At 42.6% G+C, this 57,017-nt stretch carries 57 protein-coding genes, 2 tRNA genes and 1 pseudogene (1 of these 60 running past the window's edge); 25 read left to right on the forward strand and 35 right to left on the reverse strand.

All coding sequences use genetic code 11. The annotated features are described in order from the left end of the window. Positions 1 to 174 precede the first annotated feature (174 nt). Genes ABD960_RS18420 through ABD960_RS18435 form a run of 4 tightly spaced genes read right to left on the reverse strand, consistent with a single transcriptional unit; the run spans position 175 to position 2,471 of the window. Entirely contained in the window at positions 175 to 942 is a 768-nt protein-coding gene (locus ABD960_RS18420) for an exodeoxyribonuclease III (RefSeq protein WP_345333514.1), read from the reverse strand. 5 nt (positions 943 to 947) lie between these two features. Then, complete coding sequence (locus ABD960_RS18425) at positions 948 to 1,421, reverse strand: GNAT family N-acetyltransferase (protein WP_345333516.1); 474 nt, start codon at positions 1,419 to 1,421, stop codon at positions 948 to 950. A 1-nt stretch (position 1,422) separates the two neighbouring features. After that, entirely contained in the window at positions 1,423 to 2,115 is a 693-nt protein-coding gene (locus tag ABD960_RS18430; protein WP_345333518.1) for a peptidylprolyl isomerase, read from the reverse strand. Beyond that, a complete protein-coding gene (locus ABD960_RS18435; RefSeq protein ID WP_345333520.1) occupies positions 2,115 to 2,471 on the reverse strand; it encodes a hypothetical protein in 357 nt (118 codons plus the stop codon). The genes ABD960_RS18430 and ABD960_RS18435 overlap by 1 nt, the downstream gene beginning before the upstream one ends. 90 nt (positions 2,472 to 2,561) lie before the next feature. Between ABD960_RS18435 and ABD960_RS18440 the strand changes: the two genes are divergently transcribed. From ABD960_RS18440 to ABD960_RS18450, 3 genes are all read left to right on the forward strand, one after another. Continuing rightward, positions 2,562 to 2,888: a hypothetical protein gene (locus ABD960_RS18440; protein ID WP_345333522.1), complete on the forward strand. Its 327-nt coding sequence runs from the start codon at positions 2,562 to 2,564 to the stop codon at positions 2,886 to 2,888. Positions 2,889 to 2,947: 59 nt separating this feature from the next. Beyond that, positions 2,948 to 5,269 carry a TonB-dependent receptor gene (locus ABD960_RS18445; RefSeq protein WP_345333524.1) on the forward strand — a complete coding sequence of 774 codons (2,322 nt, stop codon included), beginning with the start codon at positions 2,948 to 2,950 and terminating at the stop codon, positions 5,267 to 5,269. 89 nt (positions 5,270 to 5,358) lie between these two features. Continuing rightward, positions 5,359 to 6,339 carry an alpha/beta fold hydrolase gene (locus ABD960_RS18450; RefSeq protein ID WP_345333527.1) on the forward strand — a complete coding sequence of 327 codons (981 nt, stop codon included), beginning with the start codon at positions 5,359 to 5,361 and terminating at the stop codon, positions 6,337 to 6,339. Here ABD960_RS18450 and ABD960_RS18455 read toward each other — a convergent pair whose 3' ends face one another. From ABD960_RS18455 to ABD960_RS18465, 3 genes are read right to left on the reverse strand one after another with little or no spacing between them, the layout of a single operon-like run. After that, complete coding sequence (locus tag ABD960_RS18455; protein ID WP_345333529.1) at positions 6,340 to 6,870, reverse strand: O-acetyl-ADP-ribose deacetylase; 531 nt, start codon at positions 6,868 to 6,870, stop codon at positions 6,340 to 6,342. A 34-nt stretch (positions 6,871 to 6,904) separates the two neighbouring features. Then, complete coding sequence (locus tag ABD960_RS18460) at positions 6,905 to 8,260, reverse strand: HAMP domain-containing sensor histidine kinase (RefSeq protein WP_345333531.1); 1,356 nt, start codon at positions 8,258 to 8,260, stop codon at positions 6,905 to 6,907. Beyond that, entirely contained in the window at positions 8,257 to 8,955 is a 699-nt protein-coding gene (locus ABD960_RS18465) for a response regulator transcription factor (protein WP_345333533.1), read from the reverse strand. Before ABD960_RS18465 ends, ABD960_RS18460 begins: the two co-directional genes overlap by 4 nt. Before the next feature lie 201 nt (positions 8,956 to 9,156). Here ABD960_RS18465 and ABD960_RS18470 point away from each other — a divergent pair, with 201 nt between their 5' ends. The 6 genes from ABD960_RS18470 (at position 9,157) to ABD960_RS18495 (ending at position 14,823) form a co-directional block, all read left to right on the forward strand. Beyond that, positions 9,157 to 12,474, forward strand: coding sequence for a DUF4175 family protein (locus ABD960_RS18470; RefSeq protein ID WP_345333535.1), 3,318 nt, complete (start codon positions 9,157 to 9,159; stop codon positions 12,472 to 12,474). Next, positions 12,464 to 12,898 (forward strand): ATP-binding protein, encoded by a 435-nt coding sequence (locus tag ABD960_RS18475; RefSeq protein WP_345333537.1) that lies wholly within the window; start codon positions 12,464 to 12,466, stop codon positions 12,896 to 12,898. The genes ABD960_RS18470 and ABD960_RS18475 overlap by 11 nt, the downstream gene beginning before the upstream one ends. Next, positions 12,898 to 13,323 (forward strand): rRNA maturation RNase YbeY, encoded by a 426-nt coding sequence (gene ybeY, locus ABD960_RS18480; protein ID WP_345333539.1) that lies wholly within the window; start codon positions 12,898 to 12,900, stop codon positions 13,321 to 13,323. The genes ABD960_RS18475 and ybeY overlap by 1 nt, the downstream gene beginning before the upstream one ends. 44 nt (positions 13,324 to 13,367) lie before the next feature. After that, positions 13,368 to 13,880 (forward strand): glutathione peroxidase, encoded by a 513-nt coding sequence (locus tag ABD960_RS18485; RefSeq protein ID WP_345333541.1) that lies wholly within the window; start codon positions 13,368 to 13,370, stop codon positions 13,878 to 13,880. A gap of 37 nt (positions 13,881 to 13,917) precedes the next feature. Continuing rightward, entirely contained in the window at positions 13,918 to 14,403 is a 486-nt protein-coding gene (locus tag ABD960_RS18490; RefSeq protein ID WP_345333543.1) for a DNA-deoxyinosine glycosylase, read from the forward strand. A 264-nt stretch (positions 14,404 to 14,667) separates the two neighbouring features. Beyond that, positions 14,668 to 14,823: a hypothetical protein gene (locus ABD960_RS18495; protein ID WP_345333545.1), complete on the forward strand. Its 156-nt coding sequence runs from the start codon at positions 14,668 to 14,670 to the stop codon at positions 14,821 to 14,823. A 9-nt stretch (positions 14,824 to 14,832) separates the two neighbouring features. On the opposite strand, the gene ABD960_RS18500 is transcribed toward ABD960_RS18495, so the two are convergent. The 4 genes from ABD960_RS18500 to ABD960_RS18515 all read right to left on the reverse strand — a co-directional run bounded on the left by ABD960_RS18500 (position 14,833) and on the right by ABD960_RS18515 (position 18,034). Then, entirely contained in the window at positions 14,833 to 15,657 is an 825-nt protein-coding gene (locus tag ABD960_RS18500; protein ID WP_345333547.1) for an MlaD family protein, read from the reverse strand. Then, entirely contained in the window at positions 15,654 to 16,445 is a 792-nt protein-coding gene (locus ABD960_RS18505) for an ABC transporter ATP-binding protein (RefSeq protein WP_345333549.1), read from the reverse strand. The genes ABD960_RS18500 and ABD960_RS18505 overlap by 4 nt, the downstream gene beginning before the upstream one ends. 4 nt (positions 16,446 to 16,449) lie before the next feature. After that, a complete protein-coding gene (locus tag ABD960_RS18510; RefSeq protein WP_232178007.1) occupies positions 16,450 to 17,223 on the reverse strand; it encodes an MlaE family ABC transporter permease in 774 nt (257 codons plus the stop codon). 103 nt (positions 17,224 to 17,326) lie between these two features. Next, positions 17,327 to 18,034, reverse strand: a complete 708-nt coding sequence (locus tag ABD960_RS18515; protein WP_345333552.1) for a pirin family protein — start codon at positions 18,032 to 18,034, stop codon at positions 17,327 to 17,329. 86 nt (positions 18,035 to 18,120) lie between these two features. Here ABD960_RS18515 and ABD960_RS18520 point away from each other — a divergent pair, with 86 nt between their 5' ends. The 4 genes from ABD960_RS18520 to ABD960_RS18535 all read left to right on the forward strand — a co-directional run bounded on the left by ABD960_RS18520 (position 18,121) and on the right by ABD960_RS18535 (position 24,335). Continuing rightward, positions 18,121 to 18,777, forward strand: coding sequence for an NAD(P)H-binding protein (locus tag ABD960_RS18520; RefSeq protein WP_345333554.1), 657 nt, complete (start codon positions 18,121 to 18,123; stop codon positions 18,775 to 18,777). Further along, complete coding sequence (locus tag ABD960_RS18525; RefSeq protein WP_345333556.1) at positions 18,774 to 20,648, forward strand: ABC-F family ATP-binding cassette domain-containing protein; 1,875 nt, start codon at positions 18,774 to 18,776, stop codon at positions 20,646 to 20,648. The genes ABD960_RS18520 and ABD960_RS18525 overlap by 4 nt, the downstream gene beginning before the upstream one ends. 68 nt (positions 20,649 to 20,716) lie before the next feature. After that, a complete protein-coding gene (gene mnmG / locus ABD960_RS18530; protein WP_345333558.1) occupies positions 20,717 to 22,579 on the forward strand; it encodes a tRNA uridine-5-carboxymethylaminomethyl(34) synthesis enzyme MnmG in 1,863 nt (620 codons plus the stop codon). 196 nt (positions 22,580 to 22,775) lie between these two features. Next, entirely contained in the window at positions 22,776 to 24,335 is a 1,560-nt protein-coding gene (locus ABD960_RS18535) for an Ig-like domain-containing domain (RefSeq protein WP_345333560.1), read from the forward strand. Here the strand turns inward: ABD960_RS18535 and ABD960_RS18540 are convergent. After that, on the reverse strand, positions 24,325 to 24,837 hold the full coding sequence (locus ABD960_RS18540; protein WP_345333562.1) for a gamma carbonic anhydrase family protein: 513 nt from the start codon (positions 24,835 to 24,837) through the stop codon (positions 24,325 to 24,327). The two genes, ABD960_RS18535 and ABD960_RS18540, sit on opposite strands and share 11 nt — an antisense overlap. A 53-nt stretch (positions 24,838 to 24,890) precedes the next feature. Here ABD960_RS18540 and ABD960_RS18545 point away from each other — a divergent pair. Next, positions 24,891 to 24,963, forward strand: a tRNA-Gly gene (locus ABD960_RS18545). A 4-nt stretch (positions 24,964 to 24,967) separates the two neighbouring features. Here the strand turns inward: ABD960_RS18545 and nadB are convergent. After that, the gene (nadB, locus tag ABD960_RS18550; protein WP_345333564.1) at positions 24,968 to 26,560 is read right to left on the reverse strand and encodes an L-aspartate oxidase; all 1,593 of its coding nucleotides are present in this window, start codon (positions 26,558 to 26,560) and stop codon (positions 24,968 to 24,970) included. Between the two features lie 409 nt (positions 26,561 to 26,969). Between nadB and nadA the strand changes: the two genes are divergently transcribed. Both nadA and thiL read left to right on the forward strand, forming a co-directional pair. Then, positions 26,970 to 27,962, forward strand: a complete 993-nt coding sequence (gene nadA / locus ABD960_RS18555) for a quinolinate synthase NadA (protein WP_345333566.1) — start codon at positions 26,970 to 26,972, stop codon at positions 27,960 to 27,962. A gap of 7 nt (positions 27,963 to 27,969) precedes the next feature. Then, positions 27,970 to 29,010, forward strand: a complete 1,041-nt coding sequence (gene thiL, locus ABD960_RS18560; RefSeq protein WP_345333568.1) for a thiamine-phosphate kinase — start codon at positions 27,970 to 27,972, stop codon at positions 29,008 to 29,010. Positions 29,011 to 29,065: 55 nt separating this feature from the next. Here thiL and ffh read toward each other — a convergent pair whose 3' ends face one another. From ffh to ruvX, 9 genes and pseudogenes are all read right to left on the reverse strand, one after another. Continuing rightward, on the reverse strand, positions 29,066 to 30,394 hold the full coding sequence (gene ffh / locus ABD960_RS18565; RefSeq protein ID WP_345333570.1) for a signal recognition particle protein: 1,329 nt from the start codon (positions 30,392 to 30,394) through the stop codon (positions 29,066 to 29,068). Between the two features lie 77 nt (positions 30,395 to 30,471). Beyond that, positions 30,472 to 31,491, reverse strand: a complete 1,020-nt coding sequence (locus tag ABD960_RS18570) for a DUF3078 domain-containing protein (protein WP_345333572.1) — start codon at positions 31,489 to 31,491, stop codon at positions 30,472 to 30,474. 56 nt (positions 31,492 to 31,547) lie between these two features. Continuing rightward, positions 31,548 to 31,871, reverse strand: a complete 324-nt coding sequence (locus ABD960_RS18575; protein WP_345333573.1) for a hypothetical protein — start codon at positions 31,869 to 31,871, stop codon at positions 31,548 to 31,550. Next, the gene (locus ABD960_RS18580) at positions 31,868 to 32,611 is read right to left on the reverse strand and encodes a peptidase associated/transthyretin-like domain-containing protein (protein ID WP_345333575.1); all 744 of its coding nucleotides are present in this window, start codon (positions 32,609 to 32,611) and stop codon (positions 31,868 to 31,870) included. Before ABD960_RS18580 ends, ABD960_RS18575 begins: the two co-directional genes overlap by 4 nt. A gap of 65 nt (positions 32,612 to 32,676) precedes the next feature. Next, positions 32,677 to 33,510 (reverse strand): glucosaminidase domain-containing protein, encoded by an 834-nt coding sequence (locus ABD960_RS18585; protein ID WP_345333577.1) that lies wholly within the window; start codon positions 33,508 to 33,510, stop codon positions 32,677 to 32,679. 49 nt (positions 33,511 to 33,559) lie between these two features. Continuing rightward, on the reverse strand, positions 33,560 to 34,090 hold the full coding sequence (locus ABD960_RS18590) for a glycoside hydrolase family 73 protein (protein ID WP_345333579.1): 531 nt from the start codon (positions 34,088 to 34,090) through the stop codon (positions 33,560 to 33,562). Positions 34,091 to 34,092: 2 nt separating this feature from the next. Continuing rightward, positions 34,093 to 34,734, reverse strand: coding sequence for an O-methyltransferase (locus tag ABD960_RS18595; protein WP_345333581.1), 642 nt, complete (start codon positions 34,732 to 34,734; stop codon positions 34,093 to 34,095). 107 nt (positions 34,735 to 34,841) lie between these two features. Beyond that, positions 34,842 to 35,087 (reverse strand): annotated as a pseudogene (locus tag ABD960_RS18600) (GxxExxY protein); the annotation flags it as partial. 176 nt (positions 35,088 to 35,263) lie between these two features. Next, on the reverse strand, positions 35,264 to 35,671 hold the full coding sequence (gene ruvX / locus ABD960_RS18605) for a Holliday junction resolvase RuvX (RefSeq protein WP_345333583.1): 408 nt from the start codon (positions 35,669 to 35,671) through the stop codon (positions 35,264 to 35,266). A 96-nt stretch (positions 35,672 to 35,767) separates the two neighbouring features. On the opposite strand from ruvX, the gene ABD960_RS18610 reads away from it, so the two are divergent. Genes ABD960_RS18610 through ABD960_RS18620 form a run of 3 tightly spaced genes read left to right on the forward strand, consistent with a single transcriptional unit; the run spans position 35,768 to position 38,804 of the window. After that, the gene (locus ABD960_RS18610) at positions 35,768 to 36,916 is read left to right on the forward strand and encodes a DNA polymerase III subunit (RefSeq protein WP_345334482.1); all 1,149 of its coding nucleotides are present in this window, start codon (positions 35,768 to 35,770) and stop codon (positions 36,914 to 36,916) included. Between the two features lie 2 nt (positions 36,917 to 36,918). Then, on the forward strand, positions 36,919 to 38,334 hold the full coding sequence (locus ABD960_RS18615; RefSeq protein WP_345333585.1) for a PSP1 domain-containing protein: 1,416 nt from the start codon (positions 36,919 to 36,921) through the stop codon (positions 38,332 to 38,334). Then, entirely contained in the window at positions 38,331 to 38,804 is a 474-nt protein-coding gene (locus ABD960_RS18620; RefSeq protein WP_345333587.1) for a gliding motility lipoprotein GldH, read from the forward strand. The genes ABD960_RS18615 and ABD960_RS18620 overlap by 4 nt, the downstream gene beginning before the upstream one ends. A gap of 54 nt (positions 38,805 to 38,858) precedes the next feature. Here the strand turns inward: ABD960_RS18620 and ABD960_RS18625 are convergent, their stop codons facing one another. The 3 genes from ABD960_RS18625 to ABD960_RS18635 form a co-directional block, all read right to left on the reverse strand. Then, a complete protein-coding gene (locus ABD960_RS18625) occupies positions 38,859 to 39,491 on the reverse strand; it encodes a hypothetical protein (RefSeq protein ID WP_345333589.1) in 633 nt (210 codons plus the stop codon). 101 nt (positions 39,492 to 39,592) lie between these two features. Then, complete coding sequence (locus ABD960_RS18630) at positions 39,593 to 39,874, reverse strand: NifU family protein (RefSeq protein ID WP_345333591.1); 282 nt, start codon at positions 39,872 to 39,874, stop codon at positions 39,593 to 39,595. Positions 39,875 to 39,898: 24 nt separating this feature from the next. Further along, a complete protein-coding gene (locus tag ABD960_RS18635; protein ID WP_345333593.1) occupies positions 39,899 to 40,990 on the reverse strand; it encodes an Mrp/NBP35 family ATP-binding protein in 1,092 nt (363 codons plus the stop codon). 122 nt (positions 40,991 to 41,112) lie between these two features. Between ABD960_RS18635 and ABD960_RS18640 the strand changes: the two genes are divergently transcribed. After that, on the forward strand, positions 41,113 to 43,269 hold the full coding sequence (locus ABD960_RS18640; protein WP_345333595.1) for a transglycosylase domain-containing protein: 2,157 nt from the start codon (positions 41,113 to 41,115) through the stop codon (positions 43,267 to 43,269). A 172-nt stretch (positions 43,270 to 43,441) separates the two neighbouring features. After that, positions 43,442 to 43,828: an RNA-binding regulator gene (locus tag ABD960_RS18645; protein WP_345333596.1), complete on the forward strand. Its 387-nt coding sequence runs from the start codon at positions 43,442 to 43,444 to the stop codon at positions 43,826 to 43,828. A 55-nt stretch (positions 43,829 to 43,883) separates the two neighbouring features. Here ABD960_RS18645 and ABD960_RS18650 read toward each other — a convergent pair whose 3' ends face one another. From ABD960_RS18650 to dapF, 7 genes are all read right to left on the reverse strand, one after another. Continuing rightward, the gene (locus ABD960_RS18650) at positions 43,884 to 44,279 is read right to left on the reverse strand and encodes a c-type cytochrome (protein WP_345333598.1); all 396 of its coding nucleotides are present in this window, start codon (positions 44,277 to 44,279) and stop codon (positions 43,884 to 43,886) included. 233 nt (positions 44,280 to 44,512) lie between these two features. After that, positions 44,513 to 44,959: an SRPBCC family protein gene (locus tag ABD960_RS18655; protein WP_345333600.1), complete on the reverse strand. Its 447-nt coding sequence runs from the start codon at positions 44,957 to 44,959 to the stop codon at positions 44,513 to 44,515. Between the two features lie 11 nt (positions 44,960 to 44,970). Then, complete coding sequence (locus tag ABD960_RS18660) at positions 44,971 to 45,429, reverse strand: VOC family protein (RefSeq protein WP_345333602.1); 459 nt, start codon at positions 45,427 to 45,429, stop codon at positions 44,971 to 44,973. Between the two features lie 21 nt (positions 45,430 to 45,450). Further along, positions 45,451 to 45,990, reverse strand: a complete 540-nt coding sequence (locus ABD960_RS18665) for an SRPBCC family protein (protein ID WP_345333604.1) — start codon at positions 45,988 to 45,990, stop codon at positions 45,451 to 45,453. A 226-nt stretch (positions 45,991 to 46,216) separates the two neighbouring features. Next, complete coding sequence (locus ABD960_RS18670; protein ID WP_345333606.1) at positions 46,217 to 47,143, reverse strand: bestrophin family protein; 927 nt, start codon at positions 47,141 to 47,143, stop codon at positions 46,217 to 46,219. Positions 47,144 to 47,171: 28 nt separating this feature from the next. After that, positions 47,172 to 47,645 (reverse strand): hypothetical protein, encoded by a 474-nt coding sequence (locus tag ABD960_RS18675; RefSeq protein ID WP_345333608.1) that lies wholly within the window; start codon positions 47,643 to 47,645, stop codon positions 47,172 to 47,174. Positions 47,646 to 47,858: 213 nt separating this feature from the next. Next, positions 47,859 to 48,650, reverse strand: coding sequence for a diaminopimelate epimerase (dapF, locus tag ABD960_RS18680; protein WP_345333610.1), 792 nt, complete (start codon positions 48,648 to 48,650; stop codon positions 47,859 to 47,861). Between the two features lie 187 nt (positions 48,651 to 48,837). Here dapF and ABD960_RS18685 point away from each other — a divergent pair, with 187 nt between their 5' ends. Then, positions 48,838 to 50,373, forward strand: a complete 1,536-nt coding sequence (locus ABD960_RS18685) for a Do family serine endopeptidase (protein WP_345333612.1) — start codon at positions 48,838 to 48,840, stop codon at positions 50,371 to 50,373. 75 nt (positions 50,374 to 50,448) lie between these two features. On the opposite strand, the gene ABD960_RS18690 is transcribed toward ABD960_RS18685, so the two are convergent. Next, positions 50,449 to 50,967, reverse strand: coding sequence for a DinB family protein (locus ABD960_RS18690; RefSeq protein WP_345333614.1), 519 nt, complete (start codon positions 50,965 to 50,967; stop codon positions 50,449 to 50,451). A gap of 736 nt (positions 50,968 to 51,703) precedes the next feature. Next, positions 51,704 to 53,152, reverse strand: coding sequence for a TonB-dependent receptor (locus ABD960_RS18695; protein ID WP_345333616.1), 1,449 nt, complete (start codon positions 53,150 to 53,152; stop codon positions 51,704 to 51,706). Positions 53,153 to 53,516: 364 nt separating this feature from the next. Between ABD960_RS18695 and ABD960_RS18700 the strand changes: the two genes are divergently transcribed. Continuing rightward, positions 53,517 to 53,593, forward strand: a tRNA-Ala gene (locus tag ABD960_RS18700). A 49-nt stretch (positions 53,594 to 53,642) separates the two neighbouring features. Here the strand turns inward: ABD960_RS18700 and ABD960_RS18705 are convergent. Next, positions 53,643 to 54,893, reverse strand: coding sequence for a glycosyltransferase 87 family protein (locus ABD960_RS18705; RefSeq protein WP_345333618.1), 1,251 nt, complete (start codon positions 54,891 to 54,893; stop codon positions 53,643 to 53,645). Positions 54,894 to 55,026: 133 nt separating this feature from the next. On the opposite strand from ABD960_RS18705, the gene ABD960_RS18710 reads away from it, so the two are divergent. Beyond that, the gene (locus ABD960_RS18710) at positions 55,027 to 55,680 is read left to right on the forward strand and encodes a TetR family transcriptional regulator C-terminal domain-containing protein (protein WP_345333620.1); all 654 of its coding nucleotides are present in this window, start codon (positions 55,027 to 55,029) and stop codon (positions 55,678 to 55,680) included. A 43-nt stretch (positions 55,681 to 55,723) separates the two neighbouring features. Continuing rightward, positions 55,724 to 57,017, forward strand: partial view of an ABC1 kinase family protein gene (locus ABD960_RS18715; protein WP_345333622.1) — the 5' portion only. 29 nt of this gene lie beyond the right edge of the window; 1,294 of the gene's 1,323 nt are visible here — the first part of the coding sequence; its start codon is at positions 55,724 to 55,726; its stop codon lies off the right edge, out of view.

Consider the following 57,017-nt stretch of genomic DNA (forward strand, 5'->3'; position numbering starts at 1 on the left):
GGGTATGCTTTAGCTGGGCTTGTACTACCCCGGGCATTCCTGATGCCAGTAGGATCGGTTATTTAAGGCCTGTACTTTGTATAATTTAATATTAATTAATTGTCATTTCTCGCTATCGCATCGAAATGACAATTTGTTTAATAGAGTCCCCCCTGGAGGGAAGATTAGGAGGGGTTAAAACTCCAGATCCAACAGCACCGGGCAATGATCAGAATGCCTTGCTTCTGAAAGTATTGCCGCGCGGCGGATGTGGGGTTCCAACTCGGATGTGGCCATGTTGTAATCAATACGCCAACCCAGGTTTTTGGCGCGGGCATTGGCGCGGAAGCTCCACCAGGTATAGTTGTGTGGTTCCTGGTTCAGGTGCCTGAAGGTATCAATAAAGCCTGAGTTGATAAAACTCTCCATCCAATCGCGCTCCGCAGGTAAAAAACCGGATGAATTAGCGTTTGATTTGGGGTTATGTATATCTATCGGCCTGTGGCAAATATTATAATCGCCACAAACCACCAGCTTGGGGTATGCTTGTTTCAACTGTTGCAGGTAAGCGCCAAATTCATCTAGAAAACGAAACTTGAAATCCTGCCGCTCATCACCGCTTGAGCCCGACGGAAAGTACACACTCATTACGGATACCTCATCAAAATCAACGCGGATGTTGCGGCCTTCGCGGTCAAAATCGGCAATGCCGCAGCCGTATTCCACATGGTTGGGTATTTGTTTGGTAAAGATTGCGGTGCCGCTGTAGCCTTTTTTTTCGGCGGGGTACCAATAATGCTGATAGCCCATTTCTTCAACCAAGAGTAAATCGGTCAATACATCGGGCGTAGCCTTTATCTCCTGCAAGCAAACCACGTCGGCATCGGTAGCCTGCAACCATTCCAACCAGTTTTTGCTGATGGCCGAGCGGATGCCGTTAACATTATAAGTAATTATCTTCATTTATATCAATTCAACTCTTTTTGCATTACATAATTGGTAAGATGAATACCTTGAACGTTAACTGTTTGCTGCTTCACTATATCAAACCCTTTCTTTAGAAAAAAAGGTTTAGCTGTTATGCTGGCATGTGTAATTAACGTTTTTACTGATAGGTTATCAACGGCATAATCTTCAACCTCTGTTAATAACACCGCCGCAATGCCCTTACCCTGATAGTGCTGATGCACAAACATCAGATCAAGATAACCATCCAAAGCAAGAGAAGTAAAACCAACTATTTCTCTATTGTGTTCGGCAACAATAAAGTATTGTGAATTTACTCTATTGCGCCATAACTCCTCATTATCCCGATTGGCTGACCATACTTCGATTTGATTGGCATTGTAGTCTTTAATATTGACAGCGTGGATTGTGTTGTAAAACAATTCGCGTATTGCATGTAAATCGTTCAGGCTGGCCTGTCGGATGTTAATATCCATACTAAATAGAAAGTATCTTATCCAATTGGTTACACTCCTTTTTACTAAGCAATTCCACAGTAATGGGCACATCCGCAAGCGGGCGGTCGTTCCCGTCGGTTTTTTGCGCGGCAATGCGGTCTACCATGTCCAGGCCGGTTATTACCTCTCCAAAAACGGTATAACTTTGGTCGAGGTGAGGGGTGCCGCCAACTGCTTTATAGTATTCGCGCCAGCTTAAAGGTATCTTGCGGCCCTTCAGGCGGGTTTGCTCCAGCTTATCCAGTTGCTCGTCGGTAAAGCGCTTGCCTTCTACAATGTAAAACTGGTAGCTGCTTGATGCCTTGTCGGGGTTATCTTCCCGAGCCGCGGCCAACACACCCTTTTTGTGAAATATACTGTCGCGAATCTCCGCAGGTACGGTATAAGTTTCCTTGCCATTCCCTAATGTATCACCCGGCTTGGCGTTTTTAGATGTCGGGTCGCCGCCCTGTATCATAAAATCCTTGATGACCCTGTGAAACAACGAACCATTTAGCGTACCTGCTTTGGCCAGTTTTATAAAATTATCACGATGTAGTGGCGTCTCGTTATACAGGCGAATGATGCATGTACCGTACATGGTTTTGATACGCACATACTGATTTTTGGGCCCTTTAGCATAAGTAGCTATCGCGGTAAGCAGCAGTAAAACGGCAAGTGAAATTTTCTTCATTATGAACCTTCGTAGGGATATATATCGGCAAAATACGTTACAATAAGCGTTTTCATTACCATCTCCTGCTCCAGCAGGGTATAGTTCGGGATTGGTTTCACCAGTTTCCAGTGCGGCCAGCCGTCCTGATCGAGGCCTTCCAGTTCATAAAAACCCATCTGACTAAAAAGGCGGCAGTTGGCAATGTGCATCAGCTCCTCTTTTTGGCGCTTGCTGAACTTTCGCGGCCCCTGGCCTAACTCCTGTACGCCTATCAAAAACAACATCACCTTCATATCGGGCGTATCGGTATCAAAATCCCTGGCGATGTGCTGCTGCAACTCGTCCCATCTCTTATTTACTTCGGCAGGTTTCATACCGGCAAATATACATTTCACAATTTTGTTACCCTATGCTGATGGATTGTTTATTTGTATTGCTATATATTTGCACAAATTGCAATCATCTTGAAAAAGAAGCGTTACACCTTGATCGCCGCCTGGCTTATGCTGTTCTGCTTTATAGCAGGGCAAGTCATCGTGTATTCGCATCAGCACCACATTTTAAAAGGCATCCACCATACAGATGCGCTTTTAAAGGGGCAAACGCAGGTCAGCGAAAAATGCCAGATTTGCGATAGCATGCACCATACGGATATGGAGCTGCAACAAAACTATGCTGCCATTAACCTGCAGGCAGCGCTATTTACCCATTCATCCATCGTTATCGATTTCAAATCCTTCGGCCTGATCCTCGCTGATGGGCTCTCCCCTCCTGTTTTCATAATATCTTAAAAAAAGAAAACACACCACCTGCGCAAGCAGTATTTATTTATTTTTTCTGAACAAGAATTATGAAATTCAAGCTATTGATATGCTTGCTATTGGTATTTGTCCAAAGCATGGCATCAACCCCTGTAATTACTTTAAAAGGCAAAGTTGTTGATAGTAACAGCCAGCCGCTACCCGGCGCCACGGTAACTTTTCCGGACCTTAAAATATCAACCCAAACTGATTTAAACGGCGACTTTTCACTCAATAACCTGCCGGCCCGCGGTAAATTTTTAATACAGATACAATTTGTGGGCTATCGCACTTTAACCCAACTGGTGGATATGGCGGCAACCACCCCGCCGGTGTTTACCCTGCAAACCAGCGTTATTGAAACCCGGGAAGTAGTAATAACCGGCACACCGATTAGCGGCAACAGTAAACAAAACAGCACATCGGCAAGCACGGTCACACGCGATCAATTATTGCGCCCGTCAACCAATATTATTGATGCGTTAGCCAGCCAGGTACCTGGTGTATCGCAAATAACAACAGGGCCATCTATATCAAAACCGGTTATTCGTGGTTTGGGGTATAACCGTGTGGTTACCCTGAGCAACGGCATAAAACAGCAAGGCCAGCAATGGGGCGATGAGCACGGCATAGAGATTGACCAGTACGGTGCCGATCGTGTGGAAGTTCTGCGCGGCGCGGCTTCGCTGCTTTACGGATCGGACGCATTAGGCGGTGTAATTAATATGCTCGACCCGCTCACCCCGCCAAGCGGACAAATAAAGGGTGAGTTTTTAACCAACTATGCTACCAACAACGGCCTTACCGGCACATCGCTCATGTTCACAGGGAATGAGGACGGTTTAGTTTGGCGAGCACGGGGATCGTACAAGAACGCGTACTCATTTAAAACGCCCGATTATTATTTCCCGAACTCAGGCTTTAATGAAACCAACATCAGCGGTATGTTAGGGTTAAATAAGCAATGGGGATACTCGCACATTAACTTTTCGTACTTTAAAAACAACATTGGCTTGTTTGAAGCTGAACCTGATAACGGCCTGAACTTTTTAAAAGAGGATGGCGAACCTTTTACCAATGATGACTACAAAAGCCGCAGCCTGCTATTCCCTCGTCAGGATATCAGGCACTATAAGGTAAACTGGGATAATAATTTTATCATCGCCAGTGGCTTTTTAAAGGTTAACCTGGGCTATCAAAAAAATCAGCGCCGCGAGTTGGAAGAGAGCGTTGATCCGTCGCTATTCTTCGACCTGAATACGTATACAGGCGATGTTAAATACTACCTGTCGGAAAGTAACGGCTGGCAACCTGTTTTTGGCATAAGTACCGAGATCGGCAAAAGCCTTAATAAGGGTGAAGAATTTTTAGTGCCCGATTATAACTCTTATGGCATCGGCGCGTTCGCGTACGTTAAAAAGACCTGGGACAAAAACACTTTTAACGCAGGTATTCGGTACGATTACCGTAAAAACACCGGTAAGGGTTTGATAGAGGAGGACGAGGTACGCTTTGAGCCATTTACCAACAAGTTCTCAAACGTGAGCGGCGCGCTGGGCTTTACCCATCAGTTTAATGAGCAGTTGAACTTTAAAGCAAATGCAGGATCCGCTTTCCGTGCGCCAAACCCCGCCGAACTGGCATCAAACGGTGTACACGAAGGCACTTTCCGCTACGAGGTAGGCAATCCTAACCTATCGCCGGAACGCAGTTTTCAGGCCGATGCTACCTTGGAGTACGATAATAAGTTCGTCAGCGCCAGCGTAGGTATTTATGAGAATTACATACATAATTTTATTTATGCCTCACACACACCCGGCGATGTGCAGCAGGATGTGGATGAAGATGGAAACCAAACCCAATATGATGTTTACCGCTACGGCCAGGTAAATGCCAATCTGTACGGCTTTGAGGGTAGCTTAACCCTGCACCCGGTTAGCTTTATCCACTTAGAGAATACCTTCGGCTATACCCATGCGCAAAATAACACCTTAAGCAGGCCACTGGCTTTTATACCCGCCGGCTCTTTAAGAAACACGCTGCGTTTTGAGCCAAACATTAAGGGGTTAAAAGAATCTTACCTTTACGTAGGTATCGATAATTTTTTTAAGCAGGGCCGTTTTGATGATACATTTGAAACCGGTACCGACGGCTACACCCTGCTTAACGCCGGCTTGGGCGCTACTGTAAAATTAGGCAAGCAGCCGCTTAAGCTTTATGTAGCGGGCAATAACCTGCTTAACAAAAAGTACTACGATGCGCTTAGTCGCTACAAACCGGGCCGCCTCAGCAGTGAAGACCCGACCTTCGGTATATACAATCCCGGCCGGAATATCACCTTCGGCGTTTATCTGCCATTATCAATAAAATAACATCGGTTTATAAACGCCTCCTGAATTGTACAGGGGGCGTTTTACTTTTACAGGATAAACTTTTGCCTCTATCTGCTGTATTTTATATCATGAAAAAGTTTGTCTTATCGTTACTCTTCGCCGCTTTCTGCATAAGTGCTTTCGCACAGCCTGATACCGTTTCCATTACGCTTGATAATGTGGCCTACCCTTACCCGGTTAAGTTTTTACCGGTAAATACCGATGGGCAGGATCTGCGGATGGCTTATATGGATGTGCCCCCAACAGTTAACGCTAACGGCAAAACAGTAATGCTTTTTCATGGTAAAAACTTTGGCGGCTATTACTGGACCAATGTGATCAAAACATTGACAGGAAAGGGCTACCGCGTGGTAGTGCCCGATCAGTTGGGTTTTGGTAAATCATCAAAGGCATTTATACATTACAGTTTTTACAAGATGGCCCGACTGAATAAAAAGCTACTGGATACGCTGGGGGTTAAAAAGGCTTATATCCTCGGCCACTCCATGGGTGGTATGCTTGCCACAAGGTTTACGCTGATGTACCCCGGTACAGTTGAAAAACTATTGCTTGAAAACCCCATCGGCTTGGAGGATTACCTGTCATTCGTGCCCTATAAAAGCGCTGAAGAACTTTACAAAGGCGAATTAAAAACTACCGCCGAAAGCGTAAAAAAGTATTACCAGGCATCATACTTTGACGAGTGGAAGCCGGAGTACGATTACCTGGTCAAAATTGGTGGTAATGTAAGCAAGAGTGCCGATTTTCCGCGTTATGCAATGGTATCAGCATTAACTTATGAGATGATATTTGAGCAACCCGTTTGCCACGAATTCGGCAATGTAAAAGTACCGACAGTTTTGTTTATAGGCTTAGAGGATAATACCATTGTAGGTAAAGCTTACTTATCGCCCCAAGAACAAGCCAAACATGGCAACTACAAAAAACTGGCTCCGGAAACAGCCAGAAAAATACCTGGCGCCAGGCTCATCAGCTACCCCGGCGTTAAGCACGTACCGCACTGGCAAATACCCGACAGGTTTTTGAAAGATCTGCTCAATAATCTATAATCAGCTATTGCCCAGCCGCTGTTGATACAGATCATAGTTATCATCATCAAAGCATACAAAAAGCACTTTGCTGATGGTGGTATCTGTGCTCAAAAAATCGGCAACGGTTTCAATGGCTATAGCGGCGGCTTCCTGTTTGGGGAAATGGTATATACCGGTGCTGATGTTTGGGAACGCGATAGTTCTAACGCCATTTTTTGCCGCAAGCTTTAAGCTGTTAAGGTAAGCGTTAGCTAATAATGTTGCGGCTTTATCCGCATTAACGCTACTCCAAACCGGGCCTACGGTATGGATAACATACCGGGCAGGCAAATTACCCCCTGTAGTTATCACCGCCTCACCCGTTTTGCAGCCGCCCTGCCTGTCGCGAATTTTGATACATTCGGCTAAAATGGCCTTGCCCCCCGCGCGGTGAATAGCTCCATCAACACCGCCACCGCCAAGCAGCGATGTGTTGGCTGCATTTACTATGGCATCAACCTTTTGTTTGGTAATGTCGCCTTTTACCACTTCTACCCTGCTATCTTTCATAAACGGATAACAATTTGTATAAAGCAATGTTCGGCTATTCGGCTACGGGCAGCATCACCTGTATTTCGGTTCCCTCTTGCTCTTCGGATATAATGTTGATCGAACCCTGATGTAGTTTAATAATGTTAAGCGTAAGCGGCAGGCCTATACCGTAACCCTCAAATTTTCCGGTGTTCGAGGCACGGAAAAAGGGTTCAAAAACGTACTTCTGCTCCTGTTTGGGTATGCCTATCCCCCTGTCAATAACGCTGATTTTAATGGCGCCTTTTTGTGATACGATTTTAACGGTAACCGGCTGGTTGCTGGAGTATTTACAGGCATTCATCACGATATTGCTTACCGCCAGGTGCAGCAGGTTCATATTGCCTTCGGTTTGCAGTTGGTCGCCATTCTCGGGCAGTTCAGAAAAATCAATATCAATGGTACACTCGGTTGCTATTTTTTTGACCGATTCAACTGCGGTGATCACCAATTCATCCGCCCTGATCAATTGCCAGTTTTGCTTTTTGCCATCAAAACCGCTTTGTGCCAGGCCGAGCAGGCTGGCCAGGATATTTTCCAGTTTTTCTGCTTCGTGCAATATGGTGTTAACATTTTTAATAGCTTCCGCATCCAAACCTTTACGCGCAAGCAACAGCTCCGTTTCACCGCTGATGATGCTTAACGGCGTACGCAGCTCGTGCGAAGCATTGCTTACAAAGTTATTTTGCGTTTCAAACGCGGTCTCCAGTCGGTTAAGCATGTGGTTAAAAGTGGATACCAGTTCGGCAATTTCATCTCCGCCATTTGCCTCGTCAACCCGCATGTGGAGGTTATTAGCACTTATGTTTTTAACGCTCTTGATGAGGTTGCGGAGCGGATTTAAAGCGTAATAAGAGAACACCCGGCCGGCTATGTACGCCAGTATAACCGAAACAATGAAAATGATGATCAGTATTTTTCGCAGCTCGTTCAGCTCCTTATAACCATAAGGATCTATCGCCTCGGCAATTACCACGTATTTTCCGTACGGTGTAATAAATAGCGAGCCGGCATAAAAGTGGTTTTCCCGGTCGTAGCGGGCGCGGTTACCGTTAAGTATGGTATTGTAAAATTCGTCGGGCAGGTTAAGCGGGCGTTTAAAGCTTCCGTCGGCGTTTATCCGTGCTACGAAATCGCGCTCTCCATCCAGCATTTCCAGGTTTTTCACCTTAGCTTCGCGATAAGCAGCAGTACGCCCATCGGGGTGAATTTTTATCTGCGCAGCAAAACGGACGCGCGCTTCCAGTCGTTTAAAAAAATCCTCAAAGTTAAAATCAGATACAAAGTAAAATATCGCGGCATTCATCAGCAGCAAACCAACGGCTGATATGACAAAAAACAGCAGCGTTATTTTGGTTTGCAGCTTCATTCACCATCTGTTTTAAACATATAACCCATGCCAAAAACGGTTTGAATAAGGCGCGTTTCGTAATTATTATCAAGCTTTTTTCTCAAATAATTTACATAAACATCTACCACGTTGGTACCCATATTAAAATCAATATCCCATACGTTTTCCAGTATCTGGATGCGCGATAACACCTTGTTCGGGTTTTTTACAAAATACTCCAGCAGGCGGTATTCTGTCGCGGTAAGGTTTATCTGCTTATCTGCCCGCTTTGCTGTTTTTGATACCAGGTCAACTTCCAGGTCGGCAACATTAATTACATCCTTTGGTGCTGTATTGTTACGGCTGCGGCGCATCAGCGTACGTATGCGCGCTTCAAGCTCGGCCAGTTTAAAGGGCTTTACAATGTAATCGTCGGCACCGCTATCCAAACCGGTAATCACATTCTCGGTGCTCGATAATGCCGTTAGCATCATTATAGGTATCGCATCGTCCTTTTTACGGACTTCGCGGCATATCTGAACGCCGTTCATGCCGGGCAGCATAATGTCTAATATCAACAGATCGAACTGGTAGTTGGTAGCCATTTGTAGCCCGGTTATGCCATCGGGGGCAATGCTCACCTCCATACCGGCTGCGGCAAGCCCACGGCTGATAACAGACGCAAGTCCTGGCTCATCTTCAACTACTAAAACCTTCTTATCTTTTAATATCATAACTCGGGGTTTGCGGCAACAATGGTTATTATAAACCAATAATAAGTAATTAAGTTCGGAGCAACGCGTTTGAAGCCAAAAAATTGGTTCAAAGCAGCGCAATCAATATAATTTCAGCGTAAACATTATTTTATTTTTTGATACGTGGCAGCAATACAATTTATTTTCAGATTTTCGTTTTAACTCGGAATAAACCTATAAATGAACAAGGCTGATAATTACGATCTGCTCATTATTAAGGTAAATACCTTCATCCGGAAGTATTACTTTAATAACCTATTGAGGGGCCTTATATTTTTAGGGGCCGGGCTATTTTCGTTATACCTTTTCATTACCCTTGCCGAGCATTTCGGTAATTTTAATACAACGCTTCGTTCGGTACTTTTTTACCTGTTCATTATCGTCAATATGGTTTTGTTGGTATGGCTGGTGATACCATCATTACTGGCCTGGTTGCGTATTGGCCATACGCTTACTTATGATGAGGCCGCGGTAATAATCGGTCGGCATTTTAATAATGTTAACGATAAACTGCTGAATACCCTGCAGCTTAAGAAACAAGCATTGGCCGATCCTGAAAAACGGGCTTTACTTGAAGCGGGGATAGATCAAAAGGTAAATGAACTTAGCCCGATTAGCTTTCCATCGGCAGTAAATTTAAAGGAAAACAGGCGTTATTTAAAGTGGGCGTTAATTCCGCTGGGCATAATCTGCATAATTGCCTTAGCTGCACCATCAATACTTACAAACAGCACCGAACGACTGTTAAAACATGACAAATATTTTGCACCGGTAGCACCCTTCAGGTATGCTATCCAGCATATGCCTTTAACAGCAGTGCAGGGTGATGACCTCATGCTTGAATTAAAACTTGAAGGCAACAACCTGCCGGCCGAAGTTTATATACGCAACGGCGAAAACATGTTTAAGCTCGAAAAAATAGCTGTTAACCGGTTTAGTTATAGCTTTAAAAACCTCCAGCGTGATGTAAATTTCACACTGTCAGCGAATGGCTATAACTCCGAGCCTTATTTGCTCAAGGTAAACGCCCGGCCTACATTGATTAGTTTTGACGCCACGTTGCGGTACCCTGCTTATTTACACAAAAAGGATGAGCTTATATTAAACGCAGGTGATCTTACCGTGCCTGCCGGTACTACTGTAAAATGGCATATTAAAACATTGAATGCCAATCTACTTACTTTTAAAGTCGGCGAGGCTGTACATGAACTCACGCCGGCTCAAGATGGCGTTTTTAATTATCAGCAAAGGATAACGCAAAACACCGCTTACAAACTGAGCGCTAAAAACCAGTTTGTAAAGCGTAACACAGATTCATCGACCTATAATATAAATGTGATTGCCGACCAGGCGCCCGCTATCAACGCCGAACAAAAGCGGGATTCGATAAGCAGCAAAGCGTTGTATTTTAACGGCACCGTGCAGGACGATCACGGCTTCACCTCGTTAACTTTTAACTACCGTATCGGCAGTAAATCCTACCGCTTACCGGTGAAGGCTGATCTGTCACAAAACCAGGCGGGTTTCTTTTTCTTTTGGGATTTGAAGCAAATCAAACTGCCGGAAGGCCAGCCGGTGACATATTATTTCGAAGTTGCCGATAATGACGCTGTGTTTGGGCCAAAGCGGACACGAACGCCTGAACAAACGCTCAACCTGCCGGATGCTAAACAGCTTAGTGAGCAGCTTGAGGCAGGCACCAAATCAGTGGCTGATAAAACACAATCGGCCGTTAAACTGGCTGCGCAGATTGAGCGTGAATCGCAACGGCTTAACCGGCAACTGCTGGAAAAAAATACGCTTAGCTTCGAGGAAAAAAAGCAGGTAGAACAGCTACTGCAAAAGCGGATGGAATTAAATAATCTGGTAAAAGATATACAGGACGAAAACCGAAAAAACCAATATAACCGCCAGGAAAACCAACGGCAAAGCACCGAATTACAGCAAAAACAGCAACAAATTGCTGATTTGTTCAACAATGTGCTCGACCCTAAAACGCAGGAGTTGTTAAAAAAACTACAGGATATGCTGGAAAAGGGTGACAAGGACGATGCCCGCGACGAGCTCAATAAAATGCAGCAGGATAACCGATCGCTAAAAAAGGAGCTTGACCGTGTGCTTGAACTGTATAAAAAACTGGCATTTGACCAAAAAGTTGAACAGAATATAAACAACCTCAATAAGTTAGCTGATGAACAGCAAAAATTAGCGCAGCAAACCAAACAACAAAAAGAGGATAAACAGGCATTGTTTCGACAGCAGCAAAAGCTACAAGATGAATTCAGCGATGTAAAAAAATCGCTTGATGAATTGAAGAAAGAAAACGAAGGCCTGAGCGAGAAAATGAATCTGGACGATCAGCAGCAGGAAAGTAATGCGGTAGATCAACAAATGGACGAAAGCAAGCAAAGCATCCGGCAGAACGACAGGCAGAAAGCGACTAATACGCAGCAGCAGGCAGCGCAAAAAATGCAGCAAATGGCGGGTAAAATGCAGCAGCAACAGCAGGATGGCGAAGAGAGTGAGAACGCCATAAACGCCGCTCAATTACGCGAGTTGCTGAAAAACCTGATTAACAGCTCCTTTCAACAGGAAAAACTGATGCTGAGCTTAAGGGGAATTAACCCTGCCGATCCGGGTTATAATAAACTTGCCCAGCAACAAAAGGATATAAAGGATAATCTTAAAACCGCACAGGACAGTTTATATGCACTGAGCAAGCGCGTGCCGCAAATACAATCGGCCGTAAATAAAGAGGTAGGTGCCATTAACGAAAATATTGATAAGGCATTGAGCCAGATAGGCGAACGCCGGAGCGGCGAGGCCAATCGCAGCCAGCAGTATGCCATGACAGCCATGAACAATTTGGCATTACTATTGAGTGAAGCGCTTGAACAATTACAAAACGCGCAGAACCGCCAGGGTGGTGGCAAAGGCAAAAAACAGCAATCGGTATCGCAATTAGCCAAAATGCAGCAGCAGCTTAACCAAAATATGCAAAAAGCCCGGCAGCAAATGCAGCAGCAAGGCAACCAGGGCAAAAGCGCCCAGGGCGAAAGTGGTATGAGCGAGCAACTGGCACGCATGGCCCGGCAGCAACAGCAAATACGCCAGGCACTTGAGCAAATTAACCGTGAGCAGAACAAGAACAAGGATGGTAAAAGCGGACTTGGTGACCTCGACAAAATTTCAAAAGAAATGGAACAAACCGAGAACGATATCGTAAACAGAAAAATAACAGAAGAAACCGTAAAAAGACAGCAGCAAATACAAACACGTTTGCTCGATGCCGAAAAGGCTGAACAACAGCGTGAACAGGATAACCGGCGCCAAAGCAACGCGGGTAATGATTTACCTCCAGGATATATAAAAGCCCTGCAAGATTACCAGCAGCAAAAAAACAAGCAAACCGAGCAACTGCGCACCGTTTCGCCGGCGTTTAACATATATTATAAAAGCAAAATACAAGCCTACTTTGAACAACTTAATGGAAAGTAAAATGGAACATGATAACGTTCACACCAGTGAACTATATACGTTGCAGCTGCCATCAAAACTGGAAAGCATTAACCTGCTTGAACTTTTGATTGAAGAGATTGCCGATAAACATCGTGTTGAAGACGATGTTTTCGCCAACATGATGACTTGCCTGAACGAAGCTGTAATGAACGCCATAATACACGGCAACCAGCAGCAAGAAAGCAAAATAGTAATTGTGAATGCTGAAGTTGAGCATAAGCGGATTATATGGACGATTACCGACGAGGGCGAAGGTTTTGATTACAACAGCCTGCCCGACCCTACCGCGCCGGAGAATCTCGAAAAATTGACAGGCCGCGGGGTGTTTATATTAAAACAGCTTGCCGACCAGTGCATATTTAACTCCCGTGGTAACGAAATTGAACTTCACTTTAAGATATAATGCCGGCTATTAATTTTTTTGAAGAAGATATAAAATTCAAGCTGAAACAAAAAACCCAGGTAAGACAATGGATAAAAGAAACCATTGAAGCCGAAGGTTATAAACTAAAAGAACTTAATTACATTTTTTGCTCAGACGCCTATTTGATCGAGATTAACAGGCAATACCTTAACCATGATACTTATACCGACATTGTTACGTTTGATAACAGCGAGATTGAAGGTGATATAGTTGGAGATATTTTTATATCAGTAGAACGAACGCGCGAAAACGCGGCTAAATTTAACGTTGCTGATGCCGACGAGTTGCATCGGGTAATAATACACGGAACATTGCACCTGCTTGGCTACCCGGATAAAAAGCCTGCCGACAAAAAAATTATGACACAAAAAGAAGATTTTTATTTAGGGAAACGCTCGTTTTAATTCCTAATTTTACCTATATAATCTGTTTATCAATTTATTAAACCATGAAAACACTGACCATTTTACTGGCACTGCTTTTTGTTACACCTGCAAAAAGCGTATACGATTTTAAACTAAAATCAATTGAGGGTAAGGATTTTTCGCTGTCCAAATACAAAGGCAAAAAAGTGCTGATTGTTAACACTGCTTCGCAATGTGGCTATACCCCGCAATATGCAGAGCTGCAAAAGCTGGCCGATCAGTATAAAGATAAGCTGGTGGTAGTGGGCTTTCCGGCGAATAACTTTGGCGGACAGGAGCCCGGCGCTAATTTGGAGATCAAATCATTTTGCCAGAAAAATTATGGCGTAACCTTTCCGCTTAGCGAGAAAGTTAGTGTTAAGGGCGATGACATTAGTCCGCTGTTCGCTTACCTGACCACGGCCGAAAATCCCGACTTTACCGGCGAGATCAAGTGGAACTTTGAAAAATTCCTGATTGATGAAAACGGCAAGCTGATACACCGCTACCGTTCAAAAACAACTCCGTTGTCACCGGAGATAACAAATGCATTATAATACTCAGGCGCTTAACAAGCGCCTTTTTTAGTTAACTATGGAATCATCAAAAACCGCCTTCCCTCCTATAGTAAATACAGCTTCTAAAATATTACTGCTTGGTACCATGCCAGGAGAACGATCTCTTTTTCTTAAACAATATTATGGACATGGGAGCAATCAATTTTGGCGAATTATGTTCAACATTTACGAAACACCTTTCAGCAACGATTATGAGGTACGAAAGCAGTTATTGTATAACAACAACATTGCTTTATGGGATGTATTAGAATCTTGTGAAAGCATAGGCAGTGCTGATGATGCCATTAAGAACGAAAAAGCAAATGATTTTAAATTATTTTATCAAAAATACCCTGCAATCAAAAAGGTATATTTTACCAGTAAAGCGGCAGAAAAGTATTACGATAGATACGTTTTAAAGTCACCTGATAAATCGTACTTTGTATTACCATCGCCAAGTAGAGCAAACACTTGGAAATCATTTGAAGAAAAACTGCAAGAGTGGAACATAATTATACACTAACCAAAAGATGGCCGAATACCAAGAAACAATACAGGATTAGCTGGCGAGTACTTTGTTGCTGCAGAGCTATACAGAAGAGGCTGGTCAATAGGAATGACCATTGGAAATGCTAAAGCAATTGATCTGTTTGCAGAAGAAAACAGTAAAATTATACCCATACAGGTAAAATCTATTTATAAGTAGAAAAATATCGGATGGCCATTAATGCGTTATAGAATTGAAGATGCTTGTATATATATCTTTGTAAATCTTAACGCAGACGTTATGGCTCATCCTACGTATTATATTTGTACTTCTGAAGAAGTGAAGCAAAAAGTAAAGCAATATACTACAAGAGGGATAGTTGATTTATCAACTATAAATAGCGAACAGTTTATAGAAAGATGGGATAAATTAGAGTTAACACACTTGGTGTTATAATACCCCATTTCAATCCCCCTGCTTTTTCTTAGCCTCTTCTTCCTGTTTCTTACGCTCCTCTTCGGCTTTTTCTTGGGCTTTCTTTTTTTCCTTTTCGGCCTTTTCGTTGGCTTTGCGGATGGAGTCCTGGCGGGCTTTGGCGGCCTTTTCTTTCTTTTTAAAGAAACCACGCAGCAGGAAGTTGCTTTGTGCCGCTTTCAAATCTTCGTGAAGGGTTACGGTAGCAGCATCAACCGTTTTTATGGTTGATTTGGCTTGCTTAACTGTTCCGCGCAAATCCTCGGCTATTTTGTCATCATTCAGCAAACGGCCTATGCTGCCCTTACCGTGGTTGATCTTGTACACTACGTCAGACAGGTTGGCCGATAGTTTTTCAGCATTATCGGCAACGCGGGTCAGCTTATTGATCATCTTATCTACGTCCAACGGATTTACCGCTTCCAGCTTGTCGCCATTCTCTACCACTTCCTGCGTTTTTACGCCTCCGGGCGCGATAGCCACCAGCTTATCACCCATCAATCCATCGCTGCTGATGCTCACCTTAGAGTCCTTTTTGATGAATTTATTTACGTTGCTGTTCAGCGTAAGGTCAACGCGAACCATGCTATCAGTAACAATGGTGATGTTTTCGACCACGCCCACATTTATACCCGCAAAGCGCACGTTATTGCCCACCTGCAAACCGCTTACGTTTTTAAACTCGCCATAAACGTTAAAAGTTGAATTGAACATACTTTTTTGGCTGCCAATTAGAAATATGGCCACTATAAGCACGGCGATGCCTACTACGGAGAATATGCCTATTTTTATTTTTTGGGATGATGTTGCTTTCATTTCTGTTCGTTAAAAAAAGATCGTACAAATTCATTGTCTGAAGACTGTAACTCTTCGTATGTGCCTTCAGCTATATATTCACCATCGTTCATCACCACAACCCTGTCGGCCGTTATTTTAGCGCATTCCAGGTCGTGCGTTATAATGATGGATGATGTTTTGTATTTACGCTGCATGTTTAATATCAGCTCGCTTATTTCACGCGATGTTATGGGGTCGAGGCCCGTGGTAGGCTCATCGTAAAGCATAATTTCGGGCTTTACAATAAGCGTTCGGGCAAGCCCGATCCGTTTACGCATACCACCCGAAAGGTCAGACGGCATCTTATCGGCCGCGTCAGCCAATCCAACGCCTTCTAACACTTCTTCTACCCGCTGGTCAATCTCTTGCTGGTCTTTTAGCTTTAAAACGCGTGTAAGCGGAAATTCAAGGTTTTCACGCACGGTCATTGAATCGTACAGCGCACCGCTTTGAAAAAGGAACCCTATTTTTATTCGCAATTGTTTCAGTTCATCCTCGCTCATTTGGGTAACATCTTCGCCAAACACGGTTAGCTCGCCATCGTCGGGCGTAAGCAAGCCGGCAATGCATTGTATGGTTACGGATTTACCCTGCCCCGAGCGGCCCAGCACCACTACATTTTCCCCTCTTTTTAAATCGAGATTAATGTCGCGCAGCACATCTTTTTCACCAAAGGATTTTTTAAGGCCTTTGATATGTATAACTACCTCGTTCGTGTCGGTTTTAACCGGCTGATCAACTGTCGCTATATCCTTGTTGTCTGCCATGGTATCAATAGTATAATAGGTTAGTTACCTGAACGGCAATAGCGTCAATCACAAAGATCCATAACGAGGCGGTTACCACGGCGGAATTAGCCGCTATACCCACGCTCTCCGTACCTTTGTTAGAGTTATAGCCCTTATAGCATCCTACAAAACCAATGGCGAAGCCAAAAAATATGGTTTTAATAAAGGCCGGTATGAAATCAACAAACTCTATGGAAGCAATACATTTTTGGAAGTACAGATAAAAGCTGATGTCATCCGTAAGGTTGATGGCTATATAGCCGCCAAACAGGCCGATAACGTCGCCGATTAAGGTGAGCAACGGCACCATAAAGGCAGTGGCTATAATGCGGGTTACTACCAGGTATTGCACGGGGTTTGCGCCTGATACTTCCATAGCATCAATCTGTTCGGTAACTTTCATACTGCCCAGCTCAGCGCCAATACTTGAGGCTATTTTACCCGCGCAAATAATGGCTGTAATTACCGGACCGATCTCACGTATCAGCGCGATGGACAGCGTTCGGGGCAGCATGCTCTCAGCGCCAAAATCAACCATGGTTGGCCTTAGCTGCAATATCAACACCAGGCCCATAATAAACGACGTTATGCCTACCAGCGTTAACGATTTATAACCAATTTCGTAGCACTGGCGCACAAACTCCGACCACTCAAAACCGCCGGCAAAAATATTACGAACAAAGCGCGTAAAAAACACGCCTTGTTCGCCAATGCCTTCAAGCCACTTCTTCCATGCGGGTATCACCTGCTCTGCCATATAAATCCAAATTATAATCAGCAACTACATACAAACATTCCTGTTTGTTTTAAGCAACGTTGTTCATGACAAACACATGGATAATATGCGCAGAGCGGGCAGGTTACATAGGTACTTCCAGTATCAGTAAACGCGAGTGCGCAACGGTTTCAATGGTTACAGAACTGGTATCATAAACACCGAGCGCATCCCTTTTGTTTAATGTTGTGCCATCAATTTCAACGCTGCCCTCCAACAGGAAAAAGTAGGCCCCGTTTCCAAGCGTTTTTATATCATATTTAATACGCTTCTCCGCCTCAAATTCACCCATGCTAAAGGTCGCATCCTGGTTGATCCATAATGCTTCTGAATGCCTATCAGGCGATACAAGCGTAATCAGCTCATTTAGTTTAAGGGCATCCGTAAAACTTTTCTGATCGTACCTGGGCTTGATGTTCTGCTCCTTAGGGAAAACCCATATTTGCAAGCTACTAGTGTCCTTATCGCGTAGCGGATTATATTCGGAATGCGTGATACCTGTACCGGCCGACATTACCTGCACTTCGCCGGCTTTGATAATGCCAACGTTGCCCATGCTATCTTTATGTTCCAAGGCTCCGTCGAGCACTATTGTGATGATCTCCATATTATCATGCGGATGCGCGCCGAAACCTCGGCCGCGACCGATAATATCATCATTCAGTACACGCAACGCGCCGAAATGTATTTTTTCAGGATCATAATATGGGCCAAAACTGAACGAAAACTTAGCCTTTAACCAACCAATATCGTTATAACCGCGTTTATCAGCAGGATGAAATATCTTTTTCATATCAATGTTGTTTAATATATGTTTAAACATTCAATATTTATTCCACAAATTAATTATGTGTATTTTTGCATAATTTTTTCAACATTATGGCATATAAAGCTATCATAGCAGGCGCAAGCGGACTTATTGGCAGTAACTTACTGACCATTCTTTTGCAGCACCCTGAATATGACGAAATTTTGGTGCTAACGCGCAGGCAGTTGCCGGTTGAACATAAAAAGCTGATACAGGCCGTGATCGACTTTAACGATCTGGACAGGTATAGCAATCTAATTAATGGGCATGCGCTGTTTTGTGCTTTGGGCACAACGCAAAAGCAAACGCCCGACCGCAATCAGTACCGGCAAATAGATCATGACTACCCGGTAAAACTCGCACAATTAGCAGCTAAAAATAGCGTTAAGCAATATCACTTGGTATCAGCCATCGGCGCGAACGCACAATCTTCAAATTTTTATTTAAAAACTAAGGGAGAGGCTGAAACGGATATTAAGTCTGCCGGTGTTGAAAGCACATACATCTACCAGCCTTCATTTTTAGAAGGAGATCGTGATCAACCCCGGCTCGGCGAAAAAATCGCAAAGGTGGTATTTACCGTATTCAATCCGCTGTTATTGGGTGGGTTTAAAAAGTACAAGAGCATTAAGGCTGGAACTGTTGCCAGGGCAATGCTTAACCAATCATTAACAGTTAACAAAGGGGTGTTTGTTTACACCACGGATAAAATAAAACAATTAGCGTGAGCACGTATATTTCAGGAGAAAATTTAGGCCATTCATTTCATGACCACTGGCTGTTTAAAAACATGACCATCGGTATCAACCGCGGTCGTAGGGTAGCCTTAGTGGGCGTTAATGGCGCAGGTAAATCAACCCTGTTAAAAATATTGTCGGGCAAGCTCAACCCTACCGAGGGGAAGGCTGTGCGTGCGCGCGATTTACGTGTGGGTTACCTGGAGCAGGATCCTGACTTTAAAAGTGCCGTTACCATCAGCGATTATATTTTCAGCGAAGATAATATTCAACAGCAGCTTATAAGGCGTTACGAGGAGTTGTTAGAGAACGATCCTGAAAATAGCAAAGCGCTCGACAAAATAATGGAAGAGCTGAGTGAGGTTGATGCCTGGGAGTACGAGTATCAGATAAAGACTATATTGGGAAGATTGGATATCCATCATCTCAACCAAAATATAGCTTCGTTATCTGGCGGACAAAAGAAACGTTTGGCATTAGCGCGGTTGCTCATAGAAGATCCTGATCTGTATATATTAGATGAGCCTACCAACCATTTGGATATCGATACCATTGAATGGCTGGAAAAGCTACTTACCGAAGGCAACAAAACTATCCTGATGGTAACGCATGACCGTTATTTTTTAGATAACGTGTGCAATGAAATTATCGAAATTGATAAAGGCCGAATATTTACCTATGCCGGTAACTATGGTTATTTTTTGGAAAAGAAGGCTGAACGTGAAGCCAATGATGAAGTTCAATTTCAAAAGAACAGCAACCTTTTAAAAAAAGAACTGGAGTGGATGCGCAGGCAGCCGCAAGCCCGTGGAACGAAATCGCAGGCACGCATAAATGCTTTTTATGAACTTGAAGATAAAACCAAGGGTGCTGGTCCCAAAGCCAAAGTTGAATTAAGCGTTAAAACCGCAAGGCAAGGTAATAAGATAATGGAACTTGAGCACGTTAATAAGAGCTTTAACGGCCATAACATTATTGATAGTTTTGATTATGTATTTAAAAAAGGCGACCGTATTGGTTTAGCCGGAAAAAACGGTAGCGGCAAGTCTACCCTACTGAACCTGATAACCGGTAATCTTTCTCCTGATAAAGGACAGGTTATCAAAGGTGAAACTACGGTTTTGGGTTACTTCCATCAATCAGGCATAACATTCAAGCCCGATGAAAGGGTGATTGATGTGGTGAAGAATGTTGCCGAATATATTACCATGGCCGATGGTAAAACCATCTCGGCATCGCAGTTGCTAACCTTATTCTTATTCCCGCCTAAAAAACAACATGGCTTTATTAGCAACCTAAGTGGTGGTGAAAAGAAACGTTTGCAATTGATGAGCATCTTGATGAAGAACCCAAACTTCTTAATACTGGATGAGCCAACTAATGACCTGGATATTGATACACTGAACGTATTAGAGGAGTTTTTGACCGGATATAACGGCGTTTTGATGCTGGTATCGCACGATAGGTATTTACTGGATAAACTTACCGAGCAACTTTTTATCATGGAGGGAAACGGTGATGTGCGCATATTTAACGGCAATTATTCTGAGTACCGCAATGAGTTGGAAGTCGAAAAAGCAGCGGAAAAACAAAAAGTTGAAACTAAACCAACTCCTGCCCCCGTAGTTGCAGCACCTAAAAAAAACAAACTTAGCTACAAGGAACAACGGGAATATGAGGGGCTAGAAAGTGAAATAGCAAAGCTTGAAAACGATATAAAGCATAACAATGACATGCTCAATAAATCCGGCTTAGGCAGCGAGGATTTAAATAAAATATTAGCCGACTTAGCTTTGTTAAACAACCAGCTTGATGAAAAAAGCATGCGTTGGCTTGAATTAACTGAACTAATGGAAGGATAAATGTTCCACGTGGAACATTTGAATTGACTTAGAAAATCACAATGTTCCACGTGGAACATGGAGGAAATATGTTTAAAAGATATGATGTAATAGTAGTAGGTGCAGGCCATGCCGGTTGCGAAGCAGCAGCAGCAGCAGCGAACATGGGATCGTCTGTATTACTCATTACAATGAACATGAATACTATTGCTCAAATGAGTTGCAACCCAGCAATGGGTGGTGTAGCTAAGGGGCAAATAGTACGAGAGATTGACGCAATGGGCGGCTATTCGGGTATAATAACCGATAAGACATCCATACAATTCAGGATGCTGAACCTATCAAAGGGCCCGGCAATGTGGAGCCCCCGCGCTCAAAGTGACCGTATGCGCTTTGCTGAAGAGTGGCGCTTAGCTTTAGAAAACACGCCAAACGTTGATTTTTGGCAGGATATGGTGAGCTCCTTATTAGTTAAAGGCAATACCGTATATGGAGTACGTACATCAATAGGTGTCGAAATAGAGGCAAAATCTGTAGTGCTCACTAATGGTACCTTTTTAAATGGCATTATCCATATAGGTGAAAAAAGGTTCGGCGGAGGACGCACAGGCGAAAAGTCAGCTACCGGTTTAACCGAGCAATTGACAGAATTGGGTTTTGAAGCCGGCCGTATGAAAACCGGTACCCCACCCCGTGTTGACGGCCGCAGTCTGAATTATTCTTTAATGGAAGAGCAATGGGGCGATGAGGAAAGAGGACGTTTTTCATACACTGATGTAAAACAAATACAGGAGCAACGCTGCTGCTGGATTACATATACTAATGTTGATGTACACGAAACTTTGAAAGAAGGTTTCGAAAAATCACCCATGTTTACCGGGCGTATAAAAGGCTTAGGCCCGCGTTACTGCCCATCAATTGAGGATAAGATCAACCGTTTTGCAGAACGTGAGCGCCACCAAATATTTGTGGAACCCGAAGGATTAAATACGGTAGAGATTTATGTAAATGGCTTCTCCACTTCTTTACCTGAGGATGTACAATACAAAGCTTTAACCAAAATACAGGGATTTGAGAATGCAAAAATGTTCCGTCCGGGATATGCAATAGAGTATGATTACTTCCCTCCTACTCAACTTAACCTTACTCTTGAAACCAAACTGATCAGTAATCTTTTCTTTGCCGGGCAAATAAACGGCACTACCGGTTATGAGGAAGCGGCATCACAAGGTTTCATCGCGGGTATTAATGCGCACCAAAAAGTACATGATAGACATGAACTGATCATGAAAAGGTCAGAATCATATATCGGCGTTTTAATTGATGACCTTGTAACAAAAGGTACCGAGGAGCCTTATCGTATGTTTACCTCACGTGCCGAACACCGCTTATTATTACGCCAGGATAATGCGGACATCCGACTATCCCCTATTGGCCACGAGCTAGGTTTGATTAGTGATGAGCGTTTGCAAAAGGTAAATGACAAGATCAGGAACTCTGATAATATCGTGGCTTATACCAAATCAAAATCAATAGAGCCATCAAGGGTTAATAATTTGCTGGACGAGTTAGGTACAGCGCCTCTATCACAAAACACAAAAATATTCAATCTCATCAGCAGGCCGCAAGTATCAATCAATGATCTGCGAGATACCGATGCCGCCTTGAATGAATTATTATCAGCTTACGATAAAGAAACTATTGAGCAGGCTGAAATAAAAATCAAATATGAGAGTTATTTTGAAAAGGAATTAGACATTGTTTCCCGTATGAAAAAAATGGAAGACAAAGAGATCAATCCCGATTTTAATTATCATCAACTGGTATCGGTATCAAAAGAAGCACGTGAAAAATTAATGAAGATTAGACCACGCACATTAGGACAGGCGTCACGTATTTCGGGCGTTTCGCCGTCGGATATATCAGTTTTAATGGTACATATCACAAAATAAATTATAAATAACTGATTATTAGATATTTATAAAATATCGCTTTTAAGGCATTATTTTCTAATTTTAATATCAGCATTCATAAAATATAAAAAACCGCTTATAAGCCTTAAAAATGCTGTCAAATAAAAAAGTAGCTGTTTTAATCAAAAATTTTGCTTTTGTAACGGCCATTTTGTTGATGTGGAGTTGTGCCAACATGAAAAGACCGGAAGGCGGCCCCAGAGACCTCACCCCTCCGAAGCTGGTAAAGGCTACACCGCCAAACATGACACGCAACTTTAATGCAAAACAAATTACGCTGGAGTTTGATGAATTTTTTAAACTAAGCAACCAGTACCAGGAAATAAGCATGAGTCCCGCCCAGGATAAATTACCCGAGTATAATATTCGCGGGACGAGCCTGGTGATTGATTTTAAAGACACGCTGCAAAAAAATACTACTTATGTGATCAACTTTGGAAAATCCATTGCAGATGTAAACGAGTCGAACGCACTCAAAAACTTTACTTATGTATTTTCAACCGGCCCCCATATTGATTCATTAAGCATAAGCGGATCAGTAACCAATACACAAACACAGCAAAAGGAAAAGGATATCGCTGTTCTACTTTATCCGCTAAGTAAGGACACCGCTTTCTATAAAAAGAAAAAGCCAGCCATTTTTGCGCTGACAGATTCATCAGGTAACTTTAGCCTGAATAACCTTAAAGAAGACAGGTACCGCATTTATGCACTCAAAGAAGCATCGCCTAATAAAATATATGATAACGATGCGGAGCTAGTTGGTTTTATTAAGGATACCATTAACCTTACTAAAGATACCGCGAATATACAACTGCGAATTTTTCAGCAAGAGCCAACCAATTTCAGGTTTGTTGACCGCAGGTTTGATACCGATGGAAAGATATTGCTAGCCTTTAATAAGCCTTTACAAAAACCATCAATAAAAATAATTAATCCGGTTAATCTTGATAATCAAAAAATACTGGAATATAGCAGTAAACGCGATACGGCTCTCATGTACATGCGTACGATGGACTTCGACTCACTAAGCATACAGGTTGCGGATAACAACAAACCACTGGACACTGTAGTGCTAAGGAAGAACCGAAAGGAAAACTTTCAAAAAGTGGTAAAGCTGAGTTTTAATATAGGTAGTGATAACAAGTTAAAACCTGGCACTGATCTGCTTATCACAGCGAATTTACCAGTTGAAACTATTAACTCTGCGCTCGTAACTTTGAAAGAAGATTCAGCCACTGTAAGCGGCTTCACTCTAACCAAAGATAGCACGTCAAGGAAACTATCGGTCAAATATCGCTGGAAGCAAAATGCCACCTATCAAATTAATATTGCCGACAATGCGTTAACCGATTTATTTGGCAATAAGAATAAAACCACCGGAAAAAAATTCGAAATAGATAAGCCGGAAAATTATAGCATACTTACCTTAAAAATCACGGTACCTGAGCCAAATAAAAATTACGTGATACAGCTTTATCGTGATGAAAAAACAATACTACGCAGTGATGTGATCACCAAAAGCACATCAGTAGTATATAACAATTACATTAATGGCAAGTATCGCGTAAAGGTTATTTACGATGCAAATAAGAACGGCCGCTGGGATAGCGGTAACGTAAAAGAAGGCCGTCAGCCGGAGAATATTTGGTTATATGATAAAGAAATAACCCTGCGCCCGAACTGGGATGCTGAAGAGGCTATAAGCATTCCGAAAGAACCGGTTACTCCATAAACCAGCCTGAATACATAATATAATTATTGGGCAGTCGGGTGAGTAACTCCCGCTGCTCTTCAGTTAATGGCTTTATTTTTTTAGCAGGAGTACCGGCATACAGGTAACCACTTTCGCATAGCGTTTTTTCAAGTACTACTGATCCGGCTGCAATGATAACAAACGGCTCAACTACCGCATCATCCATTACAATGGCACCCATGCCCACTAAAACATGATCATGTAAGGTACAACCATGTACTATGGCGTTATGCCCAATGGAAACATTGTTACCAATATTTGTAGGCGCTTTTTGATAGGTTGCGTGAATAACTGCACCGTCCTGAATATTAGTATTATCTCCTATTTTTATATAATGCACATCACCCCTGATAACCGCATTAAACCATACCGAACAGTTATTTCCCATAGTTACATCGCCAACGATTGTACTGTTTTCGGCTATAAAACAATCAGTTCCCCAACTTGGCAACTTATCTTTTACAGGTAAAATAACAGGCATATATAATTTGATTTATTGATTGACTGATTAATTTTATATGTTTGATTTATCAAGCGAAAATAGCTCAGCTGGTAGAGCATCAGTTTCCCAAACTGAAGGTCGCGGGTTCGAACCCCGTTTTTCGCTCAACTTATATTACCGTATCATATAGTTCGGCAGCATGTTCAGGGTAATCGGTTGTATAATGCAAGCCCCTGCTCTCCTTGCGTAACATGGCTGATTTTATTACCAGGTACGATACCTGGATCAAATTACGCAGCTCGCAAAGTTTAACTGACAACTTCGTCCGCTTATAAAATTCTTCCGTTTCTTCATATAACAAACCCAACCGGCGCATCGCCCTTTCCAGCCTGAAATCGGAGCGAACTATGCCCACATAATCGTTCATTACCTTTTGCATTTCGCGCACATTGTGCGTTACCAATATATCTTCGTTTGATAATTGCACACCCTTCTCGTCCCAATCAGGTATATTATCAGGCACTACAGCAGTTTCAAAGCTTTTAACGGCATCCTCATAAATACGGTGGGCAAATACCAACGCCTCTAATAAGGAATTTGATGCCAACCTGTTAGCACCATGTAACCCGGTTGATGAACACTCGCCACAAGCATAAAGCCTTAAAATAGATGAGCGGCCGACATGATCTACAGAAACACCACCACACATATAATGACAAGCCGGTGCAACGGGAATCATATCCTTGGTCATATCCAAACCAATCTCCAAACATTTAGCATATATATTCGGGAAATGCTGTAATATATCTGCTTTACTGCGATGACGTATATCCAGATAAACATAGTCCTCGCCCGATTTTTTTATTTCTGAGTCGATAGCTCTGGCTACAATGTCACGTGGCGCTAATGATTTACGTTTATCGTATTCATGCATAAACTCTTCACCATTGGTACGTTTCAATATACCACCGAAACCACGGACTGCTTCTGATATAAGGAATGAGGGATATTCACCCGGATTATATAAAGCTGTTGGGTGGAATTGTATAAATTCCATATTACGCACTTTACCTTTAGCGCGGTAAACCATGGCCACACCGTCACCAGTAGCGATTGTAGGATTTGTAGTTACCGAATAAATATGGCCCGCACCGCCCGATGCCATTACGGTTACCTTAGATAATATCTTCTCGACCTCATTAGTTTCGGTATTAAAGGCATAAATACCATAACAGGTAATATCTTTTGATGACTTATCCACAAATTCACCTAAATGATGTTGTGTAATTAAATCAACCGCGAAATAATGTGTAAGTATCTCTATATTAGTATTTTGATGTATCTGCTCTAACAAAGCACGCTCAATCTCGAAACCGGTTATATCCTTATAATGCAGTACACGGAATTCTGAGTGACCTCCCTCTTTTGCCAGGTCATAAATACCATCGTTGGTTTTGTCGAAATTGGTTCCGTAGTCAATAATTTCGTTAATTCGCTCTGGCCCTTCCTTAACCACAATTTCCACAACCTCTGGGTCACACAAGCCGTCACCGGCAATTAGGGTATCTTTTATATGTTTTTCAAACGAATCTTCCTTTTTATCCACAACCACCGCAACGCCACCCTGGGCATACTTAGTGTTTGATTCATCTTCATTTGCCTTTGTAACTATCAGTACCTTACCATGCTTTGCAGCCTTAAGTGCAAAACTTAGTCCGGCGATGCCTGAACCAATTACCAGGAAATCCACATTTCGGGTCATATATATACGTATAGATGTGTAAAAGTAATACTTGTGTTAATAAGCGGCGTAAAAGGTGTTAATTTTGTGTAAGTAAAAAAATAATAAATTATAAACACGTGGATAACCCGTAGTTTTGTACTGTTGAACGATAAATTTTGCGAGACTTATCAGCATTGCCAACATCGAATTCAACATTTTTAACACAGCGAAAATATTAACATAAAAGTATTTTAAATAAATCTTGTTTATCATACCAATCTAATTTTCAATTCGCTGCACAAAATTTAATTGGAATAAATTGTTAACAACTATGTGAAAACAACTTTTATCTCTTTTTGTAGCATTAGTTTCTAACAAAACTAACAGCTTAATAAACTATAGTTTTCTTACTTATATTAAATAATGTTGTTTTTATTGATTTGTTGAAATGGATATCTTCGAAGAAATAAATGTGAAAGGTTTTGTGGAGGAAGACATCGATCCTACTCTTGACCTTTTCGATGAAATTGAAAAATTAAAAAAGCAGAAAAATGCGGTCATACTTGCCCATTACTATCAGGATGGCGATATACAGGATATTGCAGATTATATCGGCGATAGCCTCGGCTTATCGCAGCAGGCAGCAAAAACTGATGCGGATATCATCGTATTCGCCGGGGTACACTTCATGGCCGAAACAGCCAAGATACTCTCGCCAAACAAAAAGGTTTTACTGCCCGATGTAAAGGCAGGATGCTCGCTGGCTGATAGTTGCCCGCCGCATTTGTTTAAAAAATTTAAGGAGCAATACCCTGATCACCTGGTAATTACCTATGTGAACTGTACTGCTGAACTGAAGGCTTTAAGTGATATAGTTTGTACCTCGAGCAACGCGGTGCAGATAGTGGAAAGCCTGTCGAAAGATCAGAAGATCATCTTCGGGCCTGACAAAAATTTGGGTGCCTGGGTAGCTAAAAAAACCGGCCGAGACCTGGTGTTATGGAATGGCGCCTGCATGGTGCACGAGATATTTTCGAGAGAGAAAATCACACGGTTAAAGGAAAGGCATCCGGGTGTGAAGTTACTGGCGCACCCTGAATGTGAAGAAGTTATACTGGAAATGTCAGATTATATAGGCTCAACGACCGGTATCCTTAAATACGCCACAAATTCGCCTGACAAGGAGTTTATCGTAGCGACGGAATCGGGAATACTACACCAAATGCAAAAGGAAAATCCGGATAAAACATTTATTCCGGCGCCGCCTAACAATAATTGCGCTTGTAATGATTGCCCGCACATGAAACGCAATACGCTTGAAAAGCTTTACCTGTGCTTAAAAAATGAATTGCCCGAAGTAACTGTACCTGAACATATTATAAAGGATGCAGTTAAACCTATTGAGCGTATGCTGGATATATCGGCTAAACTGGGATTATAATAAAATTATGTTTGATAATATAGATCGTACCAATATACAGGAGTTAGGCGAATTTGGGTTGATAAAGCACCTTACTCAGAACATAAAGCTTAAACAACCATCAAGTATTAAAGGCGTTGGCGATGATGCCGCGGTGCTTGATCCGGCAGGAAAAAAGGTATTGGTATCAACCGATATGCTTTTGGAAGGCATACATTTTGATTTGGCTTATACCCCGCTAAAACACTTGGGTTTTAAAGCTATACAGGTAAACCTGAGCGATATTTATGCCATGAATGGTACAGCTACCCAGGTAACCGTATCATTAGGTTTATCGAGCAAATTCCCTTTAGAGGCCGTTGAGGAATTGTATGAAGGTATGTACATCGCCTGCGAAAAATACAATGTAGACATTATTGGCGGCGATACCACCTCATCAAAACAAGGGTTGGTGATCAGCGTAACTTCTATTGGTTATGCGGATGAAAAGGATATTGTTTACCGTAATACAGCCGAAGATGGCGACCTGATCTGCGTATCAGGTGATTTAGGTGGCGCTTATATGGGTTTACAATTACTGGAGCGTGAAAAACTGGTTTACCTTGAAAACCCGAATATTCAGCCCGACCTGGAGGGTAAGGATTACATTGTCGAGCGGCAATTAAAACCCGAAGCACGACGAGATATAGTGGAGTTGCTGAAAGAGATTGATGTTAAGCCTACGGCAATGATCGATGTATCTGATGGTTTAGCATCAGAGGTATTGCACATCTGTAAACAAAGTGATAAGGGCTGCAATATTTACGAGGAAAAGATACCGCTTGACCCCATGACCTATGAAACAGCCCGGGAGTTTAATCTTGACCCTACAATATGCGCCTTAAGTGGTGGCGAGGACTATGAGCTTCTATTTACCGTTAAACAAGCCGACTATGACAAAATAAAGTTTAAAATGGACTTTACCATTATTGGCCATATTACTGAAGCTTCAGCGGGCTGTAATTTGATTAGTAAAACCGGCAACGTGCACGAGTTAACTGCGCAGGGCTGGAATGCCTTTAAAAGTTAAAAAAATAGCCGCTTAATTTAAGCGGCTATTTTTTTAATATGATAATTCTAATGTCTTACATCTTTGGCATCCGGCGCATCATGTTGGCCATGGCTGCGGGGTTGCTCATTTGTTTCATTACCTTACGCATATCTTCAAACTGTTTTATCAGCCTGTTTACCTCGCCAATATCAGTACCCGAGCCTTTTGCTATGCGTGTACGGCGGCTTTGGTTAATGCTGTCGGGGTTTTCTTTCTCAAACGGCGTCATGGATTGAATGATGGCTTCTACGGCTTTAAAGGCGTTATCATCCACCTCTACGTCCTTCATCATTTTACCTACGCCCGGTATCATACCCATCAGATCCTTCATGTTACCCATTTTTTTGATCTGCTGTATCTGGCTGTAAAAGTCGTTAAAGTCGAATTTGTTCTTACGTATCTTTTTCTGCAGTTCGGCAGCCTGCTTTTCGTCAAACTGTTGTTGGGCACGTTCAACTAAGGACACCACGTCGCCCATGCCCAAAATACGCGAGGCCATACGGTCAGGGTGGAAAACGTCCAGCGCTTCCATCTTTTCGCCCGTACCTATAAATTTGATTGGCTTGTTTACTACCGACTTGATTGATAAAGCCGCACCACCACGGGTATCACCATCCAGTTTGGTTAATACAACGCCGGTAAAGTCAAGCCTGTCATTAAAAGTTTTGGCTGTATTAACCGCGTCCTGGCCGGTCATGGAATCTACCACAAATAGTATTTCATGCGGATTAGTAGCGGCTTTAACCTGCTCTATCTCCACCATCATGGCCTCGTCAATAGCCAAACGGCCGGCGGTATCAATAATTACCACGTTGTTGCCTTGCTGCTTGGCCAGGGCTATACCCTCTTTAGCTATACCAATTGGGTCTTTTGATTCAACGTTGGCATAAACAGGTACGCCTATCTGCCCACCTAAAACCTGCAGCTGATCAATAGCCGCGGGGCGGTAAACGTCGCCGGCAACCAATAAAGGTTTTTTGTTTTTTTGCGTTTTAAGGAAGTTGGCCAGCTTACCGGTAAAGGTAGTTTTACCCGCACCGTTCAAGCCTGCTATCAGTATAATGGTTGGCGTAGCCGGAAAGCTGATCTCGGTAGCTGTACCGCCCATTAAGGCGGTAAGCTCATCATTCATGATCTTGGTGAGTAACTGGCCAGGCGATATGGTGGTCAACACGTTTTCGCCCAGCGCTTTTTGCCTTACTTCATCCGTAAATGCTTTGGCTGTCTTATAGTTTACGTCGGCATCCAAAAGGGCTTTACGTATCTCCTTCATGGTTTCGGCCACGTTTATTTCGGTGATCGATCCCTGTCCCTTCAGGACTTTAAACGCCCTGTCTAATTTATCCGAAAGATTTTCAAACATTGTGTATACCTCTGTTTTTGAGGTTGCAAAGTTAACAATTAGTTATGAGTTATGTGTGGCCTATATTACGCCCCTGTTTACGGGAATTTATATAAAATACCCAAGGCTAAACCTTCGGTAGCCTGTATATCATTCGAGGTATCTTTATTATAAAGCACAGTACCGTTAATGGTTACATTTATCAGCTTATTTACCCGTGCCAGCAAAGTAGCATCTAAACGATGGTTGGTATAGGCTATCGGCCTGCCGTAAGGGATGAACAACGCATAACGCCAGTTAAGGTGCAGGTTTTGCATTATATCCTTATCAAACAAAGCAATCGCCTGGAATGCCAGCTCATTACGTATGGTTTTGCCTATAGGTACACCGTAATTACCGGGTTGGGTACGGTATATGGTGGTATCGAGCACTAAGGTTTGACGGGCAGTACCTGTACCTATCCGCAAATCAAAAAATCGGGATGGCTTATACTCCAAACCGAATGACTCGGTGATATAACCCGGCGACATAAATTTAGATATCAATATAGGCGGATTAGGATCGGGGTACTGAAAACCTTTATCAACCTGCGACTCCAAACTTAACGAGCCGAACAAGTACCAGTTTTGCGATAATTTGGTAGATAATTTATTATCTATAAAAATACGGTCGTTGGTTTTACGTGCGCCCTGCCCCTTGTTTTTTGACCTTCCGTATAAAAAGTTAACCTCTGCCGTATATATAAACGGCGATTTGTTGTATTCCGTTCGGTAAATAATATTGGTACCTACCGCAACAGCGCTTACACCACCCGATGCCCAGTTGCTGCTGAACGCTGACTGGTTGAAGTTAATGGCTACTGTAAACCATTTTCGCCAGCGCTTAATTTCATAATCGGGCATATTAACCGGGATGTATTCCGGCTGTAATTGCATTGGCCTGATGCGCAATGGCAACGCGTTTTTACGCGGCTCAATACGGTATCTATTGATGAGATTGGTATCTACCTTAAATGTATCAACCTTGGCGCTATCGGTTTTAACACTGTCTGTTTGCGCAATTGCAGCAGTTGCCAGGCAAAGGCCGATGATAATTAATGCGGGTACTTTTTTAATCATAGATAACCGTTTAACAGCACCGCCAATTGCGGTTGGGGCCAAATTTAGTTATTTGTTTATAAATAGAAACGCCACCACCAAAAGCCGCGATTTTTAGCATAAACGAGGTTTTGCTCGTTTTGATATGCTTCACGCTCAAATACTATGTTTTTATAGGCTTGATGATGATTGCGGTATTTTATCAAATTAAGAAGATAATTAAACAGGTAGGCAATGTAGAAAAATATCACGAGCATTTCCTGCTGCTGTTTTATATGAATCAGTTCGTGATGTATCAACACCCTATTGTTCACCGCGTTTTTATGGCTAACCAATATAAACGGGTAAAGCGCCATGCCGGCGACACGCATTTTTTTTACTACAATTACCGGATACCTCATTTACTGGGCTCAAGCGGCGAAACGGTAAAATTGCCCGGGTTGCGCATATACCTTTTGTAGCTGTTACGTACGTATTTTACAAACTCATAATCGCTCGCAGTAGTAACCAGGTAATAGCCGGGTCGATATTTCTGCATAAAATCCGTCAATTGATCATCCTTGAGGCCCGTTACGTTACTCACAAAAGTGCGGTTAAAACGGTAATCGATCACATTTTGATGGTAATCGCGCTCAATTACTTCTTTAAGTTTTTCAGCATTTCTCCCACTACGGCTAAGTGCGTTGTAAAGGGCATCAATACCTATACCAGCACCCATGCCGTATGGCGATGTTGTTAACAGATCCGGGTTTGAAGATGGGCCGTATAAACGGGTATAGTCTCGCCTGGTAGCGGCCATCCATTTTTCAGGGTTGATTAATTTATCATTAATACGTACCTCCTGCAACTGTATGCCGGTGGTTTTTAAATTAACGGCTAATGATTTGTTATCAATTATTTTAACCGTGTCGTTAAAATAGCCTTCTTTTGAAAAAACCAAACGATTACCAATGGCCGCATCTATGCTGAATTCACCTTTTAAATTGTTATAAACAGCCTGCCCGTTATCAATATTACGAATGCTTACCTTGGCAATACGGTCATTAGCCCCCTTATCAAATACAATACCCTCAACCTTTTTATCCTGCGCGCAAACATCCGCAACTATTAATAAAGGCAGCACCAAAAGCCATATTTTCATTACAGCTTTAAAACTAACCTTTTGTATAGTTTGCAAACGCATTTTTAACAGATATTAACAGTAAGTTACGGAATAACTATCAGTTTCTGGCCAATTTTTATGCCATCATCCGTAATGTTGTTAAGGGTTTTTAACTGGTCTACCGTTAATGAAAAACGCTTTGAAATATTGAAAAGTGTATCGCCCTGTTTAACGATATAAGTTTTGTCAACTGGTGTGTCCTTAGCTACACTATCGGTTGCAGTTTGATTAATATTGTTGTTAATGTCAGCTAATACCCTGTCTTCACGCTTTATTTTTTGGATATCGGTTTCCGGGCGGTCAAACTGGTCAAGGTTATAACGCTTAATTACGCTGATAAGTAATTGCGGATAACGAGGGTTTGTAGCATAGCCTGCAGCCTTAAGGCCATAAGCCCAGCCTTCATAATCATTCTTTTCAAGTTCGAATAATTTGGCGTAGCGCTTTTTCTTAAGAAATTCTGAATGATCGCGAAAGGAGTCCTCTGGATTATTATAAACCCTGAAGCAATCATTGGCATTATCGTCATCTTTATAATAACCCTTACCGCCCCAGTCGCCGGTACATTTAATACCGAAGTGATTATTGGCTACTTTAGCTAACTCACCATTACCATTGCCCGACTCGAACATACCTTGCGCCAGGGTAATACTGGCGGGGATGCCGTATAGGTTCATCTCCGTAATGGCTATGCCTTTAAATCGCTCAATGTATTGTTGGGCGGTATAGTTGCTATAATTGGAAATAGCATCCTTATTGGCCTTTTGTATGCTCTTGTTGTTTTTTCGGGCCTGCCTGTTGCTTACCCCCTTTTTACGGGATGAGCATGAGGACAATGCTATAGCGGCAACTATAAATAAGAGGAGTATTTTACGCATACAGGTACTTTAGTAATGGCTAACGAATGCGCCAAAAATAAAGTATTTTTTATTTTTCGGTATTTTGAGCAAGTTGCTTAGGCTCCGGAATGCTATCCAGTTCGTGCAAACCATATCTTTTTATAATGCCGATAACCTGTGATGACCATTTTTTGCTGCTGCAATAGCCGCTGCGCTGTATGCCTTTTGCCCAGCCTTTGTAATCATGCTGGGTAAACTTATCGCCCAGGTGACTGAATTGTTTACGCTGGGTAAGTACCCGGGCAAAATCGTTAAATGATTCAAGCACTGAATCATACTTTTTATAGCTGGTGCGTACCTTACGTTTCTTTTTATAATAAACTGTACGGGTATTGCCCTTTATTCCGAACTGATTGTTCAGTTTTTTAGCGATGGTTGAATTGCCATTGCCTGATTCGTGCATGGCAACTGCCATAATTATGCTTGCCGGTATGCCTGTTTCGTGCATAATGCTTATGGCATTATCTTTGAACTGTTCGATGTATGATTGTGAAGTGTTTTGCGCGAATGAAGCAATTGAGAAAATTGAGAACAGTGTAACAAATAAGAGTTTCTTCATAATTACTTTTTTCTGATAAGCAAAAGGCCATCACGTACGGGCAGAATTAATTTTTCAACCCTCGTATCAACAGCTATCTGCTCATTTAGTTTGCGGAAGGCCTGTGTGTCGGCATCATTTTGATGCTCGTCATACACCTTACCTTTCCACAAAACGTTATCAATAATTAGCAATCCTCCGGATTTAACTTTATCAATTAATAACTCAAAGTAAGTAAAATTATTTTTCTTATCGGCATCAATAAACACAATATCAATGTTTTGCCAATTCGAATCTGCTATTACACGCTCTGCAGGGCCAAAATGAGCATGGATTTTTTTATCCACATTTGTGAGTTTTAAATGTGAATTTATCAATTCCTCCATTTCTTCATTCACCTCAATGGTATGCAAAACGCCACCGTCAACAAGCCCTTCAGCCAAACAGATAGCCGAGTAACCGGTATAGGTGCCTATCTCAATAATCAACTTTGGCTGCATCATTTTACTCAGCATACTCAGCAATCTGCCCTGGTAATGCCCGCTCAGCATGTTTGGTTTTAAAACCTTTAAATGCGTGTTGCGGTTGATTTTTTTCAGTGCCTCCGGCTCCGGGTCGGTGTGGGTTTCGACGTATGTTTGTAGAGAAGGGTCGAGTATTTCCATTTTGTCTTAAACCTTGATTTGTGGGATTATATGATTTAGGATTTTTTGATCAGATTATCTTTTATAGCTCTGTTTAAAAAAGTGATTTTAAGATTTCTTTGGTCTGATTACGTTTTTATTTTATTGTTGTGAACTCTATTGAATTGCAGGCTTTGGGCACCGAAATTAATTAACAGTCCTATTTCCATTTTGTAGGCTCCCAGGTAATTCATGGCCTGAGCTAAGTGTACATCCTCCAGTTTTATTATCGCTTTAAGTTCAACCATTATAAGGTCTTCAACAAAAAAGTCAACACGCCTTGTGCCTATGTCAATCTCGTCATAATATATAGGCATTTCCATTCGCGTACGTAATGTAACCCTTGTTTTCCCATTTTATAGCCAATGCCCGCTGATATATTACCTACTGAAACCTATTACCTAATGTACCATTACCTTCATAACACACCCTATAATCTTCTCCGTAAGCTCCTTATAAATCATAAAAATTTATTAATCTAATAAATAAAGTAATCCCTAAATCAAGCAAATCAAGGTCTCGACATATACGATTGCAACAGTATCACCGCCGAAACAGTGTCCACCAACTCCTTATTCTGCCGGGCTTTTTTGCCCATGCCGCTTTGGGCTATGGCTGCTGATGCCATTTTTGAGGTAAAGCGCTCATCAAGCATTTCGATAGGTATTTCGGGGAATGTTTTTTTCAGCAGGTTAACAAAGCCTTTTACATGTATGGCCGATTGTGATGGCGTGTTATCCATTTGCTTGGGTTCGCCTACAATAAAGCGTTCCACCTGCTCGGTTTGCACGTATTTTTTCAGGTAGTCGACGATGTGCATGGGGTGTATGGTGTCCAGCCCTGTAGCTATGATCTGCAACGGATCGGTCACTGCTATGCCTATGCGCTTTGTACCGTAATCAAATGCCATTAACCTCATTTTATCATTTTATAAGTTGAAACAAAGGTACAGTATATAGCTGCTTAACGAAAATCACATATGTCAATACTCATATCAATTCACTATCTTGCACCAATGCGGTTTAGTGAAATTGTTGGCCAGCATGCCGTAAAGCAGCGATTAATTAACTCGGTGAATGGAAACCGGGTTAGCCATGCGCAACTGTTTTTAGGTCCGGAAGGGTCAGGCAGTTTGGCGCTTGCTATTGCCTACGCGCAATATTTATCGTGCGAGGACAAGCAGGCCGATGATTCATGCGGTGTTTGTGCATCATGCCGGAAATATCAGAAGCTGATGCACCCCGATCTGCATTTCTCCTACCCCTTTTTTGCCAAGCATAAGGATGATACCGCCATCACTTTTATTGAGCAATGGCGTGAAGCCATGGAGGCCAATATTTATTTAAGCCTTGATGCCTGGCGCGGTTATCTGGATGCTGAAAACAAGCAGGCCAACATCAATATAGCCGAATGCCACCAGATCATCAAAAAACTCAGCTTAAAACCATTTGAATCGGAATATAAGATACTAATACTTTGGTTGCCAGAATATCTGGATAAAGAAGGTAACGCCTTGCTTAAAATAATTGAGGAGCCGCAGCCCAACACTTTGTTTTTGCTGGTGGCTCAAAATCAGGATCAGATACTGAATACCATACTCTCGCGTACGCAGCTGGTAAAAATACCGCCGCTGGAGTACAACGATATAAAAACATATTTGCTGAATGAACGCGGCCAGCCCGAAGCTACAGCTGCTGAAATAGCCTACCTGAGCAACGGCAACATGGCCGAGGCCCTGGGCATGCTACAGCATGATGCCAGCAACTACCATAGTCAGTTTATACAGTGGCTGCGTATGTGCTACAGCAATAAAGGCATTGAGGTGGTTGCTTTTGTGGAGCAACTGGCCAAGTCGGGTCGCGAAAACCAAAAGAACTTTTTACGCTACGGCATAAACTTTATACGTGAGTGCTGCCTGCTGCTGGCCGGAGCTCCTAATCTGGTGCATTTACCGGCGGATGAGCTGGACACGGCGCAAAAAATGATCAAAGTAATGAGCATTGAGGCTACCGAAGCCATAAGCAGCGAGCTGGAAACGGCGCACTACCATGTGGAGCGGAACGCCAACCCTAAAATTTTATTTTTAGATGTATCTTTGCAGATTATAACAATATTACATTACAAAACGATTCGCCAGGGGCGAACACAATATATACCGAAATAACTATGGGATGCGGAAGTTGCTCATCAGGTGGTTGCACACCTGCGGGCTGCAAAAGTAATGGCTCGTGCCTTACAAATGGTTGCAGCAAATTAGATGTTTACGACTGGCTGTCGCATATGGACATGCCGGCAAATTATAAACCATTCTCAATAATCGAAATAAAGTTCAAGGGTTCGCGTAAGGAGTTTTACAAAAACGTGGATAACATATACCTTGAAGCAGGCGAGCTGGTAGCGGTTGAAACCACTACCGGCGGGTACGACATTGGCCACGTATCGTTAACCGGCGAACTGGTGCGCATGCAAATGGTAAAACGCCATGTTAAGGAAGCCGATGTGGTTAAAAAAATATACCGCCGCGCCACCGCTGCCGATGTAGATAAATGGAAAGCGGCCAAAGACCTGGAATGGGAAACCATGCACCGCTCGCGCAAGCTGGCACTGGATTTGAACCTTAGCATGAAGATAAGCGATGTGGATTACCAGGGCGATAAAACCAAGGCCACCTTTTATTATACCGCCGAAGGCCGTGTTGATTTCAGGGAGCTGATCAAGAAAATGGCTGAGGCTTTCAGAATCCGTATTGAAATGCGGCAAATTGGTATGCGCCAGGAGGCAAGCCGCCTGGGTGGCATTGGCTCTTGCGGGCGCGAATTGTGCTGCTCAACCTGGTTGACAGATTTTAAAACCGTATCAACCGCCGCGGCACGTTATCAAAACCTGTCATTAAATACCCTGAAACTGGCCGGGCAATGCGGTAAGCTTAAATGCTGCCTTAACTACGAGCTGGATACTTATATGGATGCCCTCAAAGGTATTCCGGATGATGTATACATACTTAAAACCAAGGTTGGCGATGCGCGTTTACAAAAAACGGATATATTTAAAAAGCTGATGTGGTTCAGCTATCCCAATGCCGAATCGTGGATTCCGTTAGAGATCAGTAAAGTAAAAGAGATACAAAAGCTTAATAAAGAAGGCATTTTCCCTGAAGATATTGTGCCTGAAGCCGAGGCTGAAACCAAACAGGCAAAAGCCCCCGATTATGAGAACGTAGTTGGCCAGGACAGCCTTACCCGACTTGACGAACGAGCCAAAAAGAAAAAGAATAATAATAACAAGAACCGTAATAAAGGCAACAAGCCTGCCGGAGCTGATAATAACGCGCAGCCCCAGCAACAAAAAGCACAACAACAGCAGCCAAAGCCCCAGCAACAGGGGCAGCAGGGGCAGCAGCGGCCGCAGCAAAACAGGCAGCCTAATAACAAACCGCAGCATTCCAATAATCAGCAGCAAGGCAATAATGGTGGTGGTGCTCCGGTAAAAGTGGAAGGTAGCAAAAGCAATAATAACAGGCGCCACAGGCATCGCCCAAACAACGGAAATCAAAACAATCAACAACCAGGCAGAGAGCAGTGAAAAAACTGGAGTATTTTTTAACGCTTAGCGCTATAGCAGCCTTGTTTTCATCGTGCGCTAACCCTAATACGGTTTTTGATGAAAACAAGGCTATCCCCAATCACAACTGGGCGTACACCGATCCGTTAAGGTATGATGTAAAGATTGACGACGCGATGCCGCTTTATAGTATCTACCTGAATTTACGCGTAACAGGCGATTATAAGTACTCCAACATCTTTATTATTTTTCGCCGTGCTGGGCATGGAAAAAAAGTGCAAGCTACCCGGTACGAGTTTAAATTAGCCAAACCAGATGGCGAATGGCTGGGCGCGGGCTCAGGCAATTTATACAGCTACCGCTTTGTATTACTTAAAGGCTATAAATTTCCGGAAAATGGCGTATATCATATTGAAATAGAGCAAAACATGCGCGACAACCCACTTCGCGAGGTTAGTGATGCCGGTTTATGCGTAGAAAAGTCTAAATAATAGCACAACAGATTAAAGCATAAAAAAGCAGCTTCAACGTGCTGCTTTAATATTTTAATTACTTGAGCGGCTCTTGTCGCCGTCAGATATCTGTTTAATTAAACTACCCCAGGCCAGCGGGTTAAGCAGCGGATTAGGCTGCAACGAGTTTTGATTAAGTATACGTGTGTGCATTGCACCGGCGTTAGCAGTTTGTATTTCTCTACCATCGCGGGCAAGTGTATTTTGCAATGCCATCAATGATGACCGGCTAACGTTTTTCTTAGCTACTTCCAGGTCATCGTCAGCTATTTTTATCGCCAGAAAATCTTTCCTAAACTCATCCGTGGTAGCCCATGGGAATACCCTGAATGTGGGCAGGTTTACTATTTGCGGTTTTAGAGGCACTTTTACCGTATAGCTCTTATTTGCATTTACGGGTATCACCACAACTACAGGTGCATAACCTACCGAGGTAAAGCGAACACTATCGCCCTCGTGGGCAACAAATGAGAAATAACCCTTATAATTAGATGAACTGGCTGATTTACCGTTTGAAAGATTTGTCATTGTAACGTACGGAACGGCAATGTTCGAACTATCGGCATTGAAAGTTACGCCCGAAAATTGAACCAAAGGCCGTTCTTGCTGCTGCGCGAGGGCAGCAGTGGTAAACATTAAAAATAATATCCCGATCAAAAACTTCATCTGCACTTATTATTTTACCACTTTTATGCCAAAAGGTTTAATTAAGCATCAAAATTATCCTCTTTTTTGTAAAACAGGGATGTTTTAACAATACTTAACAATTAACGCAGGTTTTCAGGCAGCACAGCGTTAGGGTCATCAATATCAGTTAAATTGATGGCTTCAACACCGGTAACTTCCGGTACGGCTTTTTTAATAGCCTGCTCAATACCGGCTTTCAACGTCATGATGCTCATTGGGCATGAACCGCATGACCCCAGCAGTTTTAACTTCACAACATTTTCAGGAGTAATTTCCTCTATTGACACGTTCCCGCCATCAGCTTCCAGATACGGACGAATGGTATCCAGCGCTTTCTCAACCTGATCTAATAAATCACTCATTTTTATTATTTTATTACTGTAAAGTTAATAATTATTTACAACATTCTTGTCCACCACGCCGCGGGCGTTGTATATGGATACCTGTTGTGCCACCATCTCCGCCATCTTAATAAAGGCATGCGAGGTTACGGTGTTGTCCTGTAAAATTACCGGCACCCCGGCATCGCCCGATTCGCTGATGCTTTTTACCAGCGGTATCTCGCCTAAAAAAGGCACATCGAGCTGCGTTGCCAGGTTTTTGCCGCCATCCTGTCCAAAAATATAGTACTTATTTTCGGGCAATTCTGCCGGGGTAAAATAAGCCATATTTTCAACCACGCCTAAAATCGGCACGTTGATGGCATCCATCATAAACATACCGATACCCTTTTTAGCGTCAGCAAGGGCAACATTTTGAGGGGTAGTAACTATAACGGCACCAGTAACCGGGAAGGTTTGTGTAATGGTGATATGAATATCACCGGTACCCGGAGGCAAATCCACCACCAGGTAATCCAGTTCGCCCCAGTCGGCATCATTAAATAACTGTTTTACCGCTGTTGATACCATTGGCCCGCGCCATGGCACCGGCTGGTTAGGATCAGTAAAGAAACCTATAGACAGTAGCTTTAAGCCGAATTTTTCAATAGGCTCGATGCGGGTTTTACCATTTTGCTGGGTAGCATTCGGCCTTGCGCCTTCTAAACCGAACATGATGGGGAGCGAAGGGCCATAAATATCCGCATCGATCAAACCAACTTTAGCGCCCGATTTTGCTAAGCCTAAAGCCAGGTTAACCGCCACGGTTGATTTGCCGACTCCACCTTTACCTGATGCTACCGCGATGATGTTCTTAACTCCCGGTACGCCGGTATCCTTTTGTGAGGTTACGCGCGAAGTCATGTTAATGCTAACTTCTATCTCTTTGCTAATAAAGTGCCCTATAGCATTTCGGCAGGCATTTTCAATCAGGCCCTTTAAAGGGCAGGCCGGCGTGGTTAGTATAACTGAAAAGCTTAGGCGGTTGCCATCAATATGTATATCCTGAATCATGTTCAGGGTAACCAGGTCCTTTTTCAGGTCAGGCTCCTCAACATGGCTAAGGGCTTGTAAAACTTGTTCTTTTGTAATTGTCATTTATCTATCTTAATCGCAAAAATATGAAAACCGCTTGGGTTTGGTTTTGTTACCGAAATAATTTACTGTACTTTAACGTTTGAAGCGGATAAGAAATATTTAGTTTTGGATAAAATTTACTGATGCATCGCCTTAACCCGAGATATATCCGGATTGCCGGAATTGTACTTGCCTGCGTACTGATAATAATTATAATTAGTGGCTTTGTAGCTTACTCAAAACGCGAAGCCCTGCTTCAAAAAGTTATTTACAAAGCTAAAGCCAAAGCTAAAAACGATTATAATTTAGATGTAAAAATAGGCACGGCCCATTTTACCGGCCTGAGTGAAGTGGCCTTTAACAACATATCAATTGTGCCTGATGGGCGCGACAGCCTGTTGCGTATAAATAAACTGGTTGTTGATGTAAAGCTGATGCCGCTGGTATTAGGCGACGTGAAATTATCTGACGTAACACTCGAAGATGGTTTTGTGCGCCTGACCAATATAAAAGGCGTTAAGAACTTTGATTTTCTGTTCCGGAAGAAAAAGCAGAACACCGAAAGCAAAGGCAAGGTTGACCTGGCCGACCTTTCATACCGGTTGATCAACCAGGTGCTTTACAAAGTTCCGGAAAACCTGGATCTGAAAAACTTCAACCTCTCCTACCAGGAAGATACCACGCGTGTTAGTTTGCTGGCCAAAACTGCTGTTATTGATGATGGCGACCTGAAATCAACCATCAACGTAAACAATGGCGAATCAACCTGGCATCTTACAGGTAAAATGCACGCGTCAGACAAAGACATCGACGTAAAACTATATGCCGATGGCAAAAAAGTGGAATTGCCTATAATAGAAAGGAAATTCAAAGCCAAACTTAATGCCGATACTATTACTACCCGCTTAACAAAAGTTGAAAAAGATGGTGATGAAACCCGCATTTACAGCTATTGGGGAGCGCGAAACTTGCTGATTAATCACGCCGGTTTATCTACTCAGGATATAATTATCCCTAACGGGGCTATTGATGCTAACGTGTTTATTGGCGAAAATTATGTTTCGCTGGACAGTACTTCTACCATCCACTTTAAAAAGATAAAAGCGCATCCGTTTATAAAATACACGCTTAACCCGGTTAAAATTTATGAGTTGAAGATTAATACCGGCTGGTTGAACGCGCAGGATTTGTTCGACTCGTTTCCGGTAGGTATGTTCGAATCGTTAGACGGTATGAAGGTGTCAGGCAAACTGAATTATGCCCTTAACTTTTATATGAACAAAAACCAGGTGGATAGCCTGAAATTTGATTCGCGGTTGGATAAAGAGGATTTTAAGATACTCAAATTTGGCAAAGCCGACCTGACCAAGCTGAACAAGCCATTTGTTTATGTGCCGTATGAAAAAGGCAAGCCGATGGGGCCGCACCTGATCGGGCCTGAAAACCCGGAGTTTACACCATTGAACCGCATACCGGCGGATATGCGTAACGCGATCATGACAGCAGAAGATCCGTCGTTTTACCGCCATAACGGTTTTGTGGAGCAATCCATCCGCAGCTCAATAGTTACTGATTTTAAGGAAAAGAAGTTTGTGCGTGGTGGAAGTACGATATCTATGCAGTTGGTTAAAAACGCGTTTTTGAGCCGCAACAAAACACTTTCGCGTAAAATTGAAGAGATATTGATTGTTTGGCTGATCGAGAACAACCGCATCATGACCAAAAACCGTATGCTGGAGGTTTACTTTAACATTATTGAGTGGGGGCGCAATATTTATGGTATACACGAGGCTTCGCATTTTTACTTTGGCAAAAATCCGTCAGACCTTACCCTGGGCGAAAGTATTTATCTGGCCAGTATTGTGCCTAACCCGAAAGCCGGGCTATACGCCTTTAACCCTGACGGTACTTTACGCCGTGGTCTGCATGGTTATTTTAATTTGATAGGCCGTTTAATGGCGAGTAAAGGATTGATAGCACGGGATACTAATGCTTATGGCTTTTACAATGTAAGGCTGCGCGAAGGCTTGCGCCGTGCCGCGCCTGTTGATACTACAGCCGTGCTCGACAGTACCATATTGCAACAAAACCCGGATGCCATGCCTGTTGAAGAGCCTGAAAAGAAACTTAATTTCTTCCAGCGTTTATTTGGCGGCGGCAAAAAGGACAGCACTGATAATGAAGAAAACAAGCCGGACTCGGCAGAGATACGTAAGCAGCGCGAAAAGGAAGAGAAAAAGGAACGTAAGCGCCGTGAAAAGGAACGCCGTGACGAGTTACGCGAACGAGGGCTATTTTAATTTTTAAAGCATCTACAATTACCTGTGAAATAAATTTTTTTTCGGAAAAAATAATGCTTGTATTTCTGAATAATAAAATGCCTATATTACAGGCGGATTGAGGTGTATATATAAAACAAACAACTAAACAGGCAAAGTAAACTCAACTACTCACTTTACAAGTAAAAATTTAATGAACATTTTCGTAGGAAGCCTTCCTTACCAGTTACAGGAAGAAGATTTAAGGGCCCTTTTTGAACCATTTGGCGAAGTAAGCTCTGCAAAATTAATTATGGACAGAGAAACAGGCCGTAGCAAGGGCTTTGGTTTTGTTGAAATGCCTGATGATGAAAGCGCACAAACAGCAATTGACGCACTTAATAAAAGCGAAGTTAAAGGCCGTTCGATAGCCGTTAGCCAGGCTGAAAATAAGAAACCAAGCGGCGGCGGCGACCGCAGAGGCGGTGGTGGCTTTAACCGCGGTGGCGGCGGTGGTTATAACCGCGGTGGCAACGGCGGCGGTGGCTACAGCCGTGAAGGCGGTTATAACCGCGACAGGGGCGGTGACCGCTGGCAGTAAAAACAAAAAGGCTTTGAGCATTTGCTCAAAGCCTTTTTGTTGCGCTTAACTTTTATTATTTAAGCGACAGAATGTATTTAACCATCTTATCAGCATCAGCGGCTGCAAGGGATGGGTGTGGAGACATTGGGATTTGGCCCCAAACGCCCGAACCGCCATCAATTACCTTTTTAGACAATGCCGCATAGTTAGCAGGCGTTGCCGGGTACTTCTTTGCCACATCAATATACGCCGGGCCAACCAGCTTTACGTCAGTTTTATGGCATGATAAGCAATCCGATTTTGCGATCAGGGCTTTACCTGCAGCAATTTCGGCAGCGGTTGCTTTGCCACCGGCCGGTTTTTTAGCGGCGGCTTTTTTTGCTTTGCTTTGCGCGTTAGCGTTATTTATAGCCGGAGTAGCAAGCAGTAAAGCCAGCATCATTCCGGGGATAACTAATAATTTTTTCATTCCTCTATAATCAGCTTTATTTTTACAATTAATAAACTCAATAATAAGATTTTGATTGTTCTGTGACATCAAAATAGTCTAATTTTTAAACGTTCTAAATAGCGGCTTCGTGTTATTGCTACACCAGCTTAATTTACATTCAAAAGGCGACTGTTATAACAGACGCCTTAAATTTGAATAGTTGAATGATATAGACTATTCAAAACCTGATTAGTTTAATCGGTACTCGAATATTACGCTTCTTCAGCCATCGACTTTATTTTTAATAACGCTTCATCCCAGGCAGCCGACATCTGGTCATAATGGTCCTCACCCATGTCTGACGATATATCAAGCACAGTAAGCCCGTCTTTTTCTGTCAGCAGGTAACTTTCCCGGGCACCTATATAATTTTGCGCATCCTCGCTTGTGGTGTCGGTTACGCCATTTAAAATGAAGCCGTCATATTCAATAACTACTTCGGTGTGTGGTTTACCAATTAAAATGTAGCCGGTTATGCCACAGTTGCTGCCATCAGTAAAGGTTACTCTGCTGCCTTCGCGCCAATCTGTGTTGGCAAACGTGCCAACAGAAAAATAATTTAACCATTGCCTGTTCAGCTCATTGTTAAACAGCACCCGCCAAACGCTTTGCGGCGACGCGGCTATTTCTATTTGTTTTACGATAGATACAATTTTCATAGGATCCTTTTTTAATGGTTTGGATTATAGCTTAGCATCCATTGAATGCCGAATTTATCGGTAAATGAGCAATAGTAATCACCCCAAAACATCTGTTCGGGCTGCATTTGCACTTTTCCACCCTCAGATAGTTTTTCAAATATGTTATCGGTTTCCTCTTTGCTATCCGTGTTGATAGAGATATAAGTATTATTGCCCGTAACCAATTTAAAACCCATCGCTTCGGGGGCATCAGTGCCCATTAGTATATTATTTCCTAACGGTAGGGCAATGTGCATAATCATGTCCCTGGTATTAGCCGGCGGTGGGTTTTGCGATTCTCCGGACATATCTGCGCATCCGTTACCGGCATCTGCTCCATCGCCAAAGCGCATCAATGCTATAAATTCGCCGCCAAAAACTGATCGGTAAAAGTTGAAAGCTTCTTCGGTGTTGCCGTTAAAGTTTAAATACGGGTTTGCTGATTTCATAAGTTTATAGTTAAGTTATAATTAGTTTTCAAGTTTACCTTTAAGGTTTCCCAGCCCCGTTTGCAAATCGTTTCCTATCATCTGTTCCACATCAAAAAACAGGCACATGATGTTGAACGGATATGGCACATGCTCCTCAAAACCCCAGGTTACCTTAGTTTGTGCGGGGGCTATGCTATCGGTTATCATATAAGCGGGGGCAACTGCTTCCATGGGCTCAATAAAGCGTATTTCATAATCAACTCGCTTGCCCTCGTCAATCTTTTTAATTTCCTGCTCACCTTTGCCCACGCTGTCGCGTTCGCTTTCCCAGGCAGAAACAAAGCCGGGCTGTCCGTCGGTACCGCGAAATTCAACCTTCATGCCCGGATCCATGCGCGCCCACTTGCTGTATTCGTTTTGGTTTTTAAGGTACTTGATATAGCCAAACACCTCAGCCTTGGGCTTATTAACTACAATTGAACGTTTGATGGAATAATCGCCATTTACAAAAAGCGCAATTATCAGTGCAACCGCTACGATGGTAAGCACTGAAAGCAGAATGATCTTTAAGATTTTCATGTTCGTTTTGGTTTAATCAACTCAAAAGTAATGTATTACATGGCCAACACAAATTGCTAACGGATGTAAAATAGTTAAGTGATTTACCAAAATTAGTGGAATACCAGGTTGCATTTGAGGGGTGAAAGAGGCAATTAAAGGGGGCGGGCAGGACACAAAAAAGGGCATCGTTTTAAACGATGCCCGAAGGTGCATTTTGGTAAGAAAGGCCACACCACCGCACTTTCTACAAAATATAGAACACCTTGTCTTTTGAGGCCGGTTCATCAGCCGGTTTATCTTCTTTATAATATTGTTTGAGCATCTGTAAAATGTCGCGCTCTATAGTAGCTGATATAGCCGTGGTTGGCGTATCAGTGGGTTTATTCTCAAAGGGATCCTGCAAGTGGATCGCCATCTTTTCGATTAGGAAGAAAGAGCTGGCGATTGCGATAACCATCGGTATTTCAACCAGGCCAAAAAACTCTATCAGGCCAAACGGCAGCAAGGCAACAAAAAGTATCAGCGCAAAGTGTATATATACCTTGTATGTTGAGGGGAATACCGTGTTTTTGATACGCTCACAACCGCCCATGTGGTTTGAAAACCGTGTAAGCGTAGCATCCATTTCTATCTGCTGGAATTCGTTTATCCAACCCAGTTTATAAGCATTTCGCAAATCAGCGCCATGCAATTCAAGCAACGCTACTGCTTTATTGCTGTAGCCTTGTATATATTCAAAATCCTCTTTACACAACCATTTATCCATTCCGGGCATTGGGTCGTGCCCGCGCAACTGGCGGCTGAGCACATAGCACCAGGCAATTTGGCGTTTGGCCATACGTTCGCAAAAAGCTATTTCTTCTAATTTGCCGTAATGCGTATCAATGTAAGTGAACAGCTGGCGTGTTAACGTGCGCGAATCGTTTACGATGGCGCCCCACAGCGTACGTGCTTCCCACCAACGGTCATATGCCTGGTTTGATTTAAACGCCAGCAATAATGATATAACCGTACCCAGCAGCGTTGGCACCGCGATAGGTATGGATATACGCGTGAAATGAAAGTTTTTATACAACAATGCTATCAGCAGCGCATATATGGTAACCAGCATCACCTCGACGCGTATTTTGCCGAAGATGTACTTAATAGGTATATTTTCTTGTAATAACATTGTTTTCTGTTTAATAGTTAAAAATCACTTATGCCATAACCGCCTCCGTAACGCGCTGTTCACTTGAAGCTTCGTTGCGATGTGGTGTTATAGTAAGCGCCGGTAAGCCACTTTTTTGGATGAGTATGGCCGGGTCAATACTCGCTTTGTTGATTTTTCCGGCGTGGCAATATTTAAAGTCAAGCACCTGATCTACCTCGTTTTCTTCTAAAAAGGCTTTAAATATGCTTAGCGTGCTGCCGTATAAAAACTCCACCTTTATCGCCCTTATTTGCGGATATTCATTTTTTAAGGCGGTACAGCCCTTATAAAAATCATCGCTAACCTGCTCATATTCCCGGCTTCTCCTCGATAGCATTAGCAGATCGGTAACCGAATCAGAAAGCTTGAACATGTGTATGAATATGAAATTGAGCGGTTCGCCCTTCAATTGTTCACAAACAAGCGGTATAGCTTTTAACGCTTCCGTGTTAAAATCCGTTGGGATGAGTATGGTTTGCATAGGTGTAACTATTTATATTAAACCCGGGTAATATTACCTATGCAATTTTACAGCGCTGAAATTAGAGTGCGCTAAGACAGTAATTAGGATTTTATTAGAATAAGCACATGGTGACGCCGGACGATTGTAATAAATTGCCCGGAACTTGTCATAGAATCTAATAATACAAGAATTGGATGGATTTTTATTAGAGAGTTATTAGAAGCTATGTTCTTATATTTCGATATAACCCTCAAAAACCCGTTCAGCAGGGCCTTCCAAAAATATTTCGGTATAGCGCTCGCCATCGTAATTGAAACGGATATTCAGATTTCCGCCTAACACTTTTATTGGGGTAGTAATGTGCCCGGTTTGATTGTTTTGGTTAGCCATGGCCAGTGCTACCGCAGTTACACCGGTGCCACAGGCAAAGGTTTCATCCTCAACGCCGCGCTCAAATGTGCGTACAAAGTAGCCGTTTCCATTGGTAAGCGGCTCCACAAAGTTTACGTTGATGCCGTTAGCCTTGTAAGTATTATTGTTACGGATAGCCGAACCTTCGTGAAAAACATCTTTGTTCTTTAAATCCTCCGTAATTGTTACATAATGCGGCGAACCAGTATTGAGCACATAGGCCTCGCCGTCGCGTTCTACCTTGTACACATCAATCATTTGCAGGCTCACCCAATTGCCTTCGTCTGAAATTTTGGCATGATGCGGGCCGTCAACTGCCACAAATTCTGTTTCACTCTCAATCACATTTAAAAAGCGGGCGAAAGCCACAATGCACCTGCCCCCATTACCACACATACTGCTCGGGTTACCGTCGGCATTATAATACACCATCTCAAAATCGTAACCGTCTGCGTTCTGCAAAAACATAATACCATCAGCGCCAACGCCAAAATGCCTGTCGCACAAACGTGCAAGCAGCTCCGGATTGTGATGATTTACAGCAAGTTGCCTGTTGTCAACCAATATGAAATCGTTACCGGCACCCTGGTATTTATAAAAATGAAGTTTCACAGTAATACGTATTAATAGGATGTAATATTAGCATATAATAATTAAAAACCTGTCATAGCGCGGTTAAATCAGGTTTAACACTTTTTAACATAAATGCTTATAACATCTCATTGCTCTTACCGTCTATATGGTATTATATTTGAACATTGTAATTAAACCCAGTAAACAAAAAATTATCAATAATAACATGAAAAAAGTTGGTTTAACATTATTAACCGCCTTTGTTGGCGGTGCAATGGCGTTAGGCACCTACAAAATCTTCGAAAAGAAGAATGCCGATGACATGACCTTTGAGGAACGCCAGAAAGTATATTTTACAAGTAACCCCATGACGGTATCCTCTGCCGGCTCGGTTGATTTTACCCAGGCTGCCGCGGCGGTTACTCCTGCAGTGGTTTACATACGTACTACGTATTCATCGCAGCAAGGTAATGGTGGCGGCAGCAGCCCGTTTGATGATATGTTTGGCGACTTTTTCGGTCAGCGTATGCGCCCCCGTGGCCCGCAGCAGGCTTCAGGCTCAGGTGTGATTATTTCGCCTGACGGTTACATTGTAACTAACAATCACGTAGTTGAAAAAGCGGACAAGATCACCGTTAACCTGAATGACCACCGTACTTTCCAGGCCAAAGTTGTAGGTACCGACCCAAGCACCGACCTTGCCCTAATCAAAATAAGCGGGAATGATTTGCCGATAGTAAAATTAGGCAACTCTGACGATGCAAAAGTTGGAGAGTGGGTGTTAGCTGTAGGTAACCCCTTTAACCTTAACTCTACTGTAACCGCCGGTATTGTTAGTGCGAAAGGCCGTAACATAGGCATTATCGGCAGTGAGAATAACGATGAGGATAGCAATCCTTTCGGTATGCGCCAGCGTCAATCGCAGCAGCCAAGGCTTAATAAGGCGATTGAATCATTCATTCAAACTGATGCGGCCATTAATCCAGGAAACAGTGGTGGTGCGTTAGTAAACACCAAAGGCGAGTTGATTGGTATAAACGCAGCTATTGCTTCACACACAGGCTCGTACGAAGGTTATGGTTTTGCCATCCCGATCAACCTGGCTAAAAAAGTATTGAATGACATCAAACAATTTGGCTCAGTAAAACGCGGTTACATTGGCGTAAGCTTCAGAGAGCTTAATGATGATGCCGCTAAAGACCTTGGCATTAGCCGTAACACCGGTTTATATGTAAGTGAACTGGTTGATGGCGGTGGCGCAGAAGCGGCGGGTGTTCGCAAAGGCGATATCATCACTAAGGTTGAAGGCAATCCGGTTTACGAGTCGTCAGACTTACAAGAACGTGTAGGCCGTTTACAACCCGGTGATAAGATCAATATCACTGTGTTGCGCGATGGCAGCGAGAAAAACCTTACTGTAACCCTTAAAGGTGAGGCAGCTGCGCCAAAATCAGCCGCGGTATCAAAATCGGCAGAGGAGCTGTTCAACAAACTTGGCGCCAGTTTCCAGCCGCTTACTAAAGCGCAAAAGGCCAAATTCCGTGTAAACAATGGTGTTGTGGTAACCCAGGTTCGTCCGGGCCGGTTGTTCTATGAAACCGATATTCCGGTAGGATCGATCATTACCAACATCAACAAACAGCCGATAAACAGCATTGCTGATATTGACAAGGCGATAACCAACCTGCGTAACGGCAACCTGATTATTACAGGTATCTATCCTGACGGAACAAGCTTTAACAATATGTTCCAGGTACAATAATATATTGATTATTAGTTTGCAAAAACGCCCGGTATTATGCCGGGCGTTTTGCTTTTATGGCGATTCAGTAAAACATTAATGCGTGGGTTCTGCCGCGAAGTCCTGCAATTCGTCGGCACTTGGGCCGTAGCTGCCGGGTATCGGCACATCTAACAGCCTTAAAAAAACGCCCAATTGTGCACGATGATGTACCAGCTGGCAGAAAGTAGTGCGTATCATTTCGGCACGGGTGCAGGTAACGTAAATTACTTCGCCGTTACGCAGTGTCCACTCAGGCAGAAGTTCGTCTTCGGTGGCGTTTTCAAGCCGTTCTTTCGCGCTTGCGTAGCTTTGCTCAAAAAATTCAGCTGCGGCAGCTGCGCTCTGGCAATTATGCTCAGTATAGCCGCTTGTGCCAAAATCAAGTTCGTTTGTGTTCAGCACCATGGTTACCCAACCCGGCAATTCGCCTATATGACTGGATAGTTGGCGCAACGTCATGCTTTTTGGGTGGGGTTGCCAGTCTAACTTATCTTCCGGAATAATGCTAAGCATTTTGCGGGTTGTAACGGCTTCCTCGGCCATTTCTTTTAATAACATCGGGATAATTTTCATAATGGTTGTTTCTAATTTGATTCAAAGTAACCACCCGGGAATGACAGCCCTATGTCAACAGTAAATGAGAATTTTTAAAAAACTAAATTTTTTTCTCTGATTGTCGTTTGATTTTTCTTGAACTCATTTTCACTTAGCACCCTAAACCCAGCGCAATACAAATATTTCGTCGAAATTGTTTGATAGATTTTTTTAAATTTTTATTCCTTTTTCAAAAAAATAAATGGCTAAACACAATTTTTTTTCGCTTTTTAACTGTTTCGTATACATATAAAATTACAAAAACATTTTAGCAAGCATAAATCGACTAAAGCGATTATATTTTTATTGTATGACATACAATATTGATTTTTTTGCGTGTTTTTGCCTGTTTTTTATGATATTAACAACTATTGCAATGGTTGGTTGCGATATGCACAATTTGCTGTATTTATATTTAAAATTTTTTTAAAAAAATATTTGCACGAAATTAAACTTAGTGTTATCTTTACACCGTTGAAACAACAACACAAAATAGTCTTCTCATAATTTAGGTTTATAATTGGTTAGTAAAGGCCTCCTGCCCATCAGGAGGCTTTACTTTTTTAAGGCATTTTTTAATTATCGCCATCAGTAAAGCATCGGCAAATTTTTTGATAAATTGTACGTGGTAAGCCTCAAGGCCTGCGCTTATACCTGGACTTAGATAAATATGTATTTAGAAGACTTTCACCATGCAGGCGGGCGCGGCAATTAATTATTGAGCAGGAGGAACTTCTTGCTCTTGTATATCAGGGTTATAATTAAAAAGCCTGCGCTCCTTTATTATCGAGGTTACCTTTTCAGGCACATACTCTTCCCAACCGGGTTTGTTATGTTTAATGAGATTCAGCACATTGTCTGACAAGATTTGCAGGTTAACCGCGTTAAAATCTCGAATATCGGCAATCTTGTCATTCGCTACCAGGTATTCGTACAGGTCGATGAGTTTAGGGGGTAAAGTAAATTTGGCTACATTAAGTATTTCACCATCCCGCAGCGTAGGATAAACGTATAGTTTAACCTTTCGGCTGAATAAGGTAGAGAACGACTCCAATATGCCACCAGGAAGGTTGGTGTAATGCTCTTCTGAGAAGATGTACTCCAGGTTAGGGTAACCCAGCACAATGCCAATTTTCAACTTGGTGATACCCGAGAGATACGCGGCCAGCTTATAATACTCGTGAAAGTTGGATATCATAACTGTTTGGCCCATGCTACAGAGTATATCTACACGGTCTAAAAAATCCTTCTCATCAATAAGGCCGGTTTCGTCGTCATCTCTCTCCTTAAGTGATTTCAGGGTGAGCTCCGAGAGCACTACAATATTTTCCTTATCTATATCGGGTTCCTGGGTAAACTGCTGTAATCCGCGTTCAAGCATTTCCACGTGAACGTTGATCAGCGGCCGGAAGCGGCCACGTACTACTACGATGTGTTTTTTGTAAAGTATTTCTGATGGCTGCTGGTTTTTTCCGTTCGGGCCAAATAGGGCTGCGTCAGAGAAACCGTACTTCACCAGGTAAAGGCTCATTAAACGGTTGTCGACCTTATCAAAATCCGGGCCCTCAAAATGAACCATATCAATTTGTATACGCCCTGTATTAAGGTCATGCATCAGCGATAGAAGGAAATCCTCGGGCGATTGCCGGTGATAAAAACAGGCATATAATAGGTTTACGCCCAATACACCTACAGCCTGTTGTTGCAGCACGTTATCGTTATCAAGCAGTTTTATATGTAATATTACCTCGTGCGAGGGCCCGTTGGGCACGGTTTGAAATCGTACGCCTATCCAGCCATGGCCTTCGTTTGTTTTATGATAGTTCAGGGCTGAAAAGGTACCCGAAAGCGCAAAAAAAGTAGTGCTGCTTCCGCGTAGCTCGGCAAGCCGCTCAATTAATAGTTGATATTCATGGTCGAGCATGGCAACCAATCGCTGGCGGCTTACATACCGCTTAATTTGCTGTGTGCCATATATCGCGTCAGAAAAGGTCATGTCATAGGCAGACATGGTTTTGGCGATGGTGCCCGCTGCACCACCCGCTTTAAAAAAATGCGCTGCTATATCCTGCCCGGCGCCTATCTCCGCAAATGATCCGTATATCTGCGGATCAAGGTTGATGGTAAGCGCCTTTTGCTTAGTTGATATATAATCGTTTTTCATAACCAATACCTCTTGTTAAACAACTGCTGAAATTTCTGACCGGCTTATTACTTTTAATAAGTTATGAATTGAAAATATCAACCTAACAAATTACAAACCATGCTAACAGACTTATTTACATTGGTGCAATTATAACAAATGTTATTCACCAGAAGTCCGTTACTGTGTAATCCTAACAGAATTCTAATCTCAATTAAGTACAGCGAAAAAGTGTTAAGGTTTTATTGCTAATAGTAAATTGATGTGCGGCATTTGGAATAATAAAAGTTAGGGCAAGCCACCCTTTCCGCGAAAAATAATGTCCCTTTTAATTATTTTCTTTTTAAGTTTAAAACGAACTCCTATATTTGCAGCCCAATCAAACGGGGGATTAGCTCAGCTGGCTAGAGCGCTTGCATGGCATGCAAGAGGTCATCGGTTCGACTCCGATATTCTCCACCAAACAAAAAGCCATCCTGCAACGGTGGCTTTTTTGCTTTCGTTCCCTTGGTTATTCAATATTCGTCGGCTTAATTTCTTCAAACTTAAATGTTGGTTTAAAACAGTATAAAACAATAACTAAAGCGATTCCGGCAAAAGTTAGCACTCTGTAATGCAAAAATAGCTCGTAAACATAGCTTGATATAATATCCCGGCCGATTAATGGTGTAAAATGAATCAACACTAAAAACAACAGCGTCCAGGTTAAATAGCTATACTTTTGTTTTAGCGTACTCCAATTAGTAACCAGGTACCACGCGATATAAATTAAAGCCGGAGCCATGAAAACGAATGCATAACGTTGCTGGTGCGGAAACAAAAGCGGTACAGCTATAAACAAATAACTCCGTTCCCAAAATAACCTGCGCTTGTCGGTTATAGTGCAAAACGGTGGCATTCGCAAAAAAAACAGCGTCAGTGCTACAAAAAACAAGCGTACCATATTCAGTATGATAAATACTGATTTAAACGGCAGATTAATAAAATTCCGTTTTACAGGCAAAACGCCTATCGTGTCGGTTATGTAAACCGGTATCATAGCTACCAGGCTACTCGGCCCGTTCTCCGCTTCAATAATCCATTCTTTATTATTAGGGTTGATAATGGCAAACCATTCGCTTAAAAGAAAGACATTCCGGTTCCATCCGATAAATATAGCCGGTACGCATAAATATGCAATATAAAAAACGCATGTAAGCGATGCCCCAAGAAATTGCCTTCTATAAATAAGGTATAAAAGGAATGGCAGCGGCAACAGCTTAATATTTATTGCCAACGCCAGTAAAGCGGCTCCGGCGATGGGTTTTTCGCGGTCAAAGAATTTAAGGCTTTGTAACGTGGCCCAGGTCAGAAATATGGTTACCTGTATGGTGGTCATATCGTACCGTATAAAGCGTGCCGTAAAGATTATTGACAACAGCAGCCAAAAGTTCTTTTGCTTTTGGGTTAAAGCGTTTGTATTGAAATAGCTTTGTGATATTCTCCAGATCTGGTACAGAAATACGCACGATAAAAACCCCCAGATAGTTTCAGCTACCAAAAGAGGCAGGTAACTGACTGGTGCCATTAGTAGGGCGAAAAACGGACTGTAATAGTATTGTAGATTTAATGCGAACGGAGGTTTATACAAGTTTAACCCTGAAATTAATTTTTCACCGGCATTTACAAAAACTTCAAAATCCCGGTCGCTTTTAGCGCAACCAAAACCAATTAACAGCGCCACCAGTAAAAGTATAGGTGTGATAAAGTTTTTCTTTGCCATTATTGTGTAAGAATGCCCGGGTTAAAAACCTATTTGGCTATTTATTAGTATATTGTAGTAATACAATATGTATACAAATCGTTATTTAATTAAAACGTGGCAAGTTACTATTTATGTAACTAAAAATTAAATTATGACAACAGTTGAAAGCATACAAAACGCGTATATTGATTATGTGCTGACCGAAGGGACCCAGCCCAAATCTGTTTATATTTTTGCTAAGCAGAACGAGATGACTGAAGAAGAGTTTTATCGCTTTTTCGGGTCATTTGACGGTGTGGAGCAAAGCATATGGGTCGACATGGCCAACAAAACGCTTACCGAGATTGAGGCGCAGGAGGTTTGGATTCAGTATAGCGCGCGCGAGAAAGCCCTGTCTTTTTTTTACGCTTTTTTTGAGTTGTTAAAAGGCCGCCGAAGCTTTGCGGTTTATAGCCTGAACAGCCATGCACGTACTTTGGGTTCGCCGGTGGTGCTTGACCAGTTAAAGGTTGTTTTTGAAAATTTTGCTGAAAGTATTTTAAAGCAGGGCCTGGAGAGCGGTGAACTATCAGACCGTAAATTCTTTGCAAAACGCTACAAGGATGGCCTTTGGATGCAATTTGGCTTTGTACTTAACTTTTGGATAAAAGATAATTCAGCCGGATTCGAAAAAACAGATGAGGCGATTGAAAAAGGCGTAAACGTTACTTTCGATTTGTTTGAGCGTACACCAATTGATAACCTGTTGGAGTACGGCAAGTTTTTATACAACAACAGCAATATTAAAGATAAGGTGGGTTTATAACCCCAAACGGTGAAGCAGAAGCCTGTAATGGGCAAAGATGATTATGAGCGAAACGCCCAAAGAACAAAACAGCATACCTACCAGTAAAGTACAGCGATCAGCCAAGTTTGTTAAAACCGGGCTTAAAATTGGCGGTAATTACGTTAAGCATTATTCAAAAAAACTGTTTAACCCGGAGTTAGATAAGTCGGAGCTTGACCAGGATAATGCGGCCGATATTTATCAATCATTAAGTGAGCTTAAAGGCAGCGCTTTAAAGGTTGCGCAAATGCTCAGCATGGATAAAAACCTGCTTCCGCAGGCGTACGTAGATAAGTTTTCCCAATCGCAGTATAACGCGCCGCCATTGTCGGGGCCGCTTATTGTACAAACTTTCCGTAAATACTTTGGCAAAACACCCGATCAGATATACGACAAGTTTAACCTGCGTTCAACCAACGCGGCATCCATTGGGCAAGTGCACCAGGCCGAGCTAAATGGTAAAAAGCTGGCGGTGAAAATACAATATCCGGGTGTTGGCAACAGCATATCATCTGATCTGAAACTCGTGAAACCCTTTGCCTTTCGCTTATTGGGAATGAATGAGCGCGAACTGGATATTTATATGCATGAGGTTGAGGAACGCTTGCTTGAAGAAACCGACTATGAACTGGAAGTACGCCGCTCTATAGAGTTTTCAACGGCCTGCGCTATCCTCAACAATGTGGTGTTCCCAACATATTACCCTGAACTTTCGAGCAAGCGTATTATTACCATGGATTGGCTGGAAGGGAAACACCTGCGCGAGTTTCTGGCTACAAATCCATCGCAGGAGTTGCGCAATCAGATTGGGCAGGCGCTTTGGGATTTTTACAACTTTCAGCAACATGAGTTGCGGGCGGTTCATGCCGACCCGCATCCGGGTAATTTTTTAATAACGCCTGACGGTAAACTGGGCGTTATTGATTTCGGCTGTATCAAAGAGATGCCTGAAGATTTTTATACGCCGTTCTTCTCCCTCACCTCAACTGACCTGTTAAGTAATAAAGAGGAAACTATCAAAGCATTCCGCATGCTGGAGATGATACATACCAATGATAGCCCTGCGCAAGTGGAGTTTTATTACAATGCTTACAAAGAGATGATCAGCCTTTTTGCTATGCCTTACATCAACAGCATGTTTGATTTTGCGCAAACAGCGTTTTTCGATAGCTTGTATCAGTTTGGTGAAAAGATATCGAAGATGCCCGAGTTTAAACAACCCCGCGGAGTAAAACACTTCATCTATGTAAACCGTACTAATTTCGGCCTGTACAATATTTTACATGAGCTTAAAGCAGAGGTACGTACCGATACCT

The organism is Mucilaginibacter defluvii (assembly GCF_039543225.1).
In the GTDB taxonomy this organism is placed as follows: Bacteria; Bacteroidota; Bacteroidia; order Sphingobacteriales; family Sphingobacteriaceae; genus Mucilaginibacter; species Mucilaginibacter defluvii.

What these genes read in the sequence shown, in the direction of transcription:
- ABD960_RS18420 (WP_345333514.1), bottom strand. Translation starts at nt 942, where the DNA reads ATGAAGATAATTACTTATAATGTTAACGGCATCCGCTCGGCCATCAGC.
- ABD960_RS18425 (WP_345333516.1), bottom strand. Translation starts at nt 1,421, where the DNA reads ATGGATATTAACATCCGACAGGCCAGCCTGAACGATTTACATGCAATA.
- ABD960_RS18430 (WP_345333518.1), bottom strand. Translation starts at nt 2,115, where the DNA reads ATGAAGAAAATTTCACTTGCCGTTTTACTGCTGCTTACCGCGATAGCT.
- ABD960_RS18435 (WP_345333520.1), bottom strand. Translation starts at nt 2,471, where the DNA reads ATGAAACCTGCCGAAGTAAATAAGAGATGGGACGAGTTGCAGCAGCAC.
- ABD960_RS18445 (WP_345333524.1), top strand. Translation starts at nt 2,948, where the DNA reads ATGAAATTCAAGCTATTGATATGCTTGCTATTGGTATTTGTCCAAAGC.
- ABD960_RS18450 (WP_345333527.1), top strand. Translation starts at nt 5,359, where the DNA reads ATGAAAAAGTTTGTCTTATCGTTACTCTTCGCCGCTTTCTGCATAAGT.
- ABD960_RS18455 (WP_345333529.1), bottom strand. Translation starts at nt 6,870, where the DNA reads ATGAAAGATAGCAGGGTAGAAGTGGTAAAAGGCGACATTACCAAACAA.
- ABD960_RS18460 (WP_345333531.1), bottom strand. Translation starts at nt 8,260, where the DNA reads ATGAAGCTGCAAACCAAAATAACGCTGCTGTTTTTTGTCATATCAGCC.
- ABD960_RS18465 (WP_345333533.1), bottom strand. Translation starts at nt 8,955, where the DNA reads ATGATATTAAAAGATAAGAAGGTTTTAGTAGTTGAAGATGAGCCAGGA.
- ABD960_RS18470 (WP_345333535.1), top strand. Translation starts at nt 9,157, where the DNA reads ATGAACAAGGCTGATAATTACGATCTGCTCATTATTAAGGTAAATACC.
- ABD960_RS18475 (WP_345333537.1), top strand. Translation starts at nt 12,464, where the DNA reads ATGGAAAGTAAAATGGAACATGATAACGTTCACACCAGTGAACTATAT.
- ybeY (WP_345333539.1), top strand. Translation starts at nt 12,898, where the DNA reads ATGCCGGCTATTAATTTTTTTGAAGAAGATATAAAATTCAAGCTGAAA.
- ABD960_RS18485 (WP_345333541.1), top strand. Translation starts at nt 13,368, where the DNA reads ATGAAAACACTGACCATTTTACTGGCACTGCTTTTTGTTACACCTGCA.
- ABD960_RS18490 (WP_345333543.1), top strand. Translation starts at nt 13,918, where the DNA reads ATGGAATCATCAAAAACCGCCTTCCCTCCTATAGTAAATACAGCTTCT.
- ABD960_RS18495 (WP_345333545.1), top strand. Translation starts at nt 14,668, where the DNA reads ATGGCTCATCCTACGTATTATATTTGTACTTCTGAAGAAGTGAAGCAA.
- ABD960_RS18500 (WP_345333547.1), bottom strand. Translation starts at nt 15,657, where the DNA reads ATGAAAGCAACATCATCCCAAAAAATAAAAATAGGCATATTCTCCGTA.
- ABD960_RS18505 (WP_345333549.1), bottom strand. Translation starts at nt 16,445, where the DNA reads ATGGCAGACAACAAGGATATAGCGACAGTTGATCAGCCGGTTAAAACC.
- ABD960_RS18510 (WP_232178007.1), bottom strand. Translation starts at nt 17,223, where the DNA reads ATGGCAGAGCAGGTGATACCCGCATGGAAGAAGTGGCTTGAAGGCATT.
- ABD960_RS18515 (WP_345333552.1), bottom strand. Translation starts at nt 18,034, where the DNA reads ATGAAAAAGATATTTCATCCTGCTGATAAACGCGGTTATAACGATATT.
- ABD960_RS18520 (WP_345333554.1), top strand. Translation starts at nt 18,121, where the DNA reads ATGGCATATAAAGCTATCATAGCAGGCGCAAGCGGACTTATTGGCAGT.
- mnmG (WP_345333558.1), top strand. Translation starts at nt 20,717, where the DNA reads ATGTTTAAAAGATATGATGTAATAGTAGTAGGTGCAGGCCATGCCGGT.
- ABD960_RS18535 (WP_345333560.1), top strand. Translation starts at nt 22,776, where the DNA reads ATGAAAAGACCGGAAGGCGGCCCCAGAGACCTCACCCCTCCGAAGCTG.
- ABD960_RS18540 (WP_345333562.1), bottom strand. Translation starts at nt 24,837, where the DNA reads ATGCCTGTTATTTTACCTGTAAAAGATAAGTTGCCAAGTTGGGGAACT.
- nadB (WP_345333564.1), bottom strand. Translation starts at nt 26,560, where the DNA reads ATGACCCGAAATGTGGATTTCCTGGTAATTGGTTCAGGCATCGCCGGA.
- nadA (WP_345333566.1), top strand. Translation starts at nt 26,970, where the DNA reads ATGGATATCTTCGAAGAAATAAATGTGAAAGGTTTTGTGGAGGAAGAC.
- thiL (WP_345333568.1), top strand. Translation starts at nt 27,970, where the DNA reads ATGTTTGATAATATAGATCGTACCAATATACAGGAGTTAGGCGAATTT.
- ffh (WP_345333570.1), bottom strand. Translation starts at nt 30,394, where the DNA reads ATGTTTGAAAATCTTTCGGATAAATTAGACAGGGCGTTTAAAGTCCTG.
- ABD960_RS18570 (WP_345333572.1), bottom strand. Translation starts at nt 31,491, where the DNA reads ATGATTAAAAAAGTACCCGCATTAATTATCATCGGCCTTTGCCTGGCA.
- ABD960_RS18575 (WP_345333573.1), bottom strand. Translation starts at nt 31,871, where the DNA reads ATGAGGTATCCGGTAATTGTAGTAAAAAAAATGCGTGTCGCCGGCATG.
- ABD960_RS18580 (WP_345333575.1), bottom strand. Translation starts at nt 32,611, where the DNA reads ATGAAAATATGGCTTTTGGTGCTGCCTTTATTAATAGTTGCGGATGTT.
- ABD960_RS18585 (WP_345333577.1), bottom strand. Translation starts at nt 33,510, where the DNA reads ATGCGTAAAATACTCCTCTTATTTATAGTTGCCGCTATAGCATTGTCC.
- ABD960_RS18590 (WP_345333579.1), bottom strand. Translation starts at nt 34,090, where the DNA reads ATGAAGAAACTCTTATTTGTTACACTGTTCTCAATTTTCTCAATTGCT.
- ABD960_RS18595 (WP_345333581.1), bottom strand. Translation starts at nt 34,734, where the DNA reads ATGGAAATACTCGACCCTTCTCTACAAACATACGTCGAAACCCACACC.
- ruvX (WP_345333583.1), bottom strand. Translation starts at nt 35,671, where the DNA reads ATGAGGTTAATGGCATTTGATTACGGTACAAAGCGCATAGGCATAGCA.
- ABD960_RS18610 (WP_345334482.1), top strand. Translation starts at nt 35,768, where the DNA reads ATGCGGTTTAGTGAAATTGTTGGCCAGCATGCCGTAAAGCAGCGATTA.
- ABD960_RS18615 (WP_345333585.1), top strand. Translation starts at nt 36,919, where the DNA reads ATGGGATGCGGAAGTTGCTCATCAGGTGGTTGCACACCTGCGGGCTGC.
- ABD960_RS18625 (WP_345333589.1), bottom strand. Translation starts at nt 39,491, where the DNA reads ATGAAGTTTTTGATCGGGATATTATTTTTAATGTTTACCACTGCTGCC.
- ABD960_RS18630 (WP_345333591.1), bottom strand. Translation starts at nt 39,874, where the DNA reads ATGAGTGATTTATTAGATCAGGTTGAGAAAGCGCTGGATACCATTCGT.
- ABD960_RS18635 (WP_345333593.1), bottom strand. Translation starts at nt 40,990, where the DNA reads ATGACAATTACAAAAGAACAAGTTTTACAAGCCCTTAGCCATGTTGAG.
- ABD960_RS18640 (WP_345333595.1), top strand. Translation starts at nt 41,113, where the DNA reads ATGCATCGCCTTAACCCGAGATATATCCGGATTGCCGGAATTGTACTT.
- ABD960_RS18645 (WP_345333596.1), top strand. Translation starts at nt 43,442, where the DNA reads ATGAACATTTTCGTAGGAAGCCTTCCTTACCAGTTACAGGAAGAAGAT.
- ABD960_RS18650 (WP_345333598.1), bottom strand. Translation starts at nt 44,279, where the DNA reads ATGAAAAAATTATTAGTTATCCCCGGAATGATGCTGGCTTTACTGCTT.
- ABD960_RS18655 (WP_345333600.1), bottom strand. Translation starts at nt 44,959, where the DNA reads ATGAAAATTGTATCTATCGTAAAACAAATAGAAATAGCCGCGTCGCCG.
- ABD960_RS18660 (WP_345333602.1), bottom strand. Translation starts at nt 45,429, where the DNA reads ATGAAATCAGCAAACCCGTATTTAAACTTTAACGGCAACACCGAAGAA.
- ABD960_RS18665 (WP_345333604.1), bottom strand. Translation starts at nt 45,990, where the DNA reads ATGAAAATCTTAAAGATCATTCTGCTTTCAGTGCTTACCATCGTAGCG.
- ABD960_RS18670 (WP_345333606.1), bottom strand. Translation starts at nt 47,143, where the DNA reads ATGTTATTACAAGAAAATATACCTATTAAGTACATCTTCGGCAAAATA.
- ABD960_RS18675 (WP_345333608.1), bottom strand. Translation starts at nt 47,645, where the DNA reads ATGCAAACCATACTCATCCCAACGGATTTTAACACGGAAGCGTTAAAA.
- ABD960_RS18685 (WP_345333612.1), top strand. Translation starts at nt 48,838, where the DNA reads ATGAAAAAAGTTGGTTTAACATTATTAACCGCCTTTGTTGGCGGTGCA.
- ABD960_RS18690 (WP_345333614.1), bottom strand. Translation starts at nt 50,967, where the DNA reads ATGAAAATTATCCCGATGTTATTAAAAGAAATGGCCGAGGAAGCCGTT.
- ABD960_RS18695 (WP_345333616.1), bottom strand. Translation starts at nt 53,152, where the DNA reads ATGAAAAACGATTATATATCAACTAAGCAAAAGGCGCTTACCATCAAC.
- ABD960_RS18705 (WP_345333618.1), bottom strand. Translation starts at nt 54,893, where the DNA reads ATGGCAAAGAAAAACTTTATCACACCTATACTTTTACTGGTGGCGCTG.
- ABD960_RS18710 (WP_345333620.1), top strand. Translation starts at nt 55,027, where the DNA reads ATGACAACAGTTGAAAGCATACAAAACGCGTATATTGATTATGTGCTG.